We start from the raw sequence: 49,121 nt of genomic DNA, 5'->3' as shown, positions 1-49,121 counted from the left end.
ACAAAAACACAGGTTTTTACTAAAGAACTTTTGACAATACGAAAAATTATGAGGAGGTCCAATTATGAAAATCAAAAAAGTTCTTGCAGGTGTACTTTCAATTGGAATCGCGGCGACATTAGCTGCTTGTTCAGGAGAAACGGAAGATCAAGATGAAATCATGGAGAATCCACCTGAAACGGAGACGACCCCAGATACAGGAGAAACAGACCCGGGACTGGATACGGAAACGGATGAAGAGGAACCTGCTTCCGGTTCAGAACCTGGATCAGACCTAGACGATGCTGAGGATTCAAACACTGAGCCAGATGAGGATTCGGAAACCGAGGATCCTGGATTTGGTGCTGATGAGGAATCCGATTCAGTGGAATAATAATGATTCGGTTTTTTGAAGAAAAATATTCCCCTGCATTGTATGATAGAAGACTGTCTGCGAAATACAGACAGTCTTCTAGTTTTCTATTGACTTCTTCAATCAATCGAGCCTCGACATATCCGATTGATTAAGAAAGAGTGTAATGGGAAATATACCCCTATAAACATAATTTTTATTAAAGGGATCTAGGCTTGATAACGCCAACATAGAGCTGAACGATAATACTATAAAATAAAGGACTTAAAAAACTCCTACAAGTACTTGACTCGATCCCTGAAGAACTTTAGATGGACATATAGAACATTACTAATTAAAATGGAAAAGATGCATTTTAATTTATTTTTTTATGGAGCTGATATAATGAGTACTTTTGAATTAGCAGTACAGGCACAACGTGAAAGAAAATTTGACTTGGCGATTGATTATTATCAACAGATTATTAATGAAAAAGGAATATCTGTTAATTTATTGCAATCAATAGCACAAGCCTTTTATTTAAAAAAACAACATGACTTAGCGGTTAATTTTAATCTAGCTGCGGTGCATCTTTCCTTACATACTTTCCTGGAAAACTACAAACAAGGTGACCCAGCAGCTGTAAATGCCTTACAATCTTTACCAGAAACAATCGTTAATCAGTTCCCACATCCAATCGGAGCTTTACTCATACATGAAAAGAATATTATCAGACATGTTTCCCATGCTTTGTTGGACCAAGAAGTGATTTTGGAAAAAGCACCAAATTTGCGCCCTTATGCTGAAATCTATTACGCACAAATTATAGATGACTATACAGTAAATGGCGTTTTGCAACAGTATAGTTTAACGGAGAAAGCTGTATTGGAATTTGAAGTAGAACACTATTTGGGGCACGGCTACCAACTATTACTGAACCAAATTAAATGGGATCAATTAGACAATACAGATGTAATGAACTTGTACATAAACTAGAGGAGAAATGAAGGACAAAGATTGTTTGCGGTAATGCGGACAGTCTTTTTATATTGATGTTAGCCATTGCATATCTCAATGGTCTAAGGGAAATATATAACGATAGAAAAAGAAATGAGGTGAGAGCAATTTCTAAAATGATGAAACAAGAAGAAATGGAGACATTAAGAGAACTAATCAAGGGTGTAGATACTGCGATGTTGACGACATTAACCGAAGAAGGACTTATTTCACGCCCTATGAAAACGCAAGAAGTAGAGTTTGATGGGGACTTATGGTTCTTCACTAAAAAAGAAACGGATAAATATAAGGAAATTTTACATGATCAAGAAGTGAATGTTGCATATGCAGGTAAATCTTATGTCTCGGTGCGAGGGAAAGCTGAGATTGTTGAGGATTTAGACAAGAAAAAGGAATTGTGGAGTAAAGCATACGAGAAAGTTTTGCAAACCTCTTATGATAACCCTGACATTGTCTTGATAAAGGTAAAAGCTGAAGCAGCTGAATATTGGGAAACCGGGAACTTCACGAAAAGAATCGCTTTTCTCTATAAACGCATGACAGGGAAAAATGCTGAATCGACACATGTGAACGAAACGATTGAATTGGATAAATAACATAAAAATGGGTTGTCTACTAAAGGGACAACCTATTTTTAGTGTTATCTTGCTTAAAATGTAGTGTAGATTATAATATTCGTTACGCAGAACAAAAGTGGGACATTTGCTCTGACCCCGTGTCCCAATCGCGTTAAACTTGGAATTGATTTACTAATTCATTTAGGTTCTCTGCTAATCGGGCTAGTTCTGTTGCACTCTTGGCTACTTCTTCCATGGAGCTGCTTGTTTGTTCCGATGATGCAGATGTTTGCTCAATTCCTGCGGCAGATTCTTCAGAGACAGCTGCAATTTCTTGTATAGAGGAATTCATTTTTTGGCTGCTCGCTGCAAATTCCGAAACGTTATCTGAGATCTTCTGCATATTGCCAACCATATCCGTTACAGATTCACGAATACTTGTAAATTTCTCTCCCGTATTTTGAATTTGAATGGTTCCTTCCTTCACTTCTTCATAACCTTGATTTAATTCAGTTGTCACTTCACTGAATTCAGTTTGTATATTATAGACAATCCCTGATATATCTGTTACCGAACTACCTACCTGTGCAGCAAGTTTGCCGACTTCATCAGCGACTACTGCAAATCCACGTCCATTTTCACCAGCTCTTGCCGCCTCAATTGCAGCATTTAACGCTAATAAATTCGTCTGAGCGGCAATATCTTGTATAACTGTGACCAACTTAGAAATTTCTTGCGTTTGTTCATCTAATCCTTCCACTTTTTTCACTGTCGCTTGTACCATTGCATCAATACTTTCCATCTGATTCGTTGATGAATCCATTAGCACGGATCCTTCATTCGTCATTTCTAACACTTGATTCGATTCTTTTTGCACATGTGCTGCGTTACGATTTACTTCTTCAATCTGCTCTGTAAAATTAGACATCATATTGGACAAATCACCGGATTGATAGGCTTGTGTTTCCGCTCCTGACGCCAATTCTTCCATTGTACTAGTGATTTGCTCCGTACCTGAACGCACCTCATAAGCAGATTGCGTGAGTTCTTCACTATGTGCTGAAACCGTATGGGAGACGTCCGTGATTTTCACCATAATATCCCGCATATTATCATTCATATCATTTGCTGCCGACACCAATTGTCCAATTTCGTCTCGCATATCTACGGTCAACCGCTCATTATTCAAATGACCAGAAGCTATTAATTTCATTCGTTTCATTACGGTTTGAATTGGATTTGTAATTATCTGCGCAGTAAACATTGCGATTGTAATCCCTAGAACAATCACCGCCAAAGAAATAACAATACCAAAAGTCATAAGTGTATTTACATTTTGTTGGATCTCTTCACCAATCACTTGAATTCTTTGTTCTGTAGCCTCTGCCAGATTTCCAAACCCATCGATTAATTCTCCCCCAAGCGGTTCAAGTGATGTTTCTAAAATAACTCCTGCCTCATCTACATTTCCTTTTTCATAAGCCTCAATTATCTCATCTGTTAGGTAACCCCACTCTATTTTTCTTTCAAGTAATGATTCTAATTCCGCTGAACTACTTAGCTCTGCTGCCCGATTTTCTAATGCAATACTCTCTTCTAGTCCCGCTTCGAAAGCTTCTTTATATGCTTCATTACCGAACAAAATATAACCCTGAATCAACCTTGTTCGGTCCAGCATGTTTTTTGCCAACCCTTCATCAGCAATCATTAATTCTATTTCCCTATCCAATACGATATCCAAATCGTTATTTACGGAATTAATCGAGTAAATAGTGAATCCACTTAAAAGGACAACTAATAACATAATAATAGAAAAACCAAATAACACCTTTGTTTTAAGTTTTTTAAAGTTAAGTAACCCTGAAATCTTTTTCATTCAAGCACTCCTATCTTCATTTTGGATTGTAGCAGAAATAAATAGTCCTCCTTATTTCATATCGTCCAATATGCCGGAGATATTAAGCTTTTATTAATAAATGTACTCTATTCGTATTATGAAGGCAAAAAACTGGGACAGATGCACTGACCCCACGTCCCAGTGAATCTTTTTCGGTTGTTCTTTCGTATTACTTTTAAGAAAGTGAGGGGTTTACATGAAAAGGTTAGTCACTCTTTTTCTGGCAATATTAGTTGGGGTTTCACTGTTCCCGCTCCATGCACTAGCGGTCGACTTTATAATTAATGAAACAGATATTGATGCTTACCTGTTGGAGGATGGAAATGTCAAAGTGACAGAATTCCATACGTATGAATTTGATGGGAAGTTCAATGGAATCACCCGTAGCCTTATTCCGAAAAAAGGTACTTCCATTACAGATTTTGCAGCTAGTGAAAATGGGACTAGCTTAGAAGTTGAACGAGACGATGACACGTACAAGGTATTTAGAAGCGGGAAAAATGAGACGGTTACGATTGAACTTTCTTATTTGATCCAGGACGGTGTCGAAGTTTATGAAGATATGGCACAATTTTACTGGCCATTTTTTGATACAAGCAATGAGAGCGATTATGAGAATTTCACCGTTACGATTCATCCACCTAAGATGACGACAGATGTTATAGCATATGGATTGGATGAAGCTTATAAAACGGAAAACATCGATAGTGATGGGACAGTTGTCTTCAAGATGGGCCTTGTGGATAGCGGGAAGAATGGGGATATACGTGTAGCATACGATAACGCTTTATTTTCTGCCGCACCGATGCACGATGGAACCATTCGGGATGAAATGATTCGTGAAGAACAAAAACTAGCCGATAAGGAAGCAGCTTTTCTCGCTCGTCAAGAAACACTTAGAGATCTTGCACCTTATGTAACAACAGTATTTGGCTTATATTTACTCCTCCTCTTAGTTTATGGCGGAAGAAAGGAAGAAATGGCGAAGCGTGAAGCCGAGCACCAATATCATAAAGTTTCCTTAGTTCCAAAGGAAATGATGAGTATGCCCGCAACGATTCTTTATTTCCGTAATCAGGTAGCAGAGCATGGGGATATGCTGACGGCGGCAATGATGGATTTAGTAAGGAAAGGGAATATTGAGCAGAGGGAAAATGATACTTTTTATCTTGTTCATGAGAATACGGATCTTGAGCACGAAACATTGATTATGGATCTCTTGTTTAAAAAGATTGGGGAAAATCGCATATTTTCCTTTGACCAGCTGGAAAAATATACGAAGAAGACGACAAATCAGGAGACGTTTTATAAGGCTCTAGTAGAGTATAAGCAATTATTAAAGGAAGAAATAAAGTCACATCGACTGCTCAATAAGCATATAAAACCCCGCTGGATTACGGGGCTAATCAGTCTTTTATTACTTTCACTCATCATATTATTCGGTGTCCATGAATTATATATGTGGCTTGTTTTTAATCTCATTGTTCTAGGCGGCCTTCTCTTGTTTGTCCTTGTGTTCCAAACGCGGACTGTCAAGGGGCAACTTATTAGCTTGCAATGGCAACAATTTAAAGAAGACTTTAATGATCTACAATCAAGTAGCTGGTACACGTTACCTAAAGATGATAAAGAACGCGCGCTCATTTTCTCCGCTGGACTGAAGGATAAGAAACTTCAGGAGAAAAATAAATACTTTATTGAAAGTAATGCCGTCGGACAACCTGATTCAACTGCCAACTTATTAGCGTTACTGACACTTTCATCTACCGCGAATACAAGTTTTAGTTCGGCGACAAGGACTGTAGCCCAGTCAGTAAATTCTTCATCAAGTTCAGGTACTGGAGTTGGCGGTGGCGGCGGAGGTTCGGGCGCTTTTTAAAAGGCAAATAGATGGACGTAAAGAAAAAGGGATGCATGATCCCTTTTTTTATTTACTGCTCCGAGTGACTCGTAATTTCAACTCCTTGTAAAGCTTGTGTCGCCAATTGATCTGCCTCGCGGTTCTTTTTACGTGAAACACTTTCATAGGTTGGCGCAATTCCGAGTTGCTCCGTTTTTGCTTCAATCCGGTCCATCCACTTTGATAATTCGGCTTCATAACACGGCCACTCATCATTAAGTTGATTAATAACGACAAGGGAGTCTCCCACGAACGTAATTGGTAAATGATGGACGCCTAACAGTTCTAATTCCTTCAGTCCGAGATGAAGTGCTGCATATTCGGCTTCATTATTGCTGATTAAACCTTCTACTAAAGCATTTCTTCTAATTCGATATGATTTTTCATCCTGTTTATAGTAAATTGCGCAACCTAATCCGGCTTTCTGTGTATTCTGGTCAAATCCGCCATCAAAATAAACGACGATATCATGGGGTTCTGTTTTAACCTTTTCCATAAATTTCGTTAACTGTTTTAACGTCCAACTTACATCGTACGTATCAATAATTGTTAATTGTTTCATTCTCTCCGTTTTCTCGAGATCGCGAGCGATGACAAGGGCGGGTTCTGCCTCCATGTAATCAGAACTAAACTCCGCTTCAGCCCCATTTTTCGTCCGGTAAGTTATTTCTATTCTAACTTGCAACATAAACCCCTCCCCTTGTCTATTTCTTTGATGATAAAAGCATTTAAACGGCTGAATTGAGTAAGATCTTTCTGGTTAGAAGCACTTTAATCAACCGAAGTAAGGTAAATTATTTACGCTCAAGCGATTAGAAGTACCCTATTCAACTAAAATAAAGCAAAAAATTTACGCCCGAACGATTAGAAGTGCTCTATTCAAACGGAGCAAGGAAATAATTTTCTGCTCAAGCGATGAGAAGCGCTCTATTCTAACGAAGCAAGGTGAATAATTTCTGCTCGAGTGATTAGAAGTACTCTAATCAATTTGAAATAAACTAAATAATCTCTATTCAGAAGTAAGAAGCACTCTAATCAACCAAAGCACACTAAATAATTCCACTCAAGTGATTAAATACATTCTCTCTCGAACTGATCGTCATCTATTATAATCCATGATGCGGATTATAATTTTGTCTGGAATGATTCGCTTTTTTTGTCTTTTTCGAGCCGGATAAAGGTTCCCCATAAGGCTGAACTGGACTTTGCGGCAGATCTGGATTTTTATTTTGTTTCGGTCCTTTTGGTCTTGATGTCATGATTGTGTCCTCCTTCCTTATAGGGATAGCTTTTGACGGAAGGGATACATTTATTCTTGGAACATCTAAATAACCAAATATGGCTGGAGCGATTCGGAATAATGAAGCTCTCCGTTTTTTGTAATGACTATTCCCGTGACATCTTCTACTGCTTCTAAAGCAGCAATTGTTGCCTCAGCCGACTTCCCGAATAAACGGCTTGTCCAAATTTCACCATCGACTGAACGTTTGGATACAACAGTCAAGCCAGCAATTTCAGTTTCAATCGGATAACCTATGTGCCGATCTAAAATATGGTGGTAAGTCTTATTATTTAAGGTTAATTTTCTTTCGTAGATGCCAGAAGTAACGACGGATTGATTGAATGCTTTAACAATCGCGATATGATTTCCACGCGCCTCGAATGGATACTGAATTCCAATGCGAAAGAATCCATCTGGCTGATTTGGTGATTTTCCATAGGTGAGGACATTCCCGCCCAGATTAATGATGGCCGCTTTCACTTCCAGCGTTTCAATATCATTTATCAATAGATCCGCTATAAAGCCTTTTGCTAGCGCCCCCAAATCAATGAACATTCCGGGTTCTTTTAAAAACACGGTATGTTCCGCATCATTAAGAATAATATTCATCGGATCCGTTTTAGGAAGTAAAGCTTGAATCTCTTTATCTGCTGGAACTTCTGTACCGCCAAAACCAATGCGCCATGCTTCAACAAGCGGACCAATTGCAATATTTAAAGAACTGTCTGCAGGCGTGCTATGTAATTTTCCAATTTTAATCAGTTCGTATAACTGAGGGTGGACATTCACTGGCATGATTCCAGCGTTTTTATTAATCTGCATCAATTCTGAGTCCGGGTCATGGGCACTGAAGCGTTTATTAAATTCCTCAAGGCGAATAATCAATTCATCTAAGACAAAATCCGCGTATTTATGCTGAACCGATAATTGAATAATCGTACCCATCATATGTATTTCACGAGTTTTCATTCGGCAAACCTCATCCTTCCACGTGAAAATTGATCAAAGGCGCAAGTGCCCTTACAGGCTTAAGTACGCGACGTCCTGTCGCAACGCCTGTACTAGCACATCCTGTGCGTCGTAGCAACGTACAAACTGTGCCTCCTAGGACGGAAGGTAGTTCGATGTTGCCCCAGGACGGGGCGAACTTAATCGAACTTCCCTTTTACGCAATGAGATAAAGGTAACATGCCCCTTTAAGGGGTATGCCGTTGTTGGGCTTTAGCCCGTATTTAAGCGGTCCTCCTTTAGTTTTGAGTTGATGTTGACTTATCGATTGGAAGAGTGTGAAGTTTGGGACTGCGCACTGCTCGTCCCACCAAAAGATCTGCTCGTTGCTGGGCGCTGGAGCCGGACGTGGCTCGCCCTAGATACCTAAGTTCACAGCATATTTATTTTATCTTTGTTAGCTTTCGAAAAAAGAGGCCATAGAGACCTCTTTCCCCTATGTTTCTTTTCATTATTAATCTTGAGCGGTTGCTCCCGATACCGTATCTACTTTTTCTGTAGCTCCGGAGACTGCATCAACATCGCCACCGGTTAATTGTTGTCCGGTTTGCTTCAAGTACCAGTCAATAATCGGTTTGATATCTTGGACGTATTCGTTAATTCCAAGATAATTTCCCTCCTCATCCCGAATGGCCTGATAGCTGTGCACAACGAACTTATCTGGTCCATGGGTTGGCACATGCGCTCGGACGACATCTTCTTTTCCTTTACGTAGTTGCTGAATGACCCACGCAACTCCGCTATAGGTTCTTTCCGGGTGACACTTAGCTAGTGGATTACCAACCTGTGCCGGTGTACGGGATGCTAACATGTCTTCCGCTTCATACATGCGGTTATAATACAGGAATTGGTTATTGCTATCTGCGTACGTTAATTCAGCCGGCATAGATTTTAGAAAGTAATTCAACTGATTAACGGTTAAAATTCCTCGGTCCAATTTCACGTACGTATCACCTTCAACTGCTCCCACCGCTTCAGCAGCCTGCTCGACCCAATCTTCGGCTTCCATATCGACGCCTTCAATTGTTGTATCGATTTTCCCTGTAGCATATAAATCCTCTGTACTCGATACATCTTTCATTCCCTCGGGTGAGTCGATAATCGTTACTACATTAATGAAACGAATAAATTTCTTAATACAACTCTCAAGGAATTGAACGGTGCTAGCATCTTTCAAATTCTCATCTTCATCAAAAGCTTGATGCACCTCGCCAAGCAGGAATTCGTTACCTGGCATGACGACAGCATTCACACCCGGGGCGTCAAGGATTTGGCGCAAATGAAGCTGAGAGCGGGAAGACCCTTGGACGTCATAGGAAGCTCCTACAATCATGACTGGTTTTCCATCAAGGGGATGTATTTTAAAGGATAACCATTCAAGAACACTTTGTAATGCAGAAGGTATCGAATGATTATACTCTGGTGTCGCAATAATAACTCCGTCTGCCTCAACTATCTTTTTATTTAAATATTGAATCGGTTCACTGTTCGTTTGATCATCCGATTGATTAAACATCGGAACTTCATCAATATCGAGCACTTCAACATCAACTAAGTTTTTTAAATTTTTAGCGATAAAATTTAATAATAAACGGTTATATGAAAATTCAGCATTTGATCCGACGATTCCAACGATTTTCATCTATATACCTCCCTGGATTAATTCTTCTCCCAAGAAAAACTTTTGGATTTGTTTTTATTAGGATTCGTTTTAACTAATTGCTTTGTAATATCTACAAATTGGATAAATTCATTAAAGATTTCTTCTAGTTCCTGCACTTTGTTTGGATCGGCAAGCTTGCCATCCTCATCAAAAGCTTGTAAAGATAGGCCAACCAGAAACTCAGAACTTGGCATAATACGTGCTTTCAATTCCGGTGCATCAAGAATTTGTCTCAAGTGTGACTGGGCACGGGAAGAACCTAGGCGACCGTATGATGCTCCAGTAATCATGACCGGTTTATCAATAAGTGGTTGAGTCGTATAAGATAACCATTCCAATGTGCTTTTTAAAATAGCTGGGACAGAGTGATTATACTCTGGTGTGCTGATGATAACCCCATCCGCTTCCTTAATTTTATCCGAAAGATCCTGCACTTCAGGTGGTGCTGTGGTGTCTCTAGGTTTATTAAATGCAGGCAAATTTTTAATTTCATAAAGTTCAATGTTCGCTTTTTCAGCAAAATGTTTTTGCATAAATTCTAGTAATTGACGATTCGTGGATTGGTCTGAGTTCGTTCCAACTATTCCGATTAGATTCATCATGTTATTGCTCCCTTCTCATATTTTATACACTACAACAGTTCGAATAAGATATTTTTTAGAAAATTAATAATAGCAGGATACTTTATTTCTTAAGATAATTACCCTACGCTTACCTATCGTAAACATAGCAATTACCGAAGACCCCACTCCCATTCGAACAATAAAGGGTAAGAGTAAATTCCCTTAACCATCACTTAATTGAAATCCCTCTCACACTTTAACTTGTGAACATTTTCACTAACTATCACAATTTAAATATAACGTATTCCCCATCAAAATGCAAGAAAAAGTGCGGGACATGGGGTCAGTGCATTTGTCCCATATTTTTGCTGGGACACGGGGGTCAGAGCAACTGTCCCACAATAGAAAATCATCTTTATAATATATTCTTTGCAAACAACAATTTGGATAAAACATACGTGGAAGATAAATCTTATATCCCTTCCCTATAAAATAAAGTGAAACTCATTCAGTGGGGTATCCTTACCTTCCCCACTGAAAGTTAGTTGAACAGAATCAGGGATTTACCGACTGTTCCCCCCTTCACATATTGGGCTCCCCTCATGTTTAGAAGAGGGGGGATTACAGACCGTTAATACGTGATAAATTAAGGGTGCCTTTTTGGCAAAAGCAGTCACCGGCACCCATTCCCAAGCACTAAAATTAATCATCCCGTTTTCTTTTATTTCTCTTCTGATCAAGATTTAGGAACTCTGTATCCTCAGCTATCTCCACATCGCGCTTCGGCTTCGTATCATATTTTCTCACGTTCCTCTGTTTTCCTTTATCCTTATTTCTATTCTTATTTTCCTCTGACATGGTATAAACCTCCTTTACACTAATTCAATCTTAGTGTGTCCTTCTTTTTACTAGTTATTTCAGATGGAAATTATCGTATTCCGTTCTCTTTTGGTATAATGCGGACATAGAGATTTGAATGAAAAAGGAGTTATCCATGATGAAGATAGAAATTAATGGCTTTCTGTTGAATGAAGAGCATATTAAAATGCTTCTAAGTGAATTAAAAGACGAAAAGGTTAAAACAGTGGACGAGTTGGAAAGATATTTAAAAGATCATTGGTATACAAAAGATAATGCAAGAAAATGCCATCTGCTCGTTGCTAAACATCCTAACAAAAGAAGCTTTGCGATTCCGTTCGAATAAGAATTCATTCCAAAAAATAAAGTAGTTTAGCATCTTTTTCAATAAAAAATGCTAAACTACTTATTTTCTCCTAAACGAATTGATTCTGTTCTATCGTATAAACTCCGCGGGAGGTGCTGATCGTAAAGCGAGCCCCATCAAATTCGTACGTTGCTTCCTCTTCAAGAGGGATTTCAAATGTTTCAGCTGGCAAGGATTCATAATTGTTCATCGTTGTTTCGATGAGACCACTTCCGTTTAATTGCAAGGCGTAATGGGATATATAATCATCAATATTCTGTCCCTTCGTGAAAGAAACTCCTCTTAAAACAAGAAGTATTTCATCTATATCATCCATTTCCTGCTTCACAATCTTTATCTGTTGATCATTCCATTTCTGTAATAATTCATTAAATTCTTCAATGCTTAAGCGCCGTTGCTTCATTGTATCACTCCTTTTTATTACGTTTTCCCTCTCTTCGGAAAAACATACAAAGAGTGTTTTCAATTGCTAAGAAAGCGCTGCAGTGCCTCAAATTGCTCTTTAGCATCGTTCCAACCTAACTCATAAAGCTCCTCCACTCGTTCCTTCTTCCGTTCCGCCCTCCCTACCGGCAATGCCACACTTGGTCGCATCACAAACGCATTTCCTAGCTGTTCCTGTTTAGCGACATATTCAAGTGTCTCATTATAATGCTTATACCGTTCCCTTAATAAATCATTTATTTTCGGATGCTGCTTATACTTAATAATAGAGTACATTTTTCTTGGCCGTTTGAAATAACCCTCTGGCTTTGTAAGGATAATTACATTCTTTTCAAAGCCATCTTGCTCTGATTTTTTTATCGGAATGGGATCACTAATCCCGCCGTCTAATAAATGCCGGCTTTTATATTCCACACTCGACGCTACAAATGGCAAAGAACTTGAGGCACGGAGTAATTTCACGAGATCTGTCCCCTGGTCCGTTTTATTAAAATAGACCGGCTCCCCTGTGTCACAATCGGTGGTTACAATGACGAATTCCTCTGTATTCTGCTTAAACGTATCCATATCAAATGGAACTAATTTATTTGGAATTTCATCAAAAATAAAATCCATCCCAAAAAGTTCCCGTTTCTTGATAAAATTTCTAAAGGAAAGGTAACGTTTATCCTCAATAAAACCGAGATTCACTTTTTTGTTTCGACCTTTTTGCCTTGAAAGATAAGATGCGGCCATACAAGCTCCCGCCGAAACACCGATGACATAGGGTGGGTATAAATCCCGCTCCATAAAGTATTCAAGCACTCCTGCCGTATATAATCCGCGCATACCGCCACCTTCAAGGATTAATCCTGCATTAACCATCGTCTCTTCCCTCAACTTTATTGTGAATTTTGTAGGCTTTTTCCATTTATATTATGCTCCGGATACTACAATTAAATAATATCATTTTAACAGACCTGCCTAGAGCTTGGGAATTTTTTCAATTTAAAACAGGTAAGAAGATTTCTTTCTTGCATACCCGGGTACATTAGATATTGGAAGGGAAGGATTTTCTTGAAGATTAAACTGAAACGAATTTATGATGAATCCTCAAAAGCAGACGGGGTACGCATTCTCGTTGACCGTCTCTGGCCAAGAGGGGTATCAAAGGAAAAAGCGAAACTCGATCACTGGCTTAAAGAAATTGGTCCGACAGATGAATTACGGAAATCATTTCATCATGATGAAATGAGCTTTAAACAATTTAAAGAAAAGTACTTAAAAGAATTAAAATCCGGCGAACAAAAAGAAGCGCTTGATGAATTAAAGAAAATAGCAGCTGATGCCAACCAAGTCACTCTCCTCTTCGCAGCAAAAAATGAAAAAGAAAACCAAGCAGTCATATTAAAAGAAAAATTAGATGGTTAAAAGCGGGACATGGGGTCAGAGCATTTGTCCCAGTGGGACAGATGCTCTGACCCCATGTCCCGTCCCAGTCATTTTCCCTCTCCTACTTGCATATGTTTTATTAGGACAAACCTATAGTCAACATGGCAAAAATTATTAAAGGAGAGGGATTTTAATATGAGGTATAAAAACCCAAATACAGAAGGTGCAGTGATTACATTTAAGGACCGTTACGATAACTTCATTGGAGGAGAATATCTTCCACCAGTCAAGGGATTATATTTTGAAAATGTCAGTCCGGTAACTGGTGAAGCATTCTGTGAAATCGCCCGTTCAACAAAAGAAGATATCCAGTTAGCAGTCGATGCAGCCAATGAAGCGAAGGAAGCCTGGGGAAAAACTTCGGTTACGGAGCGGGCAAACATTTTAAATGAAATTGCAAATCGCATAGAGAACAATATGGAAATGCTCGCCGTTGCGGAAACTTGGGATAACGGAAAAGCAATTCGCGAGCCCCTCGCAGCTGACTTGCCTTTAGCCATCGATCACTTCCGCTATTTTGCCGGTGTCATCCGTGCACAAGAAGGTGGCATCAGCCAAATTGATCATGACACGGTTGCTTATCACTTCCATGAGCCGCTCGGTGTCGTCGGACAGATTATTCCGTGGAACTTCCCACTGTTAATGGCGACGTGGAAGCTTGCACCAGCGCTTGCTACCGGTAACTGTGTCGTTTTAAAGCCTGCTGAACAAACACCAGCATCGATTCATGTGCTCTTGGAGTTGATTCATGACTTGCTTCCTCCTGGTGTATTGAATGTCGTGAATGGATTCGGGGTCGAAGCTGGAAAGCCACTTGCAACAAATCCGGGGATTGATAAAGTTGCTTTTACCGGCGAAACAACAACCGGCCGCTTGATTATGCAATATGCATCTGAAAATATTATCCCGGTAACATTGGAGCTTGGAGGAAAGTCACCAAATATCTTTTTTGAAGACGTTTTGGACAAAGATGATGGTTTTCTCGATAAAGCGGTGGAAGGCTTGACAATGTTCGCCTTAAATCAAGGTGAAGTGTGTACTTGTCCTTCTCGTGCCTTGATTCACGAATCCATTTACGATGAATTTATGGCACGGGCACTCGCACGAGTTAAAGAAATTAAAATCGGGCATCCGCTCGATACGACCACAATGATGGGTGCACAAGCCTCAACCGAGCAACTAGAGAAAATTATTTCCTACCTTGATATCGGAAAACAAGAAGGCGCGGAAGTGTTAATCGGCGGTAATGTAAATAAACTGGACGGAGAGCTTTCGAACGGTTACTATGTGGAACCGACTATCTTTAAAGGACATAACAAAATGCGGATTTTCCAGGAAGAAATTTTCGGTCCGGTCCTGTCTGTCACAACCTTCAAGGATAAGGAAGAAGCGCTGGAGATCGCGAATGATACACTCTACGGTCTAGGTGCTGGTGTCTGGACGCGGAATATTAATACTGCTTACCGCTTTGGTCGGGAGATTCAAGCAGGAAGAGTTTGGACGAATACGTATCATCAATATCCTGCCCATGCTGCATTTGGCGGATATAAAAAGTCCGGAATCGGCCGGGAGAATCACCAGACGATGCTCGCCCATTACCAGCAAACGAAAAACTTATTAATCAGTTATAGTGAAGGCCCTACCGGTTTATTCTAACTTTCATCTGCAAGGAAGCTAATCGCCTGTATTGATTAGCTTCCTTTTTACATAGATTAAAATAAGGAGGGATTTTTTGATGGTACAACGTGTTGTTGCGACGGAAAGTACACTTCAATTACTAGAAAAATTGAAAACAATCCATGGCCCGCTCATGTTTCATCAATCCGGAGGTTGCTGTGACGGAAGTTCCCCAATGTGCTATCCACGTGATGAATTCAGAACCGGTGAATCGGATATGTTACTAGGAGAAATTGGCGATACGCCTTTTTACATGTCCAAAGATCAATATGAATACTGGAAACATACCCAGCTTATCATTGATGTGGTAGATGGAAGAGGTGGGATGTTTTCCGTGGAAGGTCCAGAAGGGAAGCGATTTTTGACAAGATCACGGATTTTCACAACAGAAGAACGAGAAAAATTAGAATTGTGATCGCGGGATGGGACGTGGGGTCAGAGCATTTGTCCCACTGGGACAAATGCTCTGACCCCAATGTCCCTAAATTTCCTAGCAATTGAATGGGTGTTTCCCCTTCTAACCTGTTATAATAGTTGTATCTTTTACCGAACTTTTATCTTAATCTATTATTCTATCTTTATACTTGAAAGGTGAGCTGCTTATAAATGAGCACGTCAAATGTAATTATCAAACGAATTATCATCGGAGTACTTATTGTTGTTGGGGGCCTCCTTACATATTTTTATTTCTCACAAATTTTCCCCATCCTACTTGCACTATTGCTCGCACTAGTTTTTGAACCATTCGTTCGGCTAATGATGCGCAAATTCAAATGGAAGAAAAGAATCTTACCTGTTTTGATTACCTTTCTATCCTTTCTGATCATTAGCGGCCTAATCATTTATATTACAGTCGTTGTCATTTTTGACATTCTTTATGGATGGGCTTTTCAAATCCCGCGCTATGCCATCGAAGTGCAGCATTTTATAGAAAACAATATTGAAAAGTTCTATGATTTTCTCCAAGAAGTTCCAATGGCGGATGTGATTATTGAAGAACTAGAAGCATTATCTTCTGATTTCATGCAGACAGCGTTAAGTATTACGACCTCCATTATTACTGGAATTGGATCGTTTGTACAAAATATTGTAGCGGCGATTCCAAACTTAATTTTTGTCTCCTTATTCTTCTTGATTGCTCTATTTTTATTCAGTCTGGAATTACCAAGAGTGAAGAAGATTTTCTGGAGCTGGTTCCGTTCTGACCTTGCCGCTAAGCTGCAGTTCATTTCCAAACGTATGGGTGAAGTCTTCCTCGGATATTGGAAAGCACAACTCATCTTAAGTATCGGGGTATTTATTTTTTGCTTCGTTAGCCTTAAGTTTATTGCTCCAGGGCCCGCCTTGGTCATGTCTTTCATTATCTGGATTGTCGATATCATTCCATTATACGTCGGACCAGCACTTGTACTCGTCCCTTGGGCACTACTCGCCTTTATTCTCGGGAATACATTTATGGGGATTCAATTGATTATCCTTACAATCGTCTTACTTGTGTTACGCAGAACAATCGAACCGAAAGTATTGGGAGATTCTATAGGCCTTGCTGCCCTTCCAACCGTACTTTCCATGTACTTTGGTTATGTACTAGGCGGTGTGCTTGGACTCATCTTCGGACCATTTGTTTACATTGCATTCATTACAGCCAAAGAAGCAGGACTATTTGAACTAACCTCAAAAACAGGACGAACAGAAAACTAACCGAGGGGTTGGGACATTGGGGTCAGAGCACTTGTCCCAGTTGATTGGGACAAATGCTCTGACCCCAGTGTCCCGATTTTCTTTTTCTATGTTAAAATGATAGAAAATATTAAATAGTTCGGAAGGGGGTTTTTGAGATGGGGAGATTAGATGGGAAGGTTGCAATTATTACAGGGGCTGCGAATGGTATTGGGCTTGCAGCAGTTCGCGTTTTTGCGAAGGAAGATGCAAAGGTAGTGATTGCAGACTTTGATGAGAATACAGGAAAACAACAAGAGAAAATATTGCTAGAAGAAGGAGTGGATTGCCGCTTCATCCAAGTTAATGTTGCTGACTGGGATAGTTGCAAGCAGCTTGCGGATGAGACTATTCAAGAGTATGGCCGGATTGATATTTTAGTTAATAATGCAGGCATCACAAGGGATGCAATGCTTACCAAAATGAGTGTCGAAGAATTCCAGCAAGTCATCAATGTGAACTTAACTGGAGTATTCCAGTGTACCAAAGCAGTTATCCCATACATGATTAAACAAGGTAGTGGAAAAATTATAAGTACATCCTCTGTTTCTGGTGTGTATGGTAATGTTGGACAAACAAATTATGCCGCTGCAAAAGCCGGCATCATCGGCATGACCAAAAGCTGGGCGAAAGAACTGGCGAGAAAAGGAATTAATGTAAATGCAGTCGTACCTGGATTTACAGAAACAAGTAAGGTTACATCAGTACCTGAGAAGGTTATTGAACAAATGAAAGCGCAAATTCCCCAACAGCGGCTTGGTAAACCAGAAGACATTGCTAATACCTATCTCTTCCTAGCATCCAACGAATCCGACTACATAAACGGCCACGCCCTCCACGTCGACGGTGGCATCATGCTATAGCGGGACAAGGGGTTATAGCGGGACAAGGGGTAAGGGGTTTGGTTGAAGCTTTAATTAATTATGGGATTTTCTTTGTCGTTATTATTGTTTTAGCAATTATTATTTCATTGGTGAGGAAATCCAGTATACTTTCTTCCCTATTTAAGTTTCTTGGGAAAGTTTTGCTCATCAGTCTGCACCTTTTCATGCTTGGAGTATTTACAGTAGCGGTTAGTTTGCTCGTCGGAATCATCATTTTTATTCATCCTTATTTATTTGGCACGCCGCAATTCTTCGCAAACGGTGAAGGCGTTCATTTACTTACATCACAGGACTTTGCGTTATTGGAATTCTCTTTAACATACGGGATAATGTACATCATTTTATATTTTATCGCCTTACGATTTCTCGTAAAAACTAGATTAACAGCCTTTTTCATCCGTATTGCAAGAACAATTCGGCAGATTGTACCCTACCAAATTGAATTGAATTTGGCCCGTTTAATAGTTATTTAGGTAAAATTTCCATTTGATCAATTTTAACCGTACGTGTAGCGATAAAGTGAAACTCATTCAGTGGGGGATCCTTACCTCCTCCACTGAATGTTAGTTGAACAGAATCAGGGATTTACGGACTGTTTATCCCCGCTCTTCACATATTGGGCTTCCCTCATGTTTAGAGGAGGGGGATTACAGACCGTTAATACGTAATAAATGTTTTAATATACTTATCTAGCATCCGCTTCCCGCCGAAATCATCTTCGTAAAAACCAATAATAGCAAAGCCAGCATCAATTTGACCTTGAATTTCTCCCCTTTAACAAATTTCTCCATTCTTATATACCAACTTAAACTTCTCACAAACGACGAGCTTATCTTCTGTAAAATCTCTATTTATCTCTCGAAGTTCTTTTTTGAAAAAATCTTCATGTATTTTCTGCCAATAAGCTAAAGAACGATCCCCCTCCCCTTCCAGATATGCATGTTCTTCTGTAACTTCATCATAAGGAGTAATCTGGACTGAAGTTGTTTCGATGATCGCAACCGCTTCTCCCTTACCGTTCAGAATAATATTATGCAGCCCAACGTACGGTAAAGTTTCATTCTCCAATTCATAGAATAGATAAAGGGAACTAGTTGCCGTTTTAACTCCAGCCAACACAAGATCAGCAAGTTCATCTGCCATCTCCTTGGAATTCCCGAAAGCCCATGCCTCATACTCGTTAGCTACATCTCCAAACCTATCCTGATACTTTTGCCACATCTTAATCACTGATTTATTTTCCATTTTCATATTCCTCCCTTAAAAGTGGGACACTGGGGTCAGAGTAAATGTCCCGAACGACCGCTCGTTTGGGACATTTACTCTGACCCCATGTCCCAACTATCGATTAGTCTAATTTTTCAATAAGTGCTTGCCATATCTCTTCTAGTTCTTCTTTTTCCTCATATAGTTGCTGTAATAAGTCCAAGTCTTGAGTTTCTGATAGTTTCCTTTCCAGTTCGATAATTCTTCCCTCCAGAAGATTTAGCTCTTTCCCTACCTTGTTTTCGTTATGTTTTTTCTCACGAAGCTTTTTCTCGAAAAGGGAGTGTTCTTGTTTTCTATCAAGCTCCTTCTTTTCCGCTTGTCGCGCTCTAGTCTCCTCCATTTTCTCCTTCGCCCAGGAATAACTCCCATTAAACGCATGAAGAGTTCCATCTTTCATCCAATATATTTTCTCAAACAAGCGATTAAGAAAATACCGGTCATGGGATACAGCCAAGATCGTTCCGTTAAAATCATCCAACGCTTCCTCCAACACTTCCCGGGAATCAATATCCAAGTGGTTTGTCGGTTCATCCAAAATTAAGAGATTCACATCCTGATACATCAGTTCCGCAAGTCTTAGACGCATCCGCTCCCCACCACTCAAACCGGAAACCTTTTGAAAGACGGCATAACCATAAAACATGAACTTCGCTAAAATGTTTCTTGCTTCTCCTTCCGTTACCCTCACCTTATTACGAAAAGCTTCAATCACCGTTTCATTCTTAGCTTCTTGAAATACATGCTGAGACAGATAGCCAATTTTGACGTTACTCCCTATTCGTATTTCTCCTCCATCTGCAGCTATTTCACCTAATATCAGCTTCAGAAGTGTTGACTTTCCACTCCCATTCTCCCCAATTATTGCAGCTCGCTCTTGGTAGACAAGATGCATCGAGATGTCCGCAAATAATTGTTTTCCTGAAAAACTTTTCTTGACATCGCGTAGCTGGATAACATCCTTTCCACTCCTTTCTCCAGCTTCCATTTCAAGCCCCATCTTCTTCCGCTCTAATACTGGCCTATTCAATTTATCCATTCTTTCCAAGGCTCTCTCCATATTACGAGCTCTCCGGTGAAGGTCTGCATTTGGAGGATTCGCACGGTTCGCCCATTCCCGCAACCGTTTAATCGCCTCCTTCATTTTCTTTATTTTCTTCTGTTGCTCCTCATAATCCTGAAAAGCTTGCAATAGTCGCTTCTCTTTTTCCTTTACATATCCGGTAAAATTCGTGTGATACATCGTCAGTTCCCCGTCCTCCAAATCCATCACTTTATCTACTACTTCATCGAGAAAATAACGATCATGGGAGATCACAAGAACTGTCCCCTCGTAATCTTGCAAAAAGCTCTCCAACCACTCAACAGCCATGAGATCAAGATGATTCGTCGGTTCATCTAACAGTAACAAGTCCGGTTGTTTCAACAGCAGTTGACCTAACCCTACCTTTGTTTTCTCTCCTCCGCTAAGCTCACGAAATGGTTGCTGAATGAAAGATTCCATATTTAGACCATGGATAATTTTCTCGATCTCCGCCTCCATTTCATAACCGCCTTTTACAGTAAATATTTCTTGTAACGTACCATATTCGGATACTAATTTTTCTAACCCTTTTACATCCACCTCATTAGCCATATCACGTTCAAGCTTTTCCATTTTCTGTGCGATCTTAGTCAGTTCAAAAAAGGCTTGCTTTAAAACATCTCTACCAGTACCTTCCACCCCTTCCGGAATCTGCTGCAAAATCCCTCTGGAAGCACCTTTTTTCCAGTGAATTTTTCCTCCATCAGCTAACTCCTCACCAGCTAACAACCGAAGTAGAGTCGTCTTTCCACTTCCATTTCTTCCTACTAAAGCGAGCCGTTCTTTTTCTTTTATTTCAAATGTAAGATCTTCAAAAACCATATTTCCACCATACATTTTTGCGATATGATTCACACTGCAAATAATCATTTTCCTTCCTCCTCGTAATGGGACGCGGGGTCAGAGCATTTGTCCCGAGCGACCGCTCGTTTGGGACAAATGCTCTGACCCCATGTCCCAATCCTTCTTAAACATAAAAAAAGCCATGAGAAGACAACTCTCCCCATGACTTATAGAAGTGCGACCACTTCACCATATGAAAAAAGAGTGCATGAAAATGCACTCTTTGCCTACGTATTATACCGCCTGCGGGTTAAGAATGTTTCACTGTTTTAGTTTGCTATTTAGTTGTTAAAAAAGGGCATACTTATCCCGTTAACAACTAAACCTGCAAATTTTGCACGGCAAAAATACAGAAAATCCAATACATAACCGTGCCCTAAAACAGCCTGATTCAACATCCTTAACCACCTCCATTTCAAATAATTACTTGTAGTGTATCATTTATAGGAATAATCTGCAAGTGGAGCGTGGGGTCAGAGCGTTTGTCCCTGGGACAAATGCTCTGACCCCATGTCCCAACCCCATGTCCCAGTCCGCATTAATACCTTATGTCCGTTCAACTAACAATCAGCGGGGATAAAGCGCCCCGCTGATTGAAGTTTTACTTTATCGGATTGTTACACATTCCAATCCGAACATTTTCGCTAAATCTTCTATTTGTTTAGCAGTAACTGCAAATGATAGAACCGTATGGTGACCTCCACCATATTCAACCCATTTTTCCACGCCATGCTGGAATCCGGCATTTATAGTCATCATTTGACGAGCGACGGGCAGATGCGGGGCAGGTTCCGCTGGGATACTTCCTTCTACTTCGTACATTACCATTCGGAAATGATCACCAAAGTCGGAAACAGTCAGGTTCACACCTTCTCCTTCCACCCCATCGAACACTAAGCGCGCAGGGTCTTCCTTATCACCAATACCTAGCGGGTGAACTTCCACACGTGGCTTCGTGCTTGCTAAGGTCGGATCAACTTCAAGCATATGCGAGCCCAGAATCGCTTCCTCACCTTTCACTAGGTTGTACGTATAATCTTCCATAAAGCCTGTCAACTTGTTATGAGTCATAATCTTAATTAAACGGTCAAGTGCCGCTGTTTTCCAGTCACCTTCACCAGCAAAACCAAACCCGGCTTCATTCAGACGCTGTACCGCCATACCAGGGAGCTGCTTCATACCCCATAGATCCTCGAAGTTCGTCGTGAATGCAGTATAACCACCACGCTCTAAAAATCTCTTCAATGCGATTTCAATCCTAATTTGTTCTTTCACTTGGTTTTCGAAAAATGCTGGATCATTTTCGCCTACTACAAATTCGTATTTCTCTTTACACTCTTTATATACCTCATCAATCGCTTCATCAGTCACTTCATTCATTTCAGCGACTAAGTCACCAATACCGAAGTAATCGACTGTCCAACCGAATTGAATTTGTGCTTCAATCTTATCCCCGTCCGTAACAGCCACATTACGCATATTGTCACCGAATCTAGCAACTTTAATGTTGAAGCTTTCATTATAAGCAACAGCAACATCCATCCACTGCTTAATTTCCTTCTGAACCTCTTCATCTTTCCAATGGCCGACAACAATTTTATTATTTTTCTTCAAACGAGCATTAATGTAACCATACTCTCTATCCCCGTGTGCGCTTTGGTGTAGGTTCATATAGTCCATATCAATGTCTTTCCACGGAATATTATTCGCTAACTGTGTGTTCAAATGAAGCAATGGCTTTTGAAGTAGTTTCGTCCCTCTGATCCAGTTCTTCGCTGGAGAGAATGTATGCATCCACGTAATAACACCAGCAACACTATCATTATAGTTAATTTCCTTCATAACCTCTGTGATGCTATCTGCAGTCGTCGCAACTGTTTTAAATACAATCGGATAAGGGAAATTACCCTTTTCATTTAATTCATTCATGATTTCTACCGCGTTTTCCTTAACGGCATTCAATGCTTCTTCCCCATATAAATGCTGACTTCCTACAATGAACCAAAATTCATATTGATTTATTTCCAACATAATAAAGACCTCCTTGAATTAAATATCTTAAGTTTCCCCTGCTCCATTCACATGGTTTGAATCTCTTTACAGTACTGTACGTTTAATATTTTGTAAACCGCTTACAACTTGTATTGTATATTAATGATACGCACAAGTCAATAATAAGTTTATTTATACGTATAAAAGATAGGTGAATCATCTCTGTAAAACAATAGAACCCTTAATAAATCCACGTGTTCCAAAGCATATGACACTACACTATTTATACGAACAAAAATATTTTAGTTGATTTGTCTGTACAATAATGATATTATTTATTTGTGAAAGCCTTTACTTCCAGCTGAAAGTAACCATATAAAAGAGGAGGTACATTAGTTATACGCAATTAATTCATATTTTTTAACATAGTTGTACTGATAAATAACTCCATTCACTTGCTAGTACTCTCATTACGTTCTTGTTTGTAAGCCTTTACGATTTTAAAGAAGTTATTTTCGAGAAATGTTCTACACCTAGGGAGGGAATTTAATTGGTAAAAGAAAAAAAGATTTCTCATAAGTTTATCTATTTCTTTGGAGCTTTTGGAGGAATATTATTCGGTTATGATATTGGTGTTATGACAGGAGCGCTTCCATTCCTGCAGCAAGATTGGGGACTGCAAAATGCGGCAACAATTGGCTTGATAACTTCTTCTATTATGTTAGGGGCAATCTTCGGTGGTGCTCTTGCAGGACAACTTTCGGACCGTTTCGGGCGCCGGAAGATGATTCTAGCTTCTGCGATTATCTTCGTTATTGGATCAATCCTTTCGGGAATTGCACCGCCTAATGGTGATATCTTCCTAATTATCGTTCGGGTCTTTCTTGGTCTTGCCGTTGGTGCAGCATCTGCACTTGTTCCGGCCTATATGTCAGAGATGGCTCCAGCCAAGTTACGGGGACGCTTATCTGGGATAAACCAGACAATGATTGTTTCCGGGATGTTACTGTCCTATGTTGTTGACTTTTTACTAAGCGGATTACCAACGACGATGGCTTGGCGCTCTATGCTTGCGATGGCAGCGGTACCTGCTATCATTCTGTTTCTCGGTGTATTAAAGTTACCGGAATCGCCTCGTTTCCTTATTAAAAATAATAAGATTGGCGAAGCTCGTCAGGTACTAAGCTATATTCGCCCAAATAAAGAAGCAATTGAAACCGAAATCAAAGAAATTCAAGAGAGCAGTAAGCAAGAAAATCAGAAAGTTTCTTGGGGTGCTTTATTAAATAGTAAATATCGCTATTTAGTTATTGCCGGTGTCGGTGTCGCAGCCTTCCAGCAGTTCCAAGGAGCTAACGCGATATTCTACTATATCCCGTTAATCGTAGAATCAGCTACTGGACAAGCAGCAAGCTCTGCATTGCTGTGGCCGATTATCCAAGGTATCATTCTAGTAATAGGTTCCTTAGTGTTCCTTGTCATTGCGGATAAATTTAAACGTCGGACATTGTTGACCCTCGGGGGTACAGTAATGGGGCTTTCCTTTATCTTCCCGGCGATCATCAATTCCATTGTTCCAGATGCGAACCCGATGATGATTGTTGTGTTCCTAAGTATTTATGTCGCATTCTATTCCTTTACATGGGCACCTTTAACGTGGGTAATTGTCGGAGAAATCTTCCCGCTGCTCATCCGCGGACGTGCATCCGGTTTGGCTTCATCCTTTAACTGGATAGGATCTTTCCTCGTCGGATTGCTCTTTCCGATTATGACTGCCTCGATGGCACAGGAAGCTGTATTCGCTATCTTTGGTATCATTTGTCTACTCGGAGTCGCCTTTATCCGTATCCGTGTACCAGAAACTCGCGGCCGCACATTAGAAGAAATTGAGAAAATCGGTGAAATGAAAGGATTGGCAAAGAATAATAAAACAGCCTAAAATGAAGAGAGAACCAGAATAATAGATTTTGGAGGTAATTTTTATGAATCTTACAGAGACGTCCACAGCGATTCAGCAAGGCGATGTATATCTCGGGATTGAATTAGGTTCTACGAGAATCAAAGCTGTCCTAATTGACAACGATTTCAATACGATTGCTGCTGGAAACTATGCCTGGGAAAATAAATTCGAAAATGGCATGTGGACCTATTCCCTTGAAGATGTTTGGAAAGGGATTCAAAGCAGTTATCTTCAACTAGCTGCTGACGTAGAAAGTAAATATCACACAACACTTTCAAATATTCGTTCCATTGGGGTAAGTGCCATGATGCACGGCTACTTACCCTTCTCAAAAAATGATGAATTACTAACACCGTTCCGTACATGGCGGAATAATACGACAGGACAGGCGGCACATGACTTGACCGAACTATTCCAATTCAATATTCCGGAGCGCTGGAGTATTGCCCATCTATATCAAGCAATCCTTGATCAAGAAGAGCATGTACGTGAGGTTGATTTCATTACAACACTTGCAGGTTATGTCCACTGGAAGTTATCTGGAGAAAAAGTGTTAGGTGTAGGTGATGCTTCCGGCATGTTCCCAATTGAAGAATCGGGTTCTTATTCCGATAAGCATATAAAGCTGTTTGAAAACCTGGAAAATGTCTCTCAATACGACTGGAACCTTCTTGATATCCTCCCAAAAGTATTACAAGCAGGGGATCATGCAGGCACATTATCAGAAGCTGGTGCCAGATTACTAGATATAAACGGAAACCTTCAAGCCGGTAGTATCATGGCTCCTCCTGAAGGGGATGCGGGAACTGGAATGGTTAGTACGAATAGTGTTCGGAGACGAACTGGAAATATTTCCGTCGGGACTTCTGCCTTTTCCATGCTTGTCCTTGATAAACCATTACAGAAAGTCTATAAAGACATCGATCTCGTGACAACACCAAATAATGAGCCTGTTGCGATGGTCCATACGAATAATTGCTCTTCCGATATTAATGCTTGGGCTGGTATCTTTCAAGAATTCGCTGAACGTCTTGGCGTTAACCTTGATGAAGGCCGCTTATTTGAAATCCTATTCCACTCAACAACAAGATCAGAACCGGATGCTGGCGGATTAGTCAATTATAGTTATTTATCTGGTGAAAATATCACGAAAATGCCAGAAGGACGCCCTCTATTCGTAAGAGATGTCAATAGTTCCTTCACACTCGCTAACTTCTTCCTTACGCAGTTGTATGCAGCATTTGCTCCACTGAAAATTGGAATGGATATTTTAATTAATGAAGAAAAAATCGAGACAAATGTTTTAATCGCACAAGGCGGCCTATTTAAAACACCTGTCATCGCCCAACAAATCCTCTCCAATGCACTAAATATACCGATTACGGTTATGAAAACGGCTAGTGAAGGCGGTGCTTGGGGTATGGCAGTACTTGCAGCTTACGTGAAGCAAGGAAATAAGGAAATCAGTTTAGAGGATTTCCTTGACCAATACGTATTTACTGACCCGCAAAGTTCTACATTAAGCCCAGAACCTGCGGGGGTGGAAGGTTACGAGCAATTCATTACGAAATATAGGGCCGGACTACCAGTTGAATTAGCGGCAATTGAACATATTTAATCCATGAAAAATCCGAATGATCTTCCCTCCTCCCTTAGAGTATAAGGTAAGGCTGAATCATTCGGACTTTTTATCACGCATTAACGGTCTGTAATACCCCCCACTTCTAAACACGAGGGAAGCCCAATATGTGAGGGTGGGGGATATACAGGCCGTAAATACCTGATTCTGTTCAACTAACATTCAGTGGGGGGTAAGGAATTCCCCACTGAATGAAGTTTCACTTTATTATCCCTTCTTTTCCTGAAGAGAATCGTTAACTTTCTCTAATTCTAGAACGGAATCGCGTTCAATCAACTCCGGCTCATAAACTTTGGAACGGACTTCCTGTTTATTAATCATATCAATAATCATTTTCCCTGCATCAAATCCCATCTTTTCCTGAGGATGGCGAATCGTCGTCAAGCTTGGATTCGTGTATTTGGAAAACGGGTAATCATCCACGCCAATAATCGAAATATCTTCTGGGATTTTTAAGCCAATCTCTTTTGCGAAATTCATAATTTGAATTGCCAGCTGATCATGGTAACAAACGATTGCCGTTGGAGCATATTTAGAACGCGTCAGCATCGTGTGCAGCTTTTTGAAGATATTATCTATTTTTTCCTCTGTCTGGTACATCATCATATCGCCCATATTCGAGATTTCCGGATGGTCCTGATAAGCTTTGATAAAGCCATTCATCCGGTCAACCCCTTGCTTATCATCAACCTTGAATATTCCTACAATCTGCTGATGACCTTTAGAAATTAAGTAATTGGTCGCCATCTCCCCTGTTTTCACATCATCCATCACTAAATACGGAATATTGAGATCATCGTACGTCGCGTTGATCGATAACATCGGGATACCCATCGCTTTTATATTATCGTACATATTTTTATTGAGATTATTTCTCGCACTCTTTGTCGGCTCGATAATAAATCCTGACAATTGGTTGGCTGTCAGATTCGTTAAACTTTTCCGTTCTTTCTCTGGATTGTTCTGAGTATCGGCAATAAGTATCGAGTAACCGTATGCGGAGATATAATTATCGATGCCGCTGATGATATTCGGGAAAATATAATCCGTTATATGTGTTGATATGAGCCCTATCGTTTTATTTTGAATTTGCTGCTTCGGTTTACTTTTCCAGTCATTTACAAATATCCCGGCACCTTGAATCCGGTAAACGTAATTATCCTTCTCCAGCTCATCAATTGCCCGGCGCACCGTGAAGCGGCTTACTTCATACATTTCCATTAATTCTGATTCCGTCGGTAACTTATCACTCACCTGATAAGTACCCGATAAGATCTTTTCACTTATATCTATTTTAATTCGTTCATATTTTTTAACCATGGCTAGATCCCCTTTTATGTCATGACAAATTTATTATATCACAAAGAAAAAACGCTGCCTTGAAGAAGTAATGGATACACTCTTCAAAACAGCAGCATTTTATTCAAGTTATCATTTATTGTTGACCATAATAAGCATTTTTTCCATGTTTTCTTAAATAATGTTTATCTAATAGGTAGGAATCCATGTCGATCTGATGGGGGTTCAATTGTAATGTATGATACGTCATCTTGGATACCTCTTCTAAAACAACTGCATGATGGACCGCATCCTCTGCTGATTTACCCCATGTAAATGGACCGTGATCGTTGACGAGAACTGCTGGTACTTCAGACGGATTAATTTTTCTTTCTTCAAAAGTCTCGACAATTACGTCACCCGTCTGCTTCTCATAATCATGGACTACTTCCGATTCCTTCATTTTTCTTGTAACTGGAACCGGTCCGTAAAATGTATCTGCATGGGTCGTGCCAGCAGCTGGTACATCAAGGCCGGCTTGCGCAAATGTCACTGCCCACGGCGAGTGGGTATGAACGACTCCTTGGATTTCTGGAAAATGTTTATATAATACAAGATGAGTTGCTGTGTCACTCGATGGATTTAAATCACCTTCCACAATATTCCCTTCCAAATCAAGAACGACCATTTGCTCTGGTGTTAATTCCTCATAGGCCACACCGCTCGGCTTAATGACGACGAGATTTTTTTCCCGGTCAATCCCGCTGACATTTCCCCATGTGAACGTTACAAGATTATATTTTGGCAGTAACATATTCGCTTCATAGACTTCTTGTTTCAATTTTTCCAACATCGAGACTCATCCCCTTACAGAATTATGAACTACCCTCATTTTATATCACTTGTCCGTATAAGTCAAAGGTAATTGACTTTCATACGCACAAGTGATACGATTGCATTGTAACCGTTTACTCAATCTAGAAAGTTGGTGCTCATTATGGTGACAATTACAAAAGAAAAATTAAACGTTCAGACAGACATTCCCTTAATGAAATATACGGTGGACAAAGGAAATGGTTATTCCTTTTCTTGCCTTAATGTCGGTGCTGCATTAACGTCACTAACAATGCCAGATAAAGACGGCAATACTAGTAATATTTTACTTAGCTTCCATGACTCGGAGGATTTTATAACAGATCAAACGTACTTCTTTGGTAAAGCGATCGGTAGGGTCGGCGGAAGAATTAAAAATGGGGCTTTCCAGTATAATAATGAACATATTCAATTGCCACAAAATGAAGGTAATAACACATTACATGGTGGAAACAATGGATTCCATAGCTTATGGTGGGACGTTTCCGAACTTGAGAATGGCATAGTTTTCACGAAAAAAATTGATCCAGGGACGGACGGCTTCCCCGCTGAACTCGCTGTGTCCATTTCATACACTTGGATTTCTGGAAATCAGTTACAAATTGAATTTACCGGTGAAAACCAATCCGAAATGGCGACCTTGTTCAACCCGACTACCCATAGTTATTTTAATTTAAACGATGATAAAACAGCCGGGCTCAAGAATCATCTATTAAGCATCCCCGCGCGTGAAACGGTGGAGCTTGATAAGAACCAAATCCCGACTGGTAAACTACTAAATATCTCAGACACAGCTTATGACTTTAACGAGGAAAGTAACCTTTTAGAAAAATTGGAATCTGTCAAACAATCTGGGGCATCAGGCTTTGATGACCCTTATAAGGTAACGGATTCAGAAGTCGCCGTATTAAGGCATTTGGATAACGGCCGACGTATTCGCATTCACTCTGATCGAAATGGACTGGTTTTCTATTCTTTAAATGCAACGGAATCAAAAATAATCGTAAATGATGGGCATGCCTTATCCCCCCATATGGCTGTTGCGCTCGAGCCGCAAACATTACCTGGTGCAGTTCATCATCCGGATTTCGGTAATATTGTGCTTGATGCAGGTGATAAAAAGACATATCGGATTGTTTATGAATTGTCAGTTGATGCGTGATTTTAAGGGACAAACTCAGTGGTTAGGAGCAGAACCCAAACGTACTCCCAGCCACTTAAAAATAAGGTGCTTCTCAAAAAAGGGCTTTACATAAAAATTAGAGAATCTACAAAAAGTGGGTTCTCCTTTCTTTTAATTTTAATATCATAAAGCTACATCTCTTTCAACAAACAAGTTACCTTTAATTACAAATTCTCCCGAGATAAAAAGCCGCTCTCCATTCCAATGGAAAGCGGCAATTAGGCAACAACATTTATCATAGGGAAACTTCAGGATTTCCCTGAAGTTCCTTATAAAAGCTTACTCTATACTTGGTTTAAGTAACATTTCTTTCCCTTGGGCATCTTTGATTTTTGTCCTGTGGAAGTTCCCTTCTGCCCAATCATTCATTTGATCATGGTACCATTCACTTCTAAAATGTCCCATTTGCCCTGGTGCGACAATGTGATATCCGACGACAGGCTGATCCATGTCGATGACAAAGCGCCAGGAAGCGCCGTGATCTACTTCTCCAGTTTCCTTCTTGTATGCTGCTGCCATTGGCGTGACAGCACTTCCGTCAACTGGAATTGGCTTTTCTCTGTTAAAAAAGTAGGCTAGTATAGGATGTACGTTAGATAACGGATGATAAAACTGTACTTTATGATAATCTCCCCACCGCCAGGCTTCCATATCCTCGCTATATTTATCCGCTAATTTCATAACTGCTGCAGTTAAGGATGTTTGCAATACCTTTTCTAAACCACCATTTTCTTCTACCCAAATGGATTTTTCACCATTGATACTCTTACGTAATAGCTCGTCGGTTGTCTGTCCGTTCGCACTAAAAAATTCCATCATCGATTCGGGAATTTCATCATATAAAATTGCATCGATTTCATCAAACCAGGAATGGAATATCAATGGCTGGGGTAGCTCGACACCATCCTTATAATCCCAATTTCGTAGCAACTCCAATGCCTCTTTTTCCGCTTCACCAAGGTTTACACCTGTTAGAACATCATTAAATAGCGGCACAAACTCACGCGCACGTAAATTCATCGCATCCATCTGCAAGCTTTGCATGTCTTCTACAGTAAAATCGTCCCTTGCCTCTAATACTTCTGTGATTCGCTCATAACGATATGGCTGTGCCCAAACGTTGGAAATATGATAGGCATAGCTTTCACCAGCAATTTTATTATTTGCAGTTGCAATAAAGCCTTTCTCCGGATTTACGATACGAGGCAATTCATCAAATGGAATAAAGTCTTTCCACTCGTACTTCGCTTCCCAACCCGGAAGTGGTAAAAGTGCATCTTCACTCGTTTCATAGATTGGTATTTTTCCATTTGCTTTGTATGCAATGGTTCCATCTTTCCCAGCAAAAACAAAATTCTGCGTTGGAACAATGAATTTTTCTAACCCTTTTTCAAATGTTTCCCAATCCTCTGCCCGATTGATATCTAGGATGGCCTCTAACTCTGTCGTTGCATCAAGTGCAGTCCAGCGTAGAGAGAAAACGGTATCTTTCGCACTATCTTCTGCAAACTCAGAAATAATTGGTCCATGACGTGTTTCAAGCACTTGGAAATCAATCGTTTTACCGTCTTTCACTTTGATTGGCTCCTCATGAACAAGTGCCTTTTCCCATTTTCCTTCAAACTCAAATTCTTCTTTGTTATCTGGATTCCGCTTTTCCATATAAAGCTGCTGAACGTCGGGATTTGCATTCGTTACTCCCCATGCAATATTTTCATTGTGACCAAGGATGATCCCAGGTACACCTGCAAAAATAACTCCACCCACATTTACATCAGCTGATTCTAAATGCATCTGCAACCAAATCGATGGTGTTGCCAAACCTAAATGGGGATCATCCGCTAATAACGGATGACCTGAAGCTGTTTTTTCACCACTTACTACCCAGTTATTACTTCCATTAAAATCATGTGGAATAACTGCATGTTCTAAAATACCCGTTATATCAATTTCACCATCTTCCATGATTGTCGGCTTATTCTTAGGATATGCTGGAAATAACTCCAAGGCTTTTTCATCTGAGAACTGATTCAATAAATAATAGTTAAACGCTTGTCGTTCCCAATTTCCCCCTAAATCGAATGCCATATATTTCCCAATCGTAAGGGAATCTATCGTCGACCATTCCTCTGGCTCTACACCAAGCAACGTATACTCAATTGGTAATTTACCGTCTTCTATTGCCTCGTTAATATATGCATTTACACCTTCTGCAAATAACTCTAACACTTCAATTCCTTCATCTGTATAGGTATCATACGATTTTTCAGCTGCACGTCTTAATCCAAGCGCACGAAAATATTTATCATTATTAATCGCACTCTCTCCAACTACTTCACTCAAAGTTCCAGATGCTTGCCTTCGTGACAAGTCCATTTGAAACAAACGATATTGCGCTTGTACATAGCCTTGAGCGATATATAAATCATGATCATTTTGCGCACTTATATGGGGTACCCCATTTTCATCCGTGATCACAGTAACTTCATTTTGTAAATGCGGTAACGCAATGGTACCTTCGATATGAGGCAAGGATTTATTTATGTATGAATATATATATATGAACACTCCAACCCCAATAACTAGTAACAATAATAGTCCAATAAGTAATATCTTCTTCCATCTTCCTTTTTTCCTTACTGGACTCTTCGTTGTTGTCTGTTGTTCCATTTGCTTCTCCCCTTTAAATTGGCCACCAGCAAATCATACTATACCAACATTTGAAAAATACTAACACTTAATGATCTGATAATAAATAAAAGTCTGTTATTACAACATTATACAATGAATGTCCCGAGAGGACAATGGATAGTTATTTTTAACTCAATGCGCCATCTGATTATATAGGCTTTTAAAATAGAAAGTACCTCTTCCTTCTTTTTAGCCATCTTATTTGTCAGTAGTACCTAAGGAGAGACAACCTTTCCATCGTTTTCCACTAATTGGTCTTCCTCATGAAAATCCTCTAGACAATTTTTTAATGCCTATTTTCATTTCCAATTCAAGCTTTATTTTTGAGTAAACTTAAAATAAATAATATCTACGAATAAACCTAATGGCTGAGAGCAGAAAAAAACTACACTCCCAGCCATTCATTTAAATTGTTTTCATACAGTGCTCTTACGCAACACGTGATAACATCAATTAAGTCTTGCCTTTCTTAAAAAACGCCAAGGAGATAAGTTTTCCCTGGTGATGTGCATTTACTCTTTTACCTTTAATAGTCGTAAACTATTTAACGTCACAAGCAATGTTGCCCCCATATCCGCAAATATCGCTATCCATAGCGTTAACCAACCAGGAACAACCAACAATAAAGCCACAGCCTTAATTGCTAAAGAGAAAATGATGTTTTGTTTGATAATCGCTAAAGCCCTCCGGCTCAATCTAACCGTATATGGCAATTTGCTTAAATCATCGGACATTAAAGCAACATCGGCTGTTTCTAATGCCGTATCCGTTCCAGCTCCCCCCATCGCTACACCAACGGTTGATGCTGCAAGTGCTGGAGCATCGTTCACACCATCTCCAACCATTGCCACATTTTGATGCTTTCCGCGAAGCTCTTTAATTAAATTTAACTTATCTTCTGGAAGTAAATCAGCTTTAATGTCAGAAACTCCAACTTGTTTTCCGATTGCTGTTGCAGTCCTTTGGTTATCTCCTGTCAGCATGACTGTTTCTATTCCCAAATTGTTCAATTTCCCTATAACTTCTTTGGACGATTCCCTCATTTCGTCGGCAACAGCAATCAACGAAAAGATTTCATTTTCTGTTCCTAACACCATCACCGTTTTCCCTTCTAATTGCATATGAGTAATTTTTTCCTTGATCGTGCTTTCGATACTTCCATGCAGTTCCGCAAACAGATCGGGACTTCCGACATAGTACAATACATTGTTCACTTTTGCTTTTACACCTTTACCTGTAATGGATTGAAATTCTTCAACTGTCACATTATTAAATTTTAATCTTTTTTCCTCTGCCTTTCTTACGATCGCTGAAGCCAGTGGGTGTTGGGAACTTTTTTCAATAGCAGCCGTTATGGTTAACCATTCACTTTCATTTTCACCATATGTCACAATGTCAGTTACAGAAGGTACCCCCTTTGTTAATGTTCCAGTTTTATCAAAAGCAATAGCTTGAAGTGCTCCAGATTCTTCTAAATGGACGCCGCCTTTGATTAACACACCATGCCTCGCAGCATTTCCAATCGCAGTAACAACGGCAATAGGGGTTGAAACAACTAAGGCACATGGGCAACCAACCACTAATACAGCTAAACCTTGATAAATCCATTCTCCCCAGGCATCACCAAACAACAATGGAGGAACAACAGCAACTAGTAGAGATAATATAACAATAGCTGGTGTATAATATTTCGCAAATTTATCAACAAATGCTTGAGTGGGTGCTCGTTCTGCTTGGGCTTCTTCTACAAGATGAATAATTTTAGATAAAGTGGTATCCTCCACATGTTTTGTTACTTTGACTTCAAGTAACCCCTCTTCATTCAACGTTCCCGCAAATACTTCATCATTCATTGTTTTTCTAACTGGGACACTTTCACCAGTAATCGCAGCCTGATTTATCGTAGAAGTTCCCTTGATAACCACTCCATCCATAGCCAATTTTTGACCAGGTTTTACGATCATAATATCGTTCACTTGGATATCTTCCACGTTTACCATCACTTCTTCCTTTCTACGACGAATTAACGCTTCATTAGGTGCAATATCCATCAATGATTCAATCGATTTACGAGCAGTATCCATTGAATAACGCTCTAATGCTTCCGTGATGGCAAAAAGAATGACAACGGTTGCTCCTTCGCCCCATTCACCGATGATGGCCGCCCCTATAACCGCAATCGTCATTAATGTCTTCATATCGAAGTTTAATCTGCTTAAGTTTTTAAAACCTGCAATAAATAGGGAATAACCACCAATCAAAATCGAGGTTGCGTAACCAACTGTTGGAATCATATGCCCTTCTCCGTATTCCTGCACTAAAAACCAACTAATAACTAGTAAAACCGCTGAAACATATACCTTTATGTTTTCTTTTTGCTTCCAGAAAGGTTTCTGCTCCACTCTTTTCTCTTTATCATCCCGAACCTTTAAATTCTCAAAGGATCCAGCCTTTTCTAAATCCTCAATTGTTGTCTCCCCTTTAACATAAACCTTAGATGCTCCAAAATTTACTTTTGCATCCTGTACACCTGGCAATTCTTTAACATTACTTTCAAATGTAGCTGCACAATTTGCACAAGAAAATCCTTGAACACGATATGCTTTCACTTCTTGTTCGGATCGTTTAACTAGCTGTTCAGGCATTGACCTTCACCTCTTGCCTGTGGGCTAACGCAATCATCATTAACTGCTTGATATGTTCATCATCCAACGAATAAAAGGATAATTTTCCTTCTTTCCGATACTTCACTACACCTTGCTTATAGAGTGTTCGTAAATGATGAGAAGCATTTGCTATTGTTGAACCAATAATATTTGATATATCACACACACATAATTCCTCTTCTTGGCACAATACATATGTGATTTTCGCTCTATTTTCATCGGCAATTGCTTTAAACATTTTGGCTACACCAGAAATGTCTACTGTCTGTAAACCCTCCTGTATTCGATTAACCTTTTCTTCGTCATAACAAAAGATTTCACAAGTATCTTTCTTACTCATATCCTCACCTCATTATTATTCAAATATATATTTGAATAAACTTTATCATTTTCCTCTCTCTTATTCAAGTTTATTTGATTAAGGATATTGTATAAGACAAAAAAGAAGAATCGAGATTATTTCCTCAATTCTTCTTCAACTGAACTGCCCTGCTATTCCATTTAATTTGGCCCTTTTAATAAGGTTATATTTCGCTCTATTTCCTTCCATAATCCGCCTTAATCTCGCCCCACTTCTTCGTATCCCATTTCTTAATTTTATTTTCATACGTATGGGTATGAAGCCAGTGAAGCGCCCGGTCAACCAAATTCCAAACCTCTTCCGTCGATGCATCCCGTTTCAGCGTTGTCGAAACCTTCTTTTCCCGCACCCATTTCATCGCATTAACCGAATCCGTATAAATCGTCTTATTGCTACCTTGCTTCTGTAGATATGCTAGGGCGTGTACAATTGCCAAGAATTCTCCTAGGTTATTCGTTCCTTTTTTAATCGGACCATAGGAAAATACGACTTCTCCTGTCCGCGTGTCTACCGCTTGATACTCAATCGGACCTGGATTCCCGCGGGTACCAACATCAACCGAAATACTGTCATAATCTATTTTTTCTGTAGATGCACTTGTAGAAGCATTGTTCATTGACCTCTTACTAGATACAGCAGCCGTATTTCCACCACTCCCCCAATTCTTCTTCCAGCCTTCTTCAAACGCCTTTTCCGCTTCTTTACGAATCATATAAGATTTGAATTTCGCTTGTTTATAACCCTTCATCTGTTTCTGGCACTCTGCCCAGCTTGTATAAATTCCGGGCTTCCTGCCTTCCCAAACGACATAATATTTTTGCTTTGCCATTGTACGACTCCGACTCCTTTTTTTAGTGTTTGCACCAATAAATTAAGTACTCATTCGACCGCGAGCTGATCCTTTAACAAGGGAGAATGCTGCGATAGATAAAATAATTCCTGAAATATATGGCAGTTCAATCGCAATTGAATATAGAACTCCGCCGAGTACCGGACCAATAATTCTTCCAAGGGAATCGAAGGAAGATAGATAACCTGTCGTCCTACCATAACCCGCACGTGATTTTTTCGTTAAGAGAGACGAAATACTTGGGCGAATCACACCATTTCCCACTCCGAATATCGCAAGGAAAATAGCTGCAGTGATAAAGTTCTGTGTGAATAAAATCAGTGCAAACCCAATAGCCGAGATGATAATCCCTGATTGGATAATCCGCACTTCGCCAAATTTTTTCGTCATTTTCCCCATATTTCCTTGAACAGCTGCACTTGCAAGTCCCATTATCATAAAGATATAACCAAGTTTCACCGCATCAAGCCCTGCTTTAGCCGCTGCGAAATAGGCGAATGTTGCCTCCAGTCCGGCAAGGGATAATGTAATGAAAAATTGCAAGAAGTAGAGCAACGCAAACGGTCCCGCAATTGCTTTACGGAAGGGCGGTTTCTTGTCTCTACCAGCTTTTCCAGCTTCGGAATAATGCAAGGACTCTTTCAAGAAAAACATCACGAAAAGGAGTGTCAGGAATGATAATGTTCCTGCTATATAAAATGGTGCATGCAGATTGATATTCGTGAATACTCCGCCAATCGCTGGACCGAAAATAAATCCTAGTCCTGTCGCTGCACCGATTATCCCCATTCCTTTACTGCGGTCTTCTTCCGTTGTGATGTCCGCAACATACGCCATCACAGTCGGCATGTTAGCTGCTGATAACGCTCCACCGATAACCCGGGCGGCAAACAGCATCCATACTTGTGTAGATAATGCCATGAGGAAAAAGGATAACGATAAACCAAATATCCCTACAAGAATAACTGGTTTCCTACCATACCTGTCTGATATTTTTCCCCACATCGGCGCAAATAAAAATTGCATGAATGAATATACTGCCATTAATAATCCAAGTTCCGTTGGCGAGGCACCTAACTCTTCCGCATAGAACGGGAGCACTGGAATGATGATCCCAAAGCCAACCATCACAAGGAACATAATCATAAAAAGAATCGGCAGCACTTTTTTTAGTTTCAAGTTTATACCACCTTTATTCATTGAAAAACAGACAAACATCTTTTTTCTACTACGTCTATCGTTTTTATTATACGCTAATAATGAGAATATGACAGGTGTGATGTTCTTTTTTGACGGCAAAAAAAGCAGACTACACCAAGGCAGCCTGCTTATCTTTTAACTATTCCTTCCCTTTAACAGGATATTTCCTCGCAATAAATATCAAGATCACTCCAACCGTCATCATCGTAATCGCACTTGAGAAAAACGGCAGACCCAACGTCTCCGCTGTCGCCCCGGAAACGAACGAGCCTGCAACGGCCCCAAGGGAAAAGAATGCGTAAAAGATTCCGTACGCTTTCCCGCGATCCACTTTAGATGAAGCCTCTGCAACAATCTTATTCATCGACGGGAATACAAAGGCAAAGCCAATTCCGTAAACGACCATAAGCAGCATGTTCACCGAGTAAATCGTTACGATATTCAGCATAATATGCACCGAACCGATAATCATGATTCCAGTAATAACTAGGGATAATGAAGAAATCCGGTCAAATATTCGGTTGATTGGCGTCAGAAAAACAATAAGTGCGACAATGCCATATGTACTTAACATCATTCCCGTCGTTTCAGATGTAAGTCCCATATCACTCACCTTTAAAGGCAAGGCAAATGCCAATGTCCCGTTACTGATCATCAAAGCAAACGCAGCAAGTGATGCTTGGAGAACTCGTGGATGCTTTAGGAGCGGCATAAATTCACTTAAAGAAAACTTCCCTTTCTCCGTAGACACATAGGACTCCTCAATAAACTGATAAATTAAAAACGTACTAATGAAAAATAAAATCGCTACGAAAATAAATACATATTCTATTTGCGATCTTGCTGCCATCGCTCCGCCAATTGCTGGACCTGCAATCGCCGCAATCCCGATAGCTGCACCAGTAAATGCCATCGATCTGCCACGTGTTTTCGACTTCGATATGTCACCAACATATGCAAAAGCTGCCGGGATCAGCACCCCACCAGCAAGTCCATGGAAGAAGCGAATAAAGAATAGCTGCCAACCGGACTGGGCAAGGGGATAAAAGATAAGGATGATTGCCGCGAAAAACATCCCTGTTAAAAGCATTCTTTTCCTTCCATAACGATCAATCCAATGCCCACCGAAAATATTACCGATCATATTGGTCAGCGAATAAATAGCAACAATTGACCCGGCCAAAAGATGGGATACTCCTAACTCCATCGCATATGGCGTTATAATCGGCAATTGGATAAACGTATCCAAGAACGAAACAACAATAATAACAAATAAGATTCTACTCATTACTACATAACCTCTCCACACATTTTTCTAACCATCATTATACCTGAGTAAGATGAATTAAACAGTTGATAGGCTCCAAATAAATTGTGACAATCGTGCCCATTCACCTATAATTAAACTATACCCAACACGTGCAGGAGGAATTAGAATGGCAAACAAACTAATATTAGCCTCATCATCGCCAAGAAGAAAAGAATTATTACAACAAATGAATATCCCTTTTACCGTTCAAAGCGCAAATATAGATGAATCACAGATTACAACAACAGATCCAATCGATAAAGTAAAGCAACTAGCGATTTGGAAAGGTGAAGATATCCCGATTCAACATCTAAACACAATCGTCTTATCAGCTGATACCATCGTTTCTTATGAGCAAACGATTTTTGAAAAGCCCCGCAATAAAAATGAAGCAAAGCAAATGATTTCTACTCTAAGTGGTCAAGTACATGATGTCTATACCGGTGTCATGATCCGTTCATTACAAGAGAAAAAGGTATTTGTCGAACGAACGAGAGTAGAATTTTGGCCACTCAGCGAAGAAGAAATCGACGCTTATATATCGACGGAAGATCCTTATGACAAAGCGGGAGCATACGGCATTCAGAGCTTAGGTGCAATGTTTGTAAAACAGATTATCGGTGATTATTATACGGTTGTTGGCTTGCCAATATCTCGAGTTGTGAGGGAATTGCGGGATTTTGGGATCGTGATGGAATAAATATCGTATAAATTTGAAGAACAGACAGTAAAAAAAACAGAAGTGCGAATCCTTCATTCCTCAAAGAACTGCGCTTCTGTTTTTCATATTTAAGCTTTCCCTTTATCGAACAGAGTCATAAAGAAAAACACAATATAACTAATCAGTAATGTAACGCCACCACCAATATAAATAATAAGCAGCACGGCTTCCGGTAATTCCAACGGCTTGACCATGTATAACCACATCCCAACCCAAAGGCCAACTGATCCAATAATTGCACTAAAGACATGGACTTTTGCCAAGCCTGAGATAGACGGCTGGAATACCTTATAATATACCGCCCAAGCGAAAAGGCTTAGCCAACCGACGACTAAAATATGTGCATGAACCGGTCGAAATGCATACGAACCTGCTCCAGCCATATGCGCTCCGAGGATCGCTCCAACTACACCAAAAGCAGCTGCGAATCGCAACAATAATATACTATATCTAGTATTCATTACATCCTCTCCAATTCATATAAGTGTTTTTTAACTTCCTCTATAATCTACAGAATCAATATGAATAGAGGATGAATTGGAAAGAGATTATATACGATTAGGTAACTCAACGGTGAAAACAGTCCCCTCCCCTTCTCTGCTGTCAACGTGAATCGAGCCACCATGTAATTTAATTATCGTCCAGACAATCGATAAGCCGAGCCCTGTCCCCTCAACTGTTCTTGTCCTTGACGTATCAGCTCGGTAAAAACGGTCAAAAACCCTTTCCGTTTCGGTATATTCAAGCCCAATACCTGTATCTTCAAACCGAATGACAACCGCTTCATCTTTTCCTTCGATGGATAGGTTTATGCTTCCATCCGGCTTATTATATTTAATCGCATTTGATAACAGATTATCCCAAACCGTATTCAATAAGGATGGGTCCCCGTTCAATTCAATATCTGGTAATGTATACGCCAGCATGATTCCTTTTTCATTAATCTGCCACTGATAGTTCCGCACCAACTCTTTCAGCTGCTCCGCGAGATTGAACGTTTTCCGCTTTACCAAATCATCACTGCGATCCAATGATGCGAGAAGTAATAACTGATCCGTCATACTGGACAGCCGTTTGATCTCCCCATTAATGATGGAAATATACTCAGCTCTCTCTTCCTCACTAATCGCTTCTTTTTCCAGCAAATTCGTATAACCTTTAATATTAGATAGAGGAGACTGGATATCATGGGAAATATTTGAGATGAATTCCTTCCGCACATCATCCATTTGTTCTAACTTTTTCGCCATTTGTACAAAGCTTTGTGAAAGTTTTCCGAGCTCATCATTCCGGTTTGTCCCTACTTCCACATTAAAATTAGCTTCTGCAAGCAATTTCGTTGCCGCCGTTAACTCGGATATCGGCTTAACTAGATATTTCGTGCTGATGGCTACTAAAATAATACTTAACAGAATCGTGAATACAAGCAACCAGGCAAATAGAAAATGCATTTCATTGAAGAGTAATTTAATATCCGGTCTCAGGAAGAGCGCATAATTTTTCCCGCCATGTGTTATCGGGACACCGATTGTATTCTTCAATTCATTTGCAAAGAAGCCAGTCACAAATGTTTCTTGGGGAAACTCCAGGATGCCGTGGTACACTTCACCGTTTAAAACAAGTTCCACCGTCTGTTTCGAAAGACTCTTATCCCTGAATTCCGCTCCGTAAAAATTCCCTTCCTGAGTGTCATCAACCAAATACATTTGATAACCGACAGCTGCAATGCTCTCCAAATAGTCGATCAGATCAATGTTCGGATTCTCATCAATATAAGTCGTTATCGATTCAGCGATTGTTGTAATTTTTTCATCGTTTTCCGGTTTTAATTTTTGTTGGTAGTACGTATTGGAAAGAAGGAAAGCTAGAATACTGCTGAGTATCATGATCCCGATTGTCATGACAACAAGCTTGACATAAAGTGTCCTCATGTGCGCTTCGCCTCGAGTAAATAGCCGACTCCTCTAACAGTTTTTATTTGGAAATCATCGGTCCATGTTGAAAAACGTTTCCTGAGCCGCTTAATATGCACGTCTACAGTGCGATCATCCCCCTCATAATCAAAGCCCCAAATTTGTTCGATTAGATGCTCGCGGGTAAATGCCTGCATCGGATGTGACATAAGAAAATATAATAGTTCAAACTCTTTTAATGGTAAAAGAATGGTCCGGTCACCGGCTTTCACTTCATACGTCCTTTTATTAATCGTAGTCTCACCGATTCGAATCGTAAATTCATCGTGTTCATTATAATAAAGGCGCAACAACGCTTTAATCCGGAACTCCAATTCCTTTGGCTCAAACGGCTTCACAAGATAATCGTCTGTTCCTGCCTTAAATCCTTGCTCTTTATCATCGATTTGACTTTTAGCTGTGAGCAGGATAACTGGAATATTGTACTGTCTCCTAATTTCCTTCGTCAGTTCGTAACCATCCATAAACGGCATCATCACGTCAACTACTGCTAAGTGACAATTTTCTTCATGAAGAATTTCTAATGCTTCAATTCCATCCTTCGCTTTCAATACGTGATAGCCTTGTTCAGACAGATGGATGGATACGAGATTCAAGATATTTTTATCATCATCAACAATTAAAATAGTTGTCATTTTGTTAACTCCTATGAAAATATTTTCTTTAACCAAACTGTACAGAAAAAAACAGCCCTGTGCAATATCAAGGGCTGGGTTGGACGCTAAATGTGAGTGAATTGAGATCATTAAATGACCCCATCGCTCATTTTAACCACACGGTCAACAAACTTTAGCATCTCTTCATCATGTGTGACCATCAGGGTCGTGATCTTCTCACTTTTCGTCAGTTCGCGGATTAATTCCATAATATCCTGCGACCGCTTGGAATCCAAGCTTGCGGTCGGTTCATCCGCGAATAGAATTTTAGGCTTATGAATCATGGCCCGAGCAATGGCAACCCGCTGCTTCTCCCCGCCTGACATGGAAGCTGGATACGCATTTTTCCGGTGGCTCATTCCAACCAATGTCAACATCCGATCGACTTCTATTTTCTGTTCCTGTTTCGTTAATTTCGATTCGGAAACCTCAAGCATGAGCAAGAGTTGTTCTTCTGCGGTAAGAAACGGAACGAGATGGGCAAATTGAAAAACAAAACCAAATTGACTCGCACGGATCTTACGGATTTGTTCCTGATTCATTCCGGTTAAACGTTCTCCGTTCACAATTATTTGACCGACTGATACGTCTTGTAGCCCTGCAGCTATCGTGAGTAGGGTGCTTTTACCAGAACCGGATGCTCCGACCAGTGCCGTAACTTCCCCTTCCTGAAGCGAGAGATTGATTCCTTTCAATATCTCTTCTTCTATTTCTCCGTTTGTAAATGTTTTTCCCACTTCTTCCATTGTTAGTATGGACATGTTACATCTCTCCTTGCTGAATTGCCTGTAAAGGATTGACCTTTTTTATCTGGATGCCTGATAAGGTCGAACCGATGAATCCAATCACGAGGAATACAATGGACAATTGCAATGTTGTTCCGACAGGTAAGCTAAAGGGCATCCCGTCCGGAGCAATCTGATTGAAAACCTGACTAAGTGCAATGGATATTCCTAGGGCGAGTAATGTAATGAATATCATTTGCGTCCACATCATTTTGAATAGACTACTAGTCTTGTAACCTATTGCTTTTAAAATGCCGTACAGGCCAATCTTTTGCACGTTCATCATATAAAAGAAAATGCCAAACAACATACCGCTAATAACAACTAGAAACCAGACAATCATATTTAATGACAGCTGTTCTGCGTTGAAGCTTGGAATCGTATGTAAAAATTCATCTTTTGTAAAAGCTTGTAGCCCGCTAACCGATTCGGTAGTTTCCCCGTTCGGTATGAAGACAAGTTGCATCTCCTCTACCCGGTACATTTCTTGATAGTTTTCCGTATGGATAAATGCAACAGGCGCGTGGCTGAATTTCTCTTGATCAACAAACCCTTTTACAATAAACTCACCACTAAATTGATTGTTCGTCAATGTATCTCCAACTTTAATGCCCTTCTCTTCCAGCGAGCGGTCCAAGATGACTTCCCCATTTCCTACTTGAGGGAAATTTTCCGAACCTGCTGACGTAACAAAGGCGACACTTTGCTGTTTGTTGTCTCCATCATTTAGAAATCCCAGCTGAATCGACAACGCTGTAGCTTGTTCCTCTTTTTCTAATAATTCTTCTTGTGTATCCACATCAATCCTTGATAAGTTATACGTCTCTTCCGCATCCTCACTCATGTAAAACTGACCATCCGACAAATCTTTAATCAAAGCCGCATTATCCTGAGACAACCCATTCGCAAGCCCCGATATGATAAACGTTAGGAAACTAACAAGAAAAACGATCGAACCCAATATTAAAAATCTCACCTTATTCTTCTTCATCTCTTTCCAAGCAAGATTCATCCTCATTCCTCCAACCTTATTCATATCACTAACCCTAGAATACAACCCAAATATGAATAGATAATGAACAGATTGGGACAACTGCTCTGACCCCATGTCCCGATCGGGACACGGGGTCAGAGCAGTTGTCCCAGTTGGCTGGTACCTGAGCGTGTAATATTTTTTTCAAAATAAGGCATATTACTAAAAAAGGAGGAGTTACTTTGGATTTCCCGACGATTCATACTAATTTCTAGGATGGTGTCATTGCAGTTCCAGCTGTCGTTCTATTAACCCAATGCTTTAAACTTTTTCCAATTCCCAGGGCCTTCTTCCCAACGATAGCAAGCATTATCGGATTTATTATTTCCATATTCATCAGTCACCGAGGTGATTTATGGGCAGGTTTTTTTATGGGAGCCTTTTACGGAGCCGCCGCAGTTGGAACATATTCTGCTTTAAAAACAGCTTGGACCGCTTATAGACAGAAAAAGATCAAACGAGGTTTAGGGGAAACCTAAGCCTCGTTCGTCACAACGAATAAATATCTTCAATACGCGTATGAATACCGGACAATTCCATCCGAACGTTCGCCTCATCCTTCCCTTTTCCCGCAGTGATTAATTTATTGATGGCTTCATATAAGCCCTCATATTCATCCTCATCCCCTAATAATTGCAATTTCCACTTATCTTGCTTATACAATTCCTTCAATTCTTCAGCTTTCACCACGACGTCTTCCCAATCTTCTGCTTCCACCCTGCTTTCTATCTCCTTAATCTGGTCATAGAAAGCTTGACCGCCGAAATTATTTTCACAACCAACAAGTAAGACAAATAAACAGATAAAACCGATCATTTTACGCAAAGAAATGCTCCTCCTTTTCCATGAATTGATATGCATATCTTGCCCCATACTAAAGCTAAATAATAAATGTAAAAGGTGGAAAAAAGATGCCGGAACTGATATTAATCTTACTACGCTCAATCGCAGCTTTTTTATTATTATTTCTCATGGCGAGAATGATGGGAAAGAAACAAATTTCCCAGCTTACATTTTTTGATTATTGTGTTGGGATCACGATTGGCTCGATTGCTGCAACAATGTCTGTTGACCAGAATGTTAAGGCATTGAATGGCTTAATGTCATTATTCGTGTGGGGGCTCTTTCCAATCTTGCTCTCCTATATCGGAATGAAATCCAATGCATTCTCTAATCTGACAGATGGAAAAGCGACAACCCTTATAGAAAACGGCAAGATTCTTGAGAAGAATATGAAAAAGAATCTGATGAATCTCAATGAATTAATGCTCTTATTAAGGGAAAAAGACGTTTTTAAAGTGTCTGACGTTGAAATGGCTATATTAGAGACGAACGGTAAATTAAGTATTATGTTAAAAACCGATCAGCAACCGGTTACTGCAAAAATGTTAAACATGCCAATTCCCTTGGAACATGGTCCGATGATTTTAATTATGGATGGAAAAATGATGACAAAAAGCATGGAAGTGTTAGGGTTCACTGCTGAATGGCTAGAAACAGAAGTGAAAAAGCAAGGCGCCTATGATATTAGTGATGTATTTTTAGCACAAATCGATTCCAAAGGACAATTGTATGTCGATTTATATGATACTTGAACCCACTTCTTGATCAAGCATGCTGCTGGTTGCAATCCTCGTCATTCTAGCCTGGAAAGTCCCCGATTAGTACGTCCTTGACCGCTGGGCATTGCCGGCGTTAGGAACACCGTGGAAAGTACGAAATAAGATATTAGAAATCAAGCGGGCAGTGTTTTTCCACAAAATTGGATGAAACGCTGCCTTTTTTAATAAAATTATGAATGATTCAGTACATTTCCTCGAAAAGCAAGAAGAACTTGCCTCTTTTTGCTATAATGGTAATTCAATAAAGTGAAACTTCATTCAGTGGGAAATCCTTACCTTCCTTCCACTGAATATTAGTTGAACAGAATCAGGTATTTACAGACTGTTTATCCCCGACCTTCACATATTGGGTTTCCTTCCTATTTAAAGATGGGGATATTACAGACCGTTAATACGTGATAAAAAGAAAATCCAACTACCCTTACCACCCGAGAGGAGTACAAATTGAAGGTGCTTTATGAATAAATTAACAATGAGATGGAAGCGTAATCGCGTCTTTAAAACAACAATTACATTAGTGCTGATGACAATCATTCTAGCTGTCGCGTTTATCGTAGGGGTTTCTCTAGGACCGATTTCGATTCCTTTTAAAGAAACGATTATGATATTTTTACATAAACTACAGCTCATTAATTATGCTGGTTTCACAGACCAACAGTGGGTCGTCATTACAGAGGTCCGCCTTCCCCGCGTACTTGTCGCAAGCTTTGTCGGTGCTGCTTTAGCGGTTGCCGGTGTTGCAATGCAAGGCTTGTTTCGTAACCCTCTCGTTGAACCCGGTTATATCGGTGTTTCCAGCGGGGCTGCTCTCGGTGCTGTTTGTGCGATATTTTTTGGTTGGTCAGCAATAAATCAGTGGTTGCTGCCAATATCTGCATTTATTGGTGCCCTATTCGCTATGTTTGTCATCATCATTGTCTGGAAAGCGACGAATCAGCGAAGTATAGCGGTATTACTTTTACTCGGCATCGGTGTCAATTCCTTTTTCTCGGCAATGATGAACGTGCTCGTCGCTACATCTAAAAACGAACAAGAACTGCGAGGCATCGTTTTCTGGTTGCAGGGAGGCCTTGAAGCCAGAACATGGGAGCATGTCCTCATTATCTCGATTCCGATTACCATTGGTATTATCATCTTATTCTTATTTGGCAGCCAGTTGAATATGATGCTCCTCGGCGAAGATCATGCGAAAACTTCGGGAATCAACACGCGGGTTACTCGCAACTTTGTGCTTACCATTGCCGCATTAATCACCGGTGCAGCAGTTGCTGTTAGTGGAATCATCGGCTTTATCGGACTCGTTGTTCCGCATATATTAAGGCTTGCTATCGGGCCAGATCACCGACTACTCTTACCGGCAAGTGCACTTGGCGGGGCAGCATTCCTTATCTTAGCAGACTTAATTTCGCGAATGGTCATTCAGCCGATCACATTGCAGGTTGGTGTTGTGAGTGCCCTGATCGGTGCCCCATTATTTGTCTTTCTTATTATCAGAGCTTACAAAGGAGTGTCTTTATGATCGATGTTAGCAATTTACATGTAACGCTCGGTGATAAACAGATTTTAAAAAACATAAACTTTCATGTCGCGCCAGGCGAATTTATCGGTCTAATTGGTCCGAACGGCAGCGGGAAAACAACTTTACTGAAAACAATTGCCCAACTGATCACTGCTAAGGAAGGAAAAATAAAGATTGCCGGTAAGGATCAGAAAGCATACTCCCATAAAGAAATGGCACGACACTTAAGCTATGTTCCCCAGGATACCCATATCGATTTCAATTTCAATGTCAAAGAGGTTGTTTCCATGGGGAGGCATGCTCATCGTGAATTCTTACAATCCAATAAAGCTGACGAAGAGATCATAAAAGAAATGATGCTCGCAACGAATACGTGGCGCTTTCGGGATGATTCCATCCTGAATTTGTCCGGTGGTCAGCGACAGCTCGTCTTTATCGCAAAAGCTCTCGCACAAGATGCACCGTTGATTTTACTCGATGAACCAGTCTCCGCCCTTGATATCTATTACCAAATGCACATATTAAAATTACTGCAAGCACTCACGTCCCAGGGTAAGACAGTTGTAACAGTGCTGCATGACTTGAATCTTGCTTCCCGCTTTTCAGAGAAGCTACTTTTGCTGCAAAATGGCGAAGTAAGGACATTTGGCCATTCGAATGAAGTATTGACAGAAAAAAGATTAAAAGAAACCTACCATATCGATGCGAAAATAAGACGGGATGAACTAATCGATGCATTAAACGTAACCCCTCTGTGAACTGCTCCCACCACTTACCACCCTTATGGGTCGCTTGAAGTGGGGGCTTCTCGACTTATCGTTGCTTTTACTAGCCAACGAAAATTGACCGAGCTAACCCTCTCGTTCCAAGAGTTTTGGTTGCTTATGATAACGCTAATAGGCGTATCCCTTCATTTTTGATATTGATGGCGGAACTATAGTCACGATCTGCCACATAGCCGCAGGAACAATGGTAGGTGCGTTCAGATAGTTTCACCGGTTTTTCTGCACCACAAGAAGAACACTTCTTAGTGGAAGGAAACCATTTATCAATTTTCACAAGTTGTTTCCCTTGTTCTTTTAGCTTGTACGCTAAAAAGAGCGTGAACATCCCCCAACCGTTGTTGTGAACACTTTTCCCAAAGTGAAGGGCCTGAGACATTCCTTTCATGTCCAAGTCTTCGGGTAACAACAGCGTCATAGGTTGATGCTAATTCTTTTGATTGCTGGTGAAGAAAGTTTTTCCGTTGATTGGCTGTTTTTTCTTGTAGTGCAGCCACTTTCAAACGCTGTTTTTCCCGACGTGCAGAACCTTTCTTTCTGCGAGATAGGATGCGTTGTTCTTTTGCTACTTTGTCTAAGGACTGTCGGTAGAACTTAGGGTAATTGGCTTTCTCACCCTGTTCGCTTTCAACATATAGACCATCCATCGCAAAATCGAGCCCGACGACTTCCTGAATGGACACAGGTTTAATGTCTTTCTCGTATTCTGTCAAAATCGAAATATAGTATTTGCCTGACTTTGTTTTGGAAATCGTACAAGACTTCAATTTATAATCAGTAGGAATTTTTCGATGCTGTTTGATTTTTACTAATTTTAGTTTGGGTAATTTGATATGACCTTCTTGCAATTCAATATTTCCGTTTACTCGATTGGTTGTGTAAGATTGTTTCGCTTTCCGATTTTTGAACTTTGGAAATGCAGCATTTCCTTCAAAAAAGTTCTTATAAGCGCTTTGTAAGTTCAATTGTGCATTTGCCAAAGCTAGGGAATCCACTTCTTTTAGAAATGGAAATTCTTCTTTATATTTTGCAGGAGTCGGAAACTTTTGCTCTTGAAGTGCTTCTTTATCATCTTTGAACTTTTCATACATTTCTTTTCGTTCTGCTAACATCTGATTGTAGACAAAACGAACACAACCAAATGTTTTGGCTAATAATACTTCCTGTTCTTTATTGGGTAGCATACGAAATTGGAAGGCTTTATGTTGTTTCGTCATATTCATTCACTCCATCCATC

Annotated in this window: 45 protein-coding genes and 2 pseudogenes; 18 read left to right on the top strand and 29 right to left on the bottom strand. The window is 40.1% G+C overall.

Going from position 1 to position 49,121, the window contains the following annotated elements:
* Positions 1–64 precede the first annotated feature (64 nt).
* The 3 genes from IEX94_RS14950 (at position 65) to IEX94_RS14940 (ending at position 1,944) form a co-directional block, all read left to right on the top strand.
* Entirely contained in the window at positions 65–373 is a 309-nt protein-coding gene (locus IEX94_RS14950; protein WP_188858587.1) for an EexN family lipoprotein, read from the top strand.
* Positions 374–736: 363 nt separating this feature from the next.
* On the top strand, positions 737–1,327 hold the full coding sequence (locus IEX94_RS14945; protein ID WP_188858585.1) for a hypothetical protein: 591 nt from the start codon (positions 737–739) through the stop codon (positions 1,325–1,327).
* A gap of 128 nt (positions 1,328–1,455) precedes the next feature.
* On the top strand, positions 1,456–1,944 hold the full coding sequence (locus IEX94_RS14940; RefSeq protein WP_188858593.1) for a pyridoxamine 5'-phosphate oxidase family protein: 489 nt from the start codon (positions 1,456–1,458) through the stop codon (positions 1,942–1,944).
* Positions 1,945–2,077: 133 nt separating this feature from the next.
* Here IEX94_RS14940 and IEX94_RS14935 read toward each other — a convergent pair whose 3' ends face one another.
* Positions 2,078–3,781 (bottom strand): methyl-accepting chemotaxis protein, encoded by a 1,704-nt coding sequence (locus IEX94_RS14935; protein ID WP_188858583.1) that lies wholly within the window; start codon positions 3,779–3,781, stop codon positions 2,078–2,080.
* A 217-nt stretch (positions 3,782–3,998) separates the two neighbouring features.
* On the opposite strand from IEX94_RS14935, the gene IEX94_RS14930 reads away from it, so the two are divergent.
* Positions 3,999–5,681, top strand: coding sequence for a DUF2207 domain-containing protein (locus IEX94_RS14930; protein ID WP_188858581.1), 1,683 nt, complete (start codon positions 3,999–4,001; stop codon positions 5,679–5,681).
* Between the two features lie 52 nt (positions 5,682–5,733).
* Here IEX94_RS14930 and IEX94_RS14925 read toward each other — a convergent pair whose 3' ends face one another.
* From IEX94_RS14925 to IEX94_RS14900, 6 genes are all read right to left on the bottom strand, one after another.
* On the bottom strand, positions 5,734–6,390 hold the full coding sequence (locus IEX94_RS14925; RefSeq protein ID WP_308425613.1) for a reverse transcriptase-like protein: 657 nt from the start codon (positions 6,388–6,390) through the stop codon (positions 5,734–5,736).
* 418 nt (positions 6,391–6,808) lie between these two features.
* Positions 6,809–6,961 carry a small acid-soluble spore protein P gene (locus IEX94_RS14920; RefSeq protein ID WP_156856994.1) on the bottom strand — a complete coding sequence of 51 codons (153 nt, stop codon included), beginning with the start codon at positions 6,959–6,961 and terminating at the stop codon, positions 6,809–6,811.
* A 65-nt stretch (positions 6,962–7,026) separates the two neighbouring features.
* Entirely contained in the window at positions 7,027–7,953 is a 927-nt protein-coding gene (locus IEX94_RS14915; protein ID WP_188858577.1) for an FAD:protein FMN transferase, read from the bottom strand.
* A gap of 493 nt (positions 7,954–8,446) precedes the next feature.
* Positions 8,447–9,634 (bottom strand): NAD(P)H-dependent oxidoreductase, encoded by a 1,188-nt coding sequence (locus tag IEX94_RS14910; protein WP_188858575.1) that lies wholly within the window; start codon positions 9,632–9,634, stop codon positions 8,447–8,449.
* Between the two features lie 17 nt (positions 9,635–9,651).
* Positions 9,652–10,257: an NADPH-dependent FMN reductase gene (locus IEX94_RS14905; protein ID WP_229782741.1), complete on the bottom strand. Its 606-nt coding sequence runs from the start codon at positions 10,255–10,257 to the stop codon at positions 9,652–9,654.
* Positions 10,258–10,920: 663 nt separating this feature from the next.
* On the bottom strand, positions 10,921–11,076 hold the full coding sequence (locus IEX94_RS14900; RefSeq protein WP_188858574.1) for a hypothetical protein: 156 nt from the start codon (positions 11,074–11,076) through the stop codon (positions 10,921–10,923).
* 136 nt (positions 11,077–11,212) lie between these two features.
* Between IEX94_RS14900 and IEX94_RS14895 the strand changes: the two genes are divergently transcribed.
* Complete coding sequence (locus tag IEX94_RS14895) at positions 11,213–11,422, top strand: hypothetical protein (protein WP_156856997.1); 210 nt, start codon at positions 11,213–11,215, stop codon at positions 11,420–11,422.
* A gap of 70 nt (positions 11,423–11,492) precedes the next feature.
* Here the strand turns inward: IEX94_RS14895 and ymzB are convergent, their stop codons facing one another.
* A complete protein-coding gene (gene ymzB / locus IEX94_RS14890) occupies positions 11,493–11,846 on the bottom strand; it encodes a protein YmzB (RefSeq protein ID WP_156856998.1) in 354 nt (117 codons plus the stop codon).
* Between the two features lie 59 nt (positions 11,847–11,905).
* Complete coding sequence (locus IEX94_RS14885) at positions 11,906–12,751, bottom strand: patatin-like phospholipase family protein (RefSeq protein ID WP_188858572.1); 846 nt, start codon at positions 12,749–12,751, stop codon at positions 11,906–11,908.
* A 192-nt stretch (positions 12,752–12,943) separates the two neighbouring features.
* Between IEX94_RS14885 and IEX94_RS14880 the strand changes: the two genes are divergently transcribed.
* The 6 genes from IEX94_RS14880 (at position 12,944) to IEX94_RS14855 (ending at position 18,071) form a co-directional block, all read left to right on the top strand.
* Complete coding sequence (locus tag IEX94_RS14880) at positions 12,944–13,297, top strand: DUF488 domain-containing protein (RefSeq protein WP_188858571.1); 354 nt, start codon at positions 12,944–12,946, stop codon at positions 13,295–13,297.
* 156 nt (positions 13,298–13,453) lie between these two features.
* Positions 13,454–14,974 (top strand): aldehyde dehydrogenase, encoded by a 1,521-nt coding sequence (adh, locus tag IEX94_RS14875; protein WP_188858570.1) that lies wholly within the window; start codon positions 13,454–13,456, stop codon positions 14,972–14,974.
* A gap of 79 nt (positions 14,975–15,053) precedes the next feature.
* Positions 15,054–15,410, top strand: coding sequence for a DUF779 domain-containing protein (locus IEX94_RS14870; RefSeq protein WP_156857002.1), 357 nt, complete (start codon positions 15,054–15,056; stop codon positions 15,408–15,410).
* Positions 15,411–15,601: 191 nt separating this feature from the next.
* Complete coding sequence (gene ytvI, locus IEX94_RS14865) at positions 15,602–16,696, top strand: sporulation integral membrane protein YtvI (RefSeq protein WP_188858569.1); 1,095 nt, start codon at positions 15,602–15,604, stop codon at positions 16,694–16,696.
* A gap of 137 nt (positions 16,697–16,833) precedes the next feature.
* Complete coding sequence (gene fabG / locus IEX94_RS14860) at positions 16,834–17,577, top strand: 3-oxoacyl-ACP reductase FabG (protein ID WP_188858567.1); 744 nt, start codon at positions 16,834–16,836, stop codon at positions 17,575–17,577.
* A gap of 38 nt (positions 17,578–17,615) precedes the next feature.
* Complete coding sequence (locus IEX94_RS14855; protein ID WP_188858565.1) at positions 17,616–18,071, top strand: hypothetical protein; 456 nt, start codon at positions 17,616–17,618, stop codon at positions 18,069–18,071.
* A gap of 184 nt (positions 18,072–18,255) precedes the next feature.
* On the opposite strand, the pseudogene IEX94_RS14850 reads toward IEX94_RS14855, so the two are convergent.
* The 5 genes and pseudogenes from IEX94_RS14850 to araA form a co-directional block, all read right to left on the bottom strand.
* A pseudogene (locus tag IEX94_RS14850) lies at positions 18,256–18,366 on the bottom strand (SAM-dependent methyltransferase); the annotation flags it as partial.
* A 6-nt stretch (positions 18,367–18,372) separates the two neighbouring features.
* Positions 18,373–18,849 (bottom strand): ASCH domain-containing protein, encoded by a 477-nt coding sequence (locus IEX94_RS14845; RefSeq protein WP_373290841.1) that lies wholly within the window; start codon positions 18,847–18,849, stop codon positions 18,373–18,375.
* Positions 18,850–18,946: 97 nt separating this feature from the next.
* Complete coding sequence (gene abc-f, locus IEX94_RS14840) at positions 18,947–20,818, bottom strand: ribosomal protection-like ABC-F family protein (RefSeq protein ID WP_188858561.1); 1,872 nt, start codon at positions 20,816–20,818, stop codon at positions 18,947–18,949.
* A gap of 254 nt (positions 20,819–21,072) precedes the next feature.
* On the bottom strand, positions 21,073–21,189 hold the full coding sequence (locus IEX94_RS20150; RefSeq protein WP_308425612.1) for an RAxF-45 family protein: 117 nt from the start codon (positions 21,187–21,189) through the stop codon (positions 21,073–21,075).
* 208 nt (positions 21,190–21,397) lie between these two features.
* Positions 21,398–22,822, bottom strand: coding sequence for an L-arabinose isomerase (gene araA / locus IEX94_RS14835; protein WP_188858559.1), 1,425 nt, complete (start codon positions 22,820–22,822; stop codon positions 21,398–21,400).
* A gap of 511 nt (positions 22,823–23,333) precedes the next feature.
* Here araA and IEX94_RS14830 point away from each other — a divergent pair.
* Together IEX94_RS14830 and IEX94_RS14825 are read left to right on the top strand one after the other, a co-directional pair.
* Positions 23,334–24,722, top strand: coding sequence for a sugar porter family MFS transporter (locus IEX94_RS14830; RefSeq protein WP_156857008.1), 1,389 nt, complete (start codon positions 23,334–23,336; stop codon positions 24,720–24,722).
* 43 nt (positions 24,723–24,765) lie between these two features.
* The gene (locus IEX94_RS14825) at positions 24,766–26,361 is read left to right on the top strand and encodes a xylulokinase (RefSeq protein ID WP_077703051.1); all 1,596 of its coding nucleotides are present in this window, start codon (positions 24,766–24,768) and stop codon (positions 26,359–26,361) included.
* A 228-nt stretch (positions 26,362–26,589) separates the two neighbouring features.
* Here the strand turns inward: IEX94_RS14825 and IEX94_RS14820 are convergent, their stop codons facing one another.
* Positions 26,590–27,702 carry a GntR family transcriptional regulator gene (locus IEX94_RS14820; protein WP_188858557.1) on the bottom strand — a complete coding sequence of 371 codons (1,113 nt, stop codon included), beginning with the start codon at positions 27,700–27,702 and terminating at the stop codon, positions 26,590–26,592.
* A gap of 115 nt (positions 27,703–27,817) precedes the next feature.
* The gene (locus IEX94_RS14815) at positions 27,818–28,513 is read right to left on the bottom strand and encodes an L-ribulose-5-phosphate 4-epimerase (protein ID WP_308425611.1); all 696 of its coding nucleotides are present in this window, start codon (positions 28,511–28,513) and stop codon (positions 27,818–27,820) included.
* A 144-nt stretch (positions 28,514–28,657) separates the two neighbouring features.
* On the opposite strand from IEX94_RS14815, the gene IEX94_RS14810 reads away from it, so the two are divergent.
* Entirely contained in the window at positions 28,658–29,695 is a 1,038-nt protein-coding gene (locus IEX94_RS14810; RefSeq protein WP_188858555.1) for an aldose epimerase family protein, read from the top strand.
* Positions 29,696–29,995: 300 nt separating this feature from the next.
* Here the strand turns inward: IEX94_RS14810 and IEX94_RS14805 are convergent, their stop codons facing one another.
* The 6 genes from IEX94_RS14805 to IEX94_RS14780 all read right to left on the bottom strand — a co-directional run bounded on the left by IEX94_RS14805 (position 29,996) and on the right by IEX94_RS14780 (position 38,772).
* Positions 29,996–32,386 carry a penicillin acylase family protein gene (locus IEX94_RS14805; protein ID WP_188858553.1) on the bottom strand — a complete coding sequence of 797 codons (2,391 nt, stop codon included), beginning with the start codon at positions 32,384–32,386 and terminating at the stop codon, positions 29,996–29,998.
* Between the two features lie 533 nt (positions 32,387–32,919).
* Positions 32,920–35,052: a heavy metal translocating P-type ATPase gene (locus tag IEX94_RS14800; protein WP_188858551.1), complete on the bottom strand. Its 2,133-nt coding sequence runs from the start codon at positions 35,050–35,052 to the stop codon at positions 32,920–32,922.
* Positions 35,045–35,413, bottom strand: a complete 369-nt coding sequence (locus IEX94_RS14795) for an ArsR/SmtB family transcription factor (RefSeq protein ID WP_188858549.1) — start codon at positions 35,411–35,413, stop codon at positions 35,045–35,047. The genes IEX94_RS14800 and IEX94_RS14795 overlap by 8 nt, the downstream gene beginning before the upstream one ends.
* A 196-nt stretch (positions 35,414–35,609) precedes the next feature.
* On the bottom strand, positions 35,610–36,263 hold the full coding sequence (gene rnhA / locus IEX94_RS14790) for a ribonuclease H (protein WP_188858547.1): 654 nt from the start codon (positions 36,261–36,263) through the stop codon (positions 35,610–35,612).
* Between the two features lie 42 nt (positions 36,264–36,305).
* Complete coding sequence (locus IEX94_RS14785) at positions 36,306–37,463, bottom strand: MFS transporter (RefSeq protein ID WP_229782740.1); 1,158 nt, start codon at positions 37,461–37,463, stop codon at positions 36,306–36,308.
* Between the two features lie 160 nt (positions 37,464–37,623).
* A complete protein-coding gene (locus tag IEX94_RS14780; protein WP_188858543.1) occupies positions 37,624–38,772 on the bottom strand; it encodes an MFS transporter in 1,149 nt (382 codons plus the stop codon).
* A 148-nt stretch (positions 38,773–38,920) separates the two neighbouring features.
* On the opposite strand from IEX94_RS14780, the gene IEX94_RS14775 reads away from it, so the two are divergent.
* On the top strand, positions 38,921–39,493 hold the full coding sequence (locus tag IEX94_RS14775) for a Maf family protein (protein WP_188858541.1): 573 nt from the start codon (positions 38,921–38,923) through the stop codon (positions 39,491–39,493).
* Between the two features lie 89 nt (positions 39,494–39,582).
* On the opposite strand, the gene IEX94_RS14770 is transcribed toward IEX94_RS14775, so the two are convergent.
* From IEX94_RS14770 to IEX94_RS14745, 6 genes are all read right to left on the bottom strand, one after another.
* On the bottom strand, positions 39,583–39,975 hold the full coding sequence (locus IEX94_RS14770; protein WP_188858539.1) for a hypothetical protein: 393 nt from the start codon (positions 39,973–39,975) through the stop codon (positions 39,583–39,585).
* 87 nt (positions 39,976–40,062) lie between these two features.
* Positions 40,063–41,445, bottom strand: coding sequence for a sensor histidine kinase (locus tag IEX94_RS14765; RefSeq protein ID WP_188858537.1), 1,383 nt, complete (start codon positions 41,443–41,445; stop codon positions 40,063–40,065).
* The gene (locus IEX94_RS14760) at positions 41,442–42,122 is read right to left on the bottom strand and encodes a response regulator transcription factor (RefSeq protein WP_188858535.1); all 681 of its coding nucleotides are present in this window, start codon (positions 42,120–42,122) and stop codon (positions 41,442–41,444) included. The genes IEX94_RS14765 and IEX94_RS14760 overlap by 4 nt, the downstream gene beginning before the upstream one ends.
* Positions 42,123–42,232: 110 nt before the next feature.
* Positions 42,233–42,904, bottom strand: a complete 672-nt coding sequence (locus IEX94_RS14755; RefSeq protein ID WP_188858533.1) for an ABC transporter ATP-binding protein — start codon at positions 42,902–42,904, stop codon at positions 42,233–42,235.
* Between the two features lies 1 nt (position 42,905).
* Entirely contained in the window at positions 42,906–43,940 is a 1,035-nt protein-coding gene (locus tag IEX94_RS14750; RefSeq protein ID WP_188858531.1) for an ABC transporter permease, read from the bottom strand.
* A 510-nt stretch (positions 43,941–44,450) separates the two neighbouring features.
* On the bottom strand, positions 44,451–44,786 hold the full coding sequence (locus IEX94_RS14745; protein WP_188858529.1) for a DUF4363 family protein: 336 nt from the start codon (positions 44,784–44,786) through the stop codon (positions 44,451–44,453).
* Between the two features lie 86 nt (positions 44,787–44,872).
* On the opposite strand from IEX94_RS14745, the gene IEX94_RS14740 reads away from it, so the two are divergent.
* The 3 genes from IEX94_RS14740 (at position 44,873) to IEX94_RS14730 (ending at position 47,860) form a co-directional block, all read left to right on the top strand.
* Entirely contained in the window at positions 44,873–45,556 is a 684-nt protein-coding gene (locus IEX94_RS14740) for a DUF421 domain-containing protein (protein WP_188858527.1), read from the top strand.
* Between the two features lie 484 nt (positions 45,557–46,040).
* Positions 46,041–47,102 (top strand): FecCD family ABC transporter permease, encoded by a 1,062-nt coding sequence (locus tag IEX94_RS14735; protein WP_229782739.1) that lies wholly within the window; start codon positions 46,041–46,043, stop codon positions 47,100–47,102.
* On the top strand, positions 47,099–47,860 hold the full coding sequence (locus tag IEX94_RS14730) for an ABC transporter ATP-binding protein (protein WP_188858525.1): 762 nt from the start codon (positions 47,099–47,101) through the stop codon (positions 47,858–47,860). The genes IEX94_RS14735 and IEX94_RS14730 overlap by 4 nt, the downstream gene beginning before the upstream one ends.
* 124 nt (positions 47,861–47,984) lie before the next feature.
* On the opposite strand, the pseudogene IEX94_RS14725 reads toward IEX94_RS14730, so the two are convergent.
* Positions 47,985–49,101 (bottom strand): annotated as a pseudogene (locus tag IEX94_RS14725) (RNA-guided endonuclease InsQ/TnpB family protein).
* Positions 49,102–49,121: the final 20 nt, after the last annotated feature.

This window comes from Oceanobacillus indicireducens, from assembly GCF_014647195.1.
Taxonomy (GTDB): domain Bacteria; phylum Bacillota; class Bacilli; order Bacillales; family Amphibacillaceae; genus Oceanobacillus; species Oceanobacillus indicireducens.
The sequence above is the reverse complement of the archived record's forward strand: the minus strand, read 5'-3'. Positions and strand labels throughout refer to the sequence as shown.

What these genes read in the sequence shown, in the direction of transcription:
- IEX94_RS14765 (WP_188858537.1), bottom strand. Translation starts at nt 41,445, where the DNA reads ATGAGGACACTTTATGTCAAGCTTGTTGTCATGACAATCGGGATCATG.
- IEX94_RS14900 (WP_188858574.1), bottom strand. Translation starts at nt 11,076, where the DNA reads ATGTCAGAGGAAAATAAGAATAGAAATAAGGATAAAGGAAAACAGAGG.
- IEX94_RS14920 (WP_156856994.1), bottom strand. Translation starts at nt 6,961, where the DNA reads ATGACATCAAGACCAAAAGGACCGAAACAAAATAAAAATCCAGATCTG.
- abc-f (WP_188858561.1), bottom strand. Translation starts at nt 20,818, where the DNA reads ATGATTATTTGCAGTGTGAATCATATCGCAAAAATGTATGGTGGAAAT.
- IEX94_RS14810 (WP_188858555.1), top strand. Translation starts at nt 28,658, where the DNA reads ATGGTGACAATTACAAAAGAAAAATTAAACGTTCAGACAGACATTCCC.
- IEX94_RS14750 (WP_188858531.1), bottom strand. Translation starts at nt 43,940, where the DNA reads ATGAATCTTGCTTGGAAAGAGATGAAGAAGAATAAGGTGAGATTTTTA.
- IEX94_RS20150 (WP_308425612.1), bottom strand. Translation starts at nt 21,189, where the DNA reads ATGTTGAATCAGGCTGTTTTAGGGCACGGTTATGTATTGGATTTTCTG.
- IEX94_RS14925 (WP_308425613.1), bottom strand. Translation starts at nt 6,390, where the DNA reads ATGTTGCAAGTTAGAATAGAAATAACTTACCGGACGAAAAATGGGGCT.
- IEX94_RS14805 (WP_188858553.1), bottom strand. Translation starts at nt 32,386, where the DNA reads ATGGAACAACAGACAACAACGAAGAGTCCAGTAAGGAAAAAAGGAAGA.
- IEX94_RS14800 (WP_188858551.1), bottom strand. Translation starts at nt 35,052, where the DNA reads ATGCCTGAACAGCTAGTTAAACGATCCGAACAAGAAGTGAAAGCATAT.
- IEX94_RS14820 (WP_188858557.1), bottom strand. Translation starts at nt 27,702, where the DNA reads ATGGTTAAAAAATATGAACGAATTAAAATAGATATAAGTGAAAAGATC.
- IEX94_RS14935 (WP_188858583.1), bottom strand. Translation starts at nt 3,781, where the DNA reads ATGAAAAAGATTTCAGGGTTACTTAACTTTAAAAAACTTAAAACAAAG.
- IEX94_RS14905 (WP_229782741.1), bottom strand. Translation starts at nt 10,257, where the DNA reads ATGATGAATCTAATCGGAATAGTTGGAACGAACTCAGACCAATCCACG.
- IEX94_RS14915 (WP_188858577.1), bottom strand. Translation starts at nt 7,953, where the DNA reads ATGAAAACTCGTGAAATACATATGATGGGTACGATTATTCAATTATCG.
- IEX94_RS14730 (WP_188858525.1), top strand. Translation starts at nt 47,099, where the DNA reads ATGATCGATGTTAGCAATTTACATGTAACGCTCGGTGATAAACAGATT.
- adh (WP_188858570.1), top strand. Translation starts at nt 13,454, where the DNA reads ATGAGGTATAAAAACCCAAATACAGAAGGTGCAGTGATTACATTTAAG.
- IEX94_RS14845 (WP_373290841.1), bottom strand. Translation starts at nt 18,849, where the DNA reads ATGAAAATGGAAAATAAATCAGTGATTAAGATGTGGCAAAAGTATCAG.
- IEX94_RS14885 (WP_188858572.1), bottom strand. Translation starts at nt 12,751, where the DNA reads ATGGTTAATGCAGGATTAATCCTTGAAGGTGGCGGTATGCGCGGATTA.
- fabG (WP_188858567.1), top strand. Translation starts at nt 16,834, where the DNA reads ATGGGGAGATTAGATGGGAAGGTTGCAATTATTACAGGGGCTGCGAAT.
- IEX94_RS14735 (WP_229782739.1), top strand. Translation starts at nt 46,041, where the DNA reads ATGAATAAATTAACAATGAGATGGAAGCGTAATCGCGTCTTTAAAACA.
- IEX94_RS14870 (WP_156857002.1), top strand. Translation starts at nt 15,054, where the DNA reads ATGGTACAACGTGTTGTTGCGACGGAAAGTACACTTCAATTACTAGAA.
- IEX94_RS14910 (WP_188858575.1), bottom strand. Translation starts at nt 9,634, where the DNA reads ATGAAAATCGTTGGAATCGTCGGATCAAATGCTGAATTTTCATATAAC.
- ytvI (WP_188858569.1), top strand. Translation starts at nt 15,602, where the DNA reads ATGAGCACGTCAAATGTAATTATCAAACGAATTATCATCGGAGTACTT.
- IEX94_RS14945 (WP_188858585.1), top strand. Translation starts at nt 737, where the DNA reads ATGAGTACTTTTGAATTAGCAGTACAGGCACAACGTGAAAGAAAATTT.
- IEX94_RS14950 (WP_188858587.1), top strand. Translation starts at nt 65, where the DNA reads ATGAAAATCAAAAAAGTTCTTGCAGGTGTACTTTCAATTGGAATCGCG.
- IEX94_RS14930 (WP_188858581.1), top strand. Translation starts at nt 3,999, where the DNA reads ATGAAAAGGTTAGTCACTCTTTTTCTGGCAATATTAGTTGGGGTTTCA.
- IEX94_RS14740 (WP_188858527.1), top strand. Translation starts at nt 44,873, where the DNA reads ATGCCGGAACTGATATTAATCTTACTACGCTCAATCGCAGCTTTTTTA.
- IEX94_RS14755 (WP_188858533.1), bottom strand. Translation starts at nt 42,904, where the DNA reads ATGTCCATACTAACAATGGAAGAAGTGGGAAAAACATTTACAAACGGA.
- araA (WP_188858559.1), bottom strand. Translation starts at nt 22,822, where the DNA reads ATGTTGGAAATAAATCAATATGAATTTTGGTTCATTGTAGGAAGTCAG.
- rnhA (WP_188858547.1), bottom strand. Translation starts at nt 36,263, where the DNA reads ATGGCAAAGCAAAAATATTATGTCGTTTGGGAAGGCAGGAAGCCCGGA.
- IEX94_RS14795 (WP_188858549.1), bottom strand. Translation starts at nt 35,413, where the DNA reads ATGAGTAAGAAAGATACTTGTGAAATCTTTTGTTATGACGAAGAAAAG.
- IEX94_RS14815 (WP_308425611.1), bottom strand. Translation starts at nt 28,513, where the DNA reads ATGTTGGAAAAATTGAAACAAGAAGTCTATGAAGCGAATATGTTACTG.
- IEX94_RS14775 (WP_188858541.1), top strand. Translation starts at nt 38,921, where the DNA reads ATGGCAAACAAACTAATATTAGCCTCATCATCGCCAAGAAGAAAAGAA.
- ymzB (WP_156856998.1), bottom strand. Translation starts at nt 11,846, where the DNA reads ATGAAGCAACGGCGCTTAAGCATTGAAGAATTTAATGAATTATTACAG.
- IEX94_RS14770 (WP_188858539.1), bottom strand. Translation starts at nt 39,975, where the DNA reads ATGAATACTAGATATAGTATATTATTGTTGCGATTCGCAGCTGCTTTT.
- IEX94_RS14895 (WP_156856997.1), top strand. Translation starts at nt 11,213, where the DNA reads ATGATGAAGATAGAAATTAATGGCTTTCTGTTGAATGAAGAGCATATT.
- IEX94_RS14825 (WP_077703051.1), top strand. Translation starts at nt 24,766, where the DNA reads ATGAATCTTACAGAGACGTCCACAGCGATTCAGCAAGGCGATGTATAT.
- IEX94_RS14780 (WP_188858543.1), bottom strand. Translation starts at nt 38,772, where the DNA reads ATGAGTAGAATCTTATTTGTTATTATTGTTGTTTCGTTCTTGGATACG.
- IEX94_RS14760 (WP_188858535.1), bottom strand. Translation starts at nt 42,122, where the DNA reads ATGACAACTATTTTAATTGTTGATGATGATAAAAATATCTTGAATCTC.